Origin of the sequence: Curvibacter lanceolatus ATCC 14669 (assembly GCF_000381265.1) — a bacterium.
GTDB classification, from domain to species: Bacteria; Pseudomonadota; Gammaproteobacteria; order Burkholderiales; family Burkholderiaceae_C; genus Curvibacter; species Curvibacter lanceolatus.
This window is the reverse complement of record NZ_KB906263.1, coordinates 112,902-170,572: the sequence shown is the minus strand read 5'-3', so window position 1 is coordinate 170,572 and position 57,671 is coordinate 112,902. Positions and strand designations below refer to the sequence as shown.

The window sequence follows — 57,671 nt, the reverse complement described above, 5'->3', positions numbered from 1 at the left end:
GGCGGCGTCCAGCTTCTTGGTGGTCTTCATCACGCCGGTGGCTTCCACGTCCCAGCCCAGGCCTTCCTTGGGGAAGATGATGTCGATCGGGGCGCCGTCCTTCTTGGTCTTGTTGGCGCGGTATTCGAAGCTCAGGCCCACCGGGAACTCGCCGGCGCCGGCCTGGCGGCAGGGCTTGGAGCCGCTGTGGGTGTACACGCCCATGTTCTGGTGCAGGGCGTCCATGAAGGCCCAGCCTTTTTCCTCGCCCATCATCTGCAGCCAGGCCGAGACCATCAGAAAGCCGGTGCCGCTGGAGGCGGGGTGCGGCATGGTCAGGGTGCCCTTGAATTCAGGCTTGGTCAGGTCGGCCCAGCTGGTGGGGGTGGGCAGCTTGCGCTTGGCGGCTTCCACGGTGTTGAAGCACACGGCCGAGGACCACAGGTCCATGCCCACCCAGGTGGGGGTGGCGCGCGGGTCGCGCATGTTGGCGCGCACGGCCTCCAGGCCCTTGGGGGCGTAGGGCTGCAGCATGTTCTCCTTGTCCAGCAGCATCAGCGAGGTGGCGGCCAGGCCCCACACCACGTCAGCCTGCGGATTGGCTTTTTCGGCCAGCAGGCGGGCGGTGACGATGCCGGTGCTGTCGCGCACGAACTTGAGTTCGATCTCGGGGTGGTCCTGCTCGAAGGCGCTCTTGTAGGCCTTGATCTGGTCGGCTTCCAGGGCGGTGTAGACCAGCAGTTCGGTCTTGGCCAGGGCGGGCGAGGCGGCCAGGGCGGTGGCCAGCACGGTGCCGAACAGGCCCAGTCGGCGGGCCCAGGTGGAGATGGTGGTGCGCATGGTGAGAGTCCTGAAAAGTCGTTGCGAAGTCATTGCGAGGGCGGTGGCGAGAAACGCCTGACCGGGGGGTGGAGCCCGCCAGCCGGGGCTCTGGGCGCTAATTTAGGCAGCCTGTGTGAAACGCCGGTGTCACAAAGCCGCAAAATCCTGAAGCCACCATTGGTAGATTTGGGTCATGTTCGTCAGCCAACTCAAATCCTTCTTCACCGTGGCCCGCCTGGGCAGCGTGACCCAGGCGGCCCGCCAGCTGGGGCTGAGCCAGCCCACCGTCACCACCCAGATCAAGGCCCTGGAGGAGCACTACGGGGTGGAGCTGTTCCGCCGCCAGGGCGGGCGCCTGAGCCTGAGCGACGAAGGGGTGCAACTGCTGCCCCATGTCGACCAGTTGCTGCAGCAGGAGATCCAGGTCGAGTTCGCACTGCGAAACTCGGGCGATCAGCCGCGCGGCCACCTGCGGCTGGGGGCCACGGCGCCGTATTACGTGCTGGACATCGTGCAGCGCTTTCGCCAGCGCTACCCGCTGGTCGACCTGAGCCTGGGGGCGGGCAATTCGCGCCAGATGGTGGATGCGCTGCTGGCCTACCAGGTGGACCTGGCCACCTCGTCCCACCTGGAAACCGATGTGCGTCTGCACCGGCTGACCCTGGGCTCCGACCCGCTGGTGCTGATCCTGCACCGCAGCCACCCGCTGGCGGCCCGGCGGGCGCTGCGCCTGAGCGATCTGGCCGGCTGCGAGCTGATCGTGCGCGAGCGCGGCTCGACCACCCGCCAGCTCACCGAGGAGACCCTGGCCCGGGCCGGCGTGGCGGTGGGCCGCAGCATGGAGATCGCCAGCCGCGAGGCCATCCGCGAGGCGGTGATCCGGCGCATGGGGGTGAGCGTGTTCGCCCGCCACGAGGCCAGCGCCCACCCCGAACTGGCGGTGCTGCCGTTTGAGGACGAGGTGCCCAGCCTGGTCGAGTACCTGTATTGCCTGCGCGACAGACGTGGGGCGCGGCTGATCGCCGCCTTCCTGGAAAGCTGCGTTGTAGGCTGACGAACGGCGATGGCTCCGTATACTGACGGCCATCCATTTCAATCGCACCCCCGTGAATCCGCAGCAGGAACCTCTGGATGGCCTTTCGCCGATTCGCCAATAGCCTCGCCACCCGACTGATTGTCATCAGCATTGCCACGGTCGCTCTGGGCCTGGTCATGCGCATGACCTTGCTGCCTCTGGTGGTGCGCGGCAGCCTGGAAGACGTGGTGATGGGCCAGCAGGCCACGCTGGCGAACTACGTGGCCGACGACATCGACGCCAAGGTGCGGGCCCGTCGAGCCTTGCTGGAGCGGCTGGCCATCGAACTGCCGCCGGCTCTGCTGGGCCAGCCCGAGGCCCTGCAGGCCTGGCTGGCCGAGCGCCAGATGCTGGCGCCTTTGTTCTCGCACGGCTTCATCGTGATCCGCCCTGATGGGCGCGGCGCCTGGGCCGACTTTCCGCCCCGACCGCGCCAGCGCAGCAGCGCGTTCCATGACACCGACTGGTTCCGGCGGCTGGTGCAGCAGCCCGGCTTTGTGCTGGCTCGGCCCCGGCTTTCGGAGGCCTCCGGTGCGGCCGAACTGCTGATGGCCGTGCCGGTGCAAGACCCGCGAGGGCGTCTGCAGGCCGTGCTGGCCGGCGTCACCGAACTGGATGCCCCAGGTTTTCTGGACCTGCTCCAGCGCCCCCGGTCTGACAAGGGGGCCGACTTTCTGTTGATTTCACCGGCCGAGCAGATGTTCGTGGCGGCCTCGGTTCCCGAGCTGCGCCTGCAGCGCACGCCCACGGCGGGTGTCAACCCGCTGCACGACCGGGCCATGGCCGGTTGGCGCGGCGCAGGCGTCAGCACCAACGCCCGGGGCGGCGAGGAGATCGTCGGCGTGGCCAGCGTGCCCTCGGCTGGCTGGTTTGTGGTGGCGGGCATTCCGGCCGACGTGGCCTTCGAGGCGATGGGGGCCGTGCAGAAGCTGGCCTTGCGCTCCAGCCTGGTGATTGCCTCGGTGGTGTTGGTGGCCTTGGCCTTTGTGTTGCGTCGGCAGTTTCAACCGCTGATCGACAGTGCCCGGCGCATGCACCGCATGGCCGATCGGCTGGAGCCTCTGGCCCCGCTGCCTGTGGTGCGCCAGGACGAAGTGGGTGAGATGGTGGTGGGCTTCAACACCCTGCTGGAAAAGCTGCAGGAAAGCGAGCGCCGCATGGAGCACCTGGCCCACCATGACGCCCTCACCGGCCTGCCGAACCGGCGCAGCCTGATGGACCGCCTGACCCAGTTGCTGGCCCTGGCGCAGCGCCAGGACCGCCGCCTGGCCGTGATGTTCTTTGATCTGGACGGCTTCAAGCCCGTCAATGACCACCTGGGCCATGAGATGGGGGACCGCCTGCTGCAGGCCATTGCCACCCGTCTGCGCAGCGGTGTGCGTCAGGCGGATGTGGTGGCCCGCATCGGTGGCGACGAGTTCGTGCTGGTGATGTTCGATGTCGCCAGCCGTGAGGTGGCGGCCGAGCTGGCCCGCAAGCTGATCGATCAGCTGGCCCAGCCTTACCTCCTGGGCGAGCAGGAGATCCGCATCAGCGCCAGCGCCGGCCTGGCCTTGTACCCGGAGCATGCCCGCGACCGAGACCAGCTGCTGGCCCGGGCCGACACGGCGATGTACGCGGCCAAGCGAGCCGGGACGAATCAGATCCGCTTCGCTGGAGTGTGAGCCCCCACGGTCGTGCACTTCGTGTCACTCCCACGTGCGACCGCGAGACGCGGACGCTCTTCGCCCTGTCCAGCCCTGCGCAGGCAGGCCTGGAGCCGCAGGGCTCAGCCCCCCAAGGGGGCCGCAGCCCGCCTTCGGGCGGCCGGGCGGCGGGCTGACCTCTTCGCTTCAGGTCTGCTGGAGGCCTGACGGCCTCAACACCTGGGGGCTCACTTCGTGTCACTCCCACGTGCGGCCGCGAGACGCGGACGCTCTTCGCCCTGTCCAGCCCTGCGCAGGCAGGCCTGGAGCCACAGGGCTCAGCCCCCCGAGGGGGCCGCAGGCCGCCTTGGGGCGGCCCGGCGCCGGCCTGGGCTGTGAGCCCCCACGGTCATGCACTTCGTGTCACTCCCTGCCCCCCAAGGGGGCCGCAGCCCGCCTTCGGGCGGCCGGGCGGCGGGCTGACCTCTTCGTTTAAAGCTGGCTGAATTCAGAAGGGGGCCTGGTGGCCCCCAAATTTCGTTTTACTCCCACGTGCAGCCGCGAGACGCGGACGCTCTTCGCCCTGTTCAGTCCTGCGCTGGACCTTTTGACGTGCTGGAAAAAGAAGGGGGGCGCCAGGCCCCCTTCTTCTTCTCACGCTGCTGCGGGTGTCATTGCACTTCGCGGACCACGCGGTTGTTCAGGGGTTGGGTGGGGCGGGCGTTGTTGGGGAACAGTTTGGAGAACAGGCGCAGTTGCTCTGAGCTCAGGGTGACGGGGGTTTTCAGCACCAGCCACAGCACGCCTTCGGTGCAGGGGGGCGTGGTCAGGGAGCCGAGGAACTGGTAGTAGCGCAGGTCGGGGGGCAGCAGGTCGGCCACGTTCAGGGCGCCGGGGGGCATTTGCACGCGGTCCTGGTTGTCCAGGGGCATGTAGGTCCAGACCTTGTTGATGAAGGCGCTGGTCGGGCCCGGGTCCATCAGCACGGCGACCACGGCCAGCTGGTTCTGGTCGTTCTTGTGCACCAGGTGGGCCACCATGGAGTAGCCCTTGTAGTTGATGCGTTCTTCGGCCGGGTGGTGGAAGTGGAACTGCAGCAGCTTGTAGGTCGAGCCGCGCACGGTCAGGGTGTTGGGGCTGGCCGGGTCGAGGTCGACCTGGATGGTGTGGCCGTTGTTCACCACCGAGGCCGTGCTGGGCATGTAGCGCAGCTGCAGCGGTTCGGCCGGCCCCACCAGGGTGTCGGCGTCGGTGATGTGCACCGGCGACTGGCGCCGGCCCAGGCTGCAGGTGCTGAACTCGGGCTGCATCTTGCCCCAGGCCGCCGGGCCGTTCTCGCCCTCGTACTCCCAGTGGGCGCTGCCGTGCTGGCCGTGCACCTCGGCGGCGGCCCCTTCGGCCTTGCCGTGCCCATCCTCGCCCCCGGCCATGGCTGCGGCCTTGGCCCGGATGTACTCGCGGCTGTTGCCCTCCTTGTCGGCGGCGGCGATTCTGCGCGCATCGATCGGGTTGGCCAGGGCGCCCGAAGGCTTGGTGGGCGTGGCCTTGGGCATGCGCACCTCGATCACGGTGGCGCCTTCGCCCTTGGCGCCGCGGCCGGCCTGGTTGTTGCGCTCCACGCCCTCGCGGATCCGGGCGGCCACATCAGCCGGGCTGGCGGCCGGGCTGGCTTTTTCAGCCTTCTCTGTGGCTTTGGCGGGGGGCTTGCCATGGGCATCGCCATGGTCGTCCGCCCCGCGGGCGGTGCCCGCCATGCCCAGACCCAGGGCGCAGGTCAGCACGAGCAGAGACAGGGTCAAGGGTCGATTCATGCCGGGTCGGTCCGTCGGCAGGAGGGTTCTGGTGTGTTCTTGGTTCTTCGTCATCATCGGACCCGTGGTTTGTGACCGTTCTGATTTGAATGTCAGTAAAGGTTACTTGCTTTATCGGCATCCGACGCCCTCACTTGAGCCGGCCACGCTGTCTTTGCCGGGGCAGCGCTATATAGTCAGCACCCGGGTGAGCCGGCTTGACGCCTCGCCCGGTTTTTTCTGAAGCCCTGACCTGTCCTGAGCCGCCGTGACCATCCAGACCGACGATTTCGCCCCTGTTCCCGCCCCTGACCGGCGCGTGGTGTCGGCGGCGCCGACCTCGCCCCATGAAGAGGCCATCGAACGCGCCTTGCGCCCCAAGCTGCTCGACGAGTACGTGGGCCAGGCCAAGGTGCGTGAGCAGCTCGACATCTTCATCGGCGCCGCACGCAAGCGATCCGAGGCGCTGGACCACGTGCTGCTGTTCGGCCCGCCCGGGCTGGGCAAGACCACTTTGAGCCACATCATCGCGGCCGAACTGGGCGTGAACCTGCGCCAGACCAGTGGCCCGGTGCTCGAAAAGCCCAAGGACCTGGCCGCGCTGCTGACCAACCTCGAGAAGAACGATGTGCTGTTCATCGACGAGATCCACCGGCTTTCGCCCGTGGTGGAGGAAATCCTCTACCCCGCCCTGGAGGACTACCAGATCGACATCATGATCGGCGAGGGGCCGGCGGCGCGCAGCATCAAGCTGGATCTACAGCCCTTCACCCTGGTGGGGGCCACCACCCGGGCCGGCATGCTGACCAACCCGCTGCGCGATCGCTTCGGCATCGTGGCGCGGCTGGAGTTCTACACCGCCGAAGAGCTGACCCGCATCGTGCGCCGCAGCGCCGGCCTGCTCAACACCCCGATCGATGATGACGGCGCCTTCGAGATCGCCCGCCGCTCACGCGGCACCCCCCGCATCGCCAACCGCCTGCTGCGCCGGGTGCGCGATTACGCCGACGTCAAGGGCGATGGCCGCATCAGCCGCGCCATCGCCGAACGCGCGCTGACCATGCTCGACGTCGACCCGCAGGGTTTTGACGTGATGGACCGCAAGCTGCTGGAGGCCGTGATCCACCGCTTTGACGGCGGCCCGGTCGGGCTGGACAACATCGCCGCCAGCATCGGCGAAGAGTCGGGCACCATCGAAGACGTGATCGAACCCTACCTGATCCAGCAAGGCTACCTGCAGCGCACGCCGCGCGGCCGCATCGCCACCCTGGCCGCCTACCGCCACCTGGGGGTGACGCCCTCGAAGAACGCGAGCGACTTGTCGGGGGCCTGATCAGCCTGCCCGGTCGGTGGCCGGGGCCGCATTTTTCACCAGCAGCCACTGCGCCAGGTAATAGCTGCCCAGCACCCACAGCGTGGCCTGAGGCAGCGGGCTGACGAAGCGGTTGAGGGCCAGCAGCGAGTCGCTCACCATGAAGCACAGGCTGCCGGCGGCCACGCCCCAGGCGGCCGGGGTGCGCAGCACGGTGGCCCGGCCCAGGGCCTGGGCGGCCATCAGCACGATCACGCCCACATAGGCCGGCACGGCCACGCGCAGCACCGGGTCCAGATGCGGCCACAGCACGGCCAGCATCAGCGCCCCGGCGCTGGCGCAGCCCAGCAGGGCCGGGCGGCTGGCCAGCCAGGAGGCGTCCTGGCGCCAGCGCGCCAGGTAGGCCAGGTGGCCGATCAGAAAGGCGGCCAGGCCGGGCAGGAACAGGCCGGGCAGCATCAGCATCACGTCGCCCACCAGGCAGGCGCCCAGGGCCAGCAGCAGCCGCCCTTCGGGTTGGCCCGGCGGGGTGCGGCGCAGCACCCACAGCCAGGCCAGGGCCATGGCCAACGGTTTGAACAGGTGGTGCCAGCCCTGCAGGCCCTCGGCCCCCGTGAGGGTGGCCAGCGCCGCGGCTTCGAGCATGCCCACCTCCAGCCAGGTCAGGCGCCCTTGCAGGGCCGCACCCAGACACCACCAGCCCAGCACCAACGCCGCGGCCCACGGCAGCAGCTGCGCCAGCACATGGCCTTCGGCCAGCCACAAAAAGCTGGCCGAGGCGCCCAGCAGGGCCAGAAACTGCGCGCCGCAGAACAGGGCCTGCGGGCCCGACAAAGAGGGATCGAAGCGGGGCACGGCGGCCGGGTCGAAGGCGGGTTTCACGGCGCCCAGGCCGGGCGGCTGCCAGCCCGGTGGCTTGAACCACAGGCGCAGCCGGTCGCCCCATCGTGGGGTGTGGGCGCCTGAGCGCAGCAGACCGGCATAGACCTCGGCATTGGCCCACAGCGGGTTGCAGCTGTTCAAGGGGCTGCGGGTGCCGTACACGCAGGGCTCGGTCTCTTCGCGGAAGGTGCCGAACAGCCGGTCCCACAGGATCAGGATGCCGCCGTAATTGCGGTCCAGGTAAGCGTCGTTGACCGCGTGGTGCACGCGGTGGTTGGAGGGCGAGGCAAAGACCCGGTCGAACCAGCCCAGACGCGGCACGTGCTCGGTGTGGATCCAGAACTGGTAGAGCAGGTCGATCAGCGCCACCACGGCAAACTGCTGGGGCGGCACGCCGGCCAATGCCATCGGCAGGTAGAACAACCAGGCCAGCAGGGGGCCGCTGCTGGTCTGGCGCAGCGCGGTCGACAGGTTGTAGTGCTGGCTCTGGTGGTGCACCACGTGCGCGGCCCACAGCAGGGCCACCTCATGGCCCATGCGGTGCAGCCAGTAGTAGCAGAAGTCGTAGAACAGCAGGGCCAGCCCCCAGCCGGGCAGGCTGAGCCAGAAGTCATTGACGCGCCACAGGGCTGCATGCCGCCAGGCCAGGGTGTACAGGCCCAGCGTCAGGCCCACCATGAACACGGCGCTCAGCTGGCTGAGCACGCCCAGGGCCAGGCTGCTCAGGGTGTCGTGCAGGCGGTAGGTGTTGCGGCCGGTGTGCCGGCCCCAGGCGTATTCCAGCGCCATCAGCGCGAAGAACACGGGGGTGGCCAGGACGATGATCTGGGTGGCGTTCATGCCCGCATTGTTGGCGCTGCCGCCCGTCGGGCGGCTCCGCATCAACCCGGGGGCAGGCCCCCGGCTTCAGGTCAGTGCGCCGCGGGCGTCCACCGTGATGATGCGTTCGACCACGCCGTGCTCCAGCCCGCCGCGCACGCCGACCAGGTGGTCGTGCAGGTTGACGGTGGGGTCGCAATGGCCGGGGATCAGCCACAGGGTCTGGCCCACGGCCGGCAGCGCAGCGGCGGGGCGCACGGTGGTCAGCAGGCCGTGCTCGTCGCCGCCATTGCTGAACACCAGCGGCTCGGCCCCGGGGGGCGTGTGCACGCGGGGCATGCCGCTGTCCACGGCATGGCTCTTGTGGCCGGCGTCGCACACCGCATGGCTGTGGCGGGCGCTGATGACCTGGGTCTTGACGAACAGGGCGTGTTCGAACTGGGGTTGCGCCGGGTCGCGCTCGTTGAGGGCGTAGTCGGCGTCCATGAACAGAAAGGAGCCGGCCTGCAGCTCGCCGTACACGCCGCTGGCGGCCTCCAGCACCAGGGTGCCGGTGCCGGCGCCGGTGATCAGGGGGATCTGGAAGCCCGCGCTCTGCAGGGCCTCGCAGCTGCGGTTCACGGCCTGCACGGCATTGGCGATGGCCTGGCGGCGTTCGCTGGCGCTGCGCAGGTGCTGGGCCCCGCCGTGGTAGGCGTGCAGCCCGCCGAACTGCAGGCGCGGCCGGCCCTTGATGTCGCGCACCAGTGCCACGGCGGCCTCGCCCGGCGCCACGCCGCAGCGGCCCTGGCCCACATCGACCTCGACCAGCACACGCACGCGGGCGCTGCTGAGCGCCAGGGCCTGGTCCAGGCGCTCGATGCCGAGCGCGCTGTCCACCGCCAGCGTCAGCCAGCCGCCGCGCGTGGCCAGGGTTTGCGCCAAGGCGGCGACGCGGGCCAATTTGGCGGGCGCGATCACCTGGTTGCTGATGTAGATGTCGTTCACGCCGCCAGCGGCCAGGGCCTCGGCCTCGCTGGTCTTTTGCACGCAGCAGCCGGTGGCGCCGGCGCTGATCAGCAGGCGGGCCAGCTCGGCGCTCTTGTGCATCTTGGCGTGCGGGCGCCACTGGATCTGGTGCTTGGCGCTGAAATCGACCATGCGCTGGATGTTGCGGTCCATGGCGTCGAGGTCGACCACCAGGGCGGGGGTGTCTATCGCGTCGACGCCTTGGCCGCGCAGGGCCAGCAGCGCCTCAGGTGGTGCTTTCATCGAGGGACTCGTCTTGTAGGTGTTGGGTGTCGGACCAGCCCACCAGGGTGAAGCCCTGGGGGGTCCAGAGCAGTCGGTTGATGGCGGCATTGCCCAGGGCCCAGGTGCGCGGGGCCTGCAGCTCCTGGCCGGTGGCGGCACGGTACAGCACGTCCATCACACCGCCGTGGGCCACCAGCACGATCTGCTCGCCCGCGTGGCGCTCGGCCAGCTCGGCCGCGGTGCTGACCACGCGCTGGCGAAAGCTCAGCAGCGATTCGCCGCCCTCGGGTGCGAATTCGGGGTCGCGGGTGCGCCATTTGTGGGCCTGGTCGGGCAGTTCGGTTTCGATCTCGGCAAAGGTTCGGCCCTCGAAGGTGCCGAAGCCGCGTTCGCGCAGGCCGGTGTGCGGGGTGACGCTGAGGCCGGTGTGCTCGCTGATCTGGCCGGCCGTCTGCCAGGCCCGGGTCAGATCGCTGGCATAGATGGCGTGCAGCGACTCCGAGGCCAGGGCGGCGCCCACGCGGCGCGCCTGCCACAGGCCTTGGTCGTTGAGGGGGATGTCGAGTTGGCCCTGGATGCGGGTGTCCACGTTCCAGGCGGTTTCGCCATGTCGGATGGCAATGATTCGGGTGACTTCCATGGCGGTCATTCTAGGCGTCCGTTGAAGCCACCAGCGTTTGCACCCGGTGGCGTTCAGGGCGGCATCATCACGTCGATGTTGACGCGCCTGAGGCCTTTGGGCGGGGTCGGAAAGCCTTGCAGCGAGGCCTCGAACAGCGCGCCCAGGGTGACTTCTTCGCTGCGGGTGAGGCCGTCGCTGGCAGCGTGGGTCTCGTACACCGGCTTGCCATCGGTGTGGCTGCGGATCAGCAGGGCCACCTCGCGCAGCACCCGCGGCGGCGCATAGGGCATGCCGCCCCAGATGCCGCGCGTGCCCGAGCCGTAGTACATGCCACGCCCGGCCCAGACCCGGCCCGACCAGCCATAGCCGGGCCAGCCGCCGAAGGGGTAGGGGGCAAAGGGGTCGGTGACGGTGGTGGTGCGCACGCCCACCTGCACGCTGAACTGGGCGTTGGCGTCGTCGCGCTGGAGGCCCACCTTTTCAAGCGCCTTCTGGGCCAGGGCCTCGATGCGGGCCTGGGTTTCAGGCGGGGTGGCCTGTTCCTGCGAGGGCAGGCGCTCGAAGCGGAATCGGCTGCCCGGCGCCACCACCGGGGTGCTGGCATAGGTCTCGACATCGCTCTCGACCTCCCAGCGGGTGCTGGCACAGCCACTCAGCAGCAGGACCAGCAGGCCCAGCCAGAGCAGCCCGGGCCATCGTGTCGTTGCGCGTTTGCTCGTCATGTGGATCTCCTGACCCCGGTGGGTGTCGGATGCGGAAACTTCAGAGCTGCACCACCTGCAGGCCGTTCAGGGCCGGGCTGCTGGCGGGAAACTCTTCGTGGTCAAAGGCCTTGTCGCCCTCGTCGTCGGCGATGCCGGTGGGGCGCAGGTTCTTGAAGTCGTGCAGCTTGGCATCCATCAGGTGCGAGGGCACCACGTTTTGCAGCGCCGTGAACATGTTCTCGATGCGGCCGGGGTGCTTTTTCTCCCAGTCGCGGATCATGTTGCCGACCTGCTTGCGCTGCAGGTTCTCCTGGCTGCCACACAGCGTGCAGGGGATGATGGGGAACTGGCGGTGCTCGGCCCAGCGGATCAGGTCTTTTTCGGCCACATTGGCCAGTGGGCGGATCACCGTGAACTCGCCGTTGTCGCTGACCAGCTTCGGTGGCATGCCCTTGAGCTTGCCGCCAAAGAACATGTTCAGGAAGAAGGTCTGAAGCATGTCGTCGCGGTGGTGACCCAGGGCCAGCTTGTTGCATTTGAGCTCGCGCGCCACGCGGTACAGGATGCCGCGGCGCAGCCGGCTGCACAGGCTGCACATGGTCTTGCCCTCGGGCACCTTCTCCTTGACGATGGAGTAGGTGTCCTGGGTCTCGATGTGGAAGGGGATGCCCAGGCCGGCCAGGTACTCGGGCAGGATGTGGTCGGGAAAGCCCGGCTGCTTCTGGTCGAGGTTGACGGCCACCAGCTCGAAGCTGATGGGCGCACGCGCCTTGAGCTTGAGCAGGATGTCGAGCATGCCGTAGCTGTCCTTGCCGCCCGACATGCACACCATGATGCGGTCACCGGCTTCGATCATGTTGAAGTCGACAATGGCCTGGCCCACCTGGCGGCACAGGCGCTTTTCCAGCTTGTGGGTCTCGCGCTCGATCTTCAGTTCGCGCTTCTGGGCGTCCGCATCCTCGGTGGAGGCGGTGGTTTCGGGGTCAATCCAAACGGCATTCATGGCGCTTATTGTCGCATTGGAGCCGGAAGTTGGCTCTGTTTGTGCTGGCTCACGCAGGTCTTATCGATGCCTCGTCTCCGCTGGGATGGCCATTTGGCCGTCTTCTAAAATTTCCAGCTTGGCGACCTGCACGGGCATGCCCAGCACGCCGGGCAGCCGGATCAAACGGTGGGTTCGCTGACCGATCGCGCTTTCCTTTCCAACACACAGCCTGAGGCGTTGGGTCGAGCGCAGGGTGCTCGCGGCCTGTCGAACCCGGCGACCCATTGCCAATGGGGTGCAGACCGTCACGGGTGAGCCGCGGGGCATGGACAGGCCAGTTCATGATGTCAGCCCGTACCACCGGAGCAGGTTTTCGGTGAAATTTTCCGGGGCATCGGGGCGCATCGCCCGCTGACGGTTGATTTCCTGAACCACATCCAGGGGTTCGCTGGGTGGCGGGTTGACCCAATGGGTTTGATCGCCATCGAGTTCGATTTCCAGCGGCTCATCCTGGCCGCGCAACCTGACCAGCACCCGGTCACGGGCCAGACCCTGGGCGTGCAGAATCACCTCGGGTTCAACGGGTGAGCCGAGGAAGCGCCCGGTGAAGGCATCGGTGCAAGAGCGAAGGCCGTTGGCTGCCAGCAGCGAGGGCAGGAAATCGGTTTGCTGCCAACGCCCCGGCAGCGGGCCGCCTTGCCTGAACTCAGCCCCCAGCAGGACCGCAGGGATGCGCGCCGGTGCCTCCGTGCCCAGGAGGGCTTGTTCGCCCGGTCGACGGACCGTCATGCTGCGATGGTCACCGGTGATGACCAGCAGCCCCCGGTCAAAAAAGTGCTGTTGCTCCAGCGTTCGCACAAATTGCCCGATCTCTTGATCGGCATAGCGAAAAGCGTTGTTTTCGTTGTGACCGGGTTGGCCCGGAATTCGGAACGGCGGGTGGGTGGTGGTGGTCTGGAGCACGGCGAAGAAGCGGTCGTTGTCCCGCTCGTTTGCGTACCAATGCAGAAAGCGCTGATACAAGGCATGGTCTCCAGGTTCATTGAAAGACCCGCGTGGCAAACCTTGATAGAAAGCGTTCTCGGGCCCCTCGACGTGGTCGAAGCCCAGGTGACGCAGCCAGGCGCCCGTGTTGAGAAAGCCGAGGTCGGCGGTTCTGAAGTACCAGGTCGAGATGCCAGCAGCACGCAACTGCTTGAAGGCCTGATGCCTGTCATTCTCGAAGCCTTCATAGGCGTTGAAACTCTGGTATCGGTGAACGGTGGGCAGCGGTACGTGACCCGTCAACAAGGCGATCAGTCCGCCGTCAGTGGTGAATCCGTTGGCGTAGAACGATTCGATGTAGCTGTATTTCTGGGCCAGTTCGTCCAGTTGTGGCAATTCGTGGCCCAGCCCCGACATGACTTGGCTGTGGTACAGCGACAGCGATTCGACCACCAGCAGGATCACCGGTCGAGGGTGTGGGGATCGGGTGGGGGCCAGGCAGGTGCTCGGCGGGGCGGCGGCGTGCTCGAGTGTGTTGTGCAACGCTGCGGAATAGGCTTGGTCTTCCCCGCTGGGCAGGTTGATGGTGATCAGATCGCGGTAATTGTTGGCCGCGATGTGTCCGACTTCATCGGCCTCCTCGTGCATCCCCAGCAGCAGAGGGACCACCAGGATGGGCCACAGACCGGATGCCCGCGAGGCGCCAGGCGTGCGCCTCCAGGTGAGCACCACCAAGGACAAGCCGGTCAGGCCCGTCAAGCAGAGCAGTGCGACAGAGCGGGCTGAGCTGAATGTGGGCAGGGCCACCGTGCTGTTGAGCCGGACATGTCCGGCATAACGCAGGATGTCGGGCAGGTTGAGCCGATTGTTGAGCAGGTCGAAGACGGCAATGTCGACGGCGAAGCAGACGATCAGCAGCACGCCCGCCATCGCCAGCACGGTACGGATCAGGCGCGGCATCAGCCAGGACAGGCCCACCAGGGCCAGCAGAATCGCGAAGATCAAGGCGTCGCTGCCAAAGACCACCCCATCAAAGCAATGGCTCGGGCAGCCCGAGTAGTCGCCAACCGTCCGGTTGACCAGTTGCAGGCGCATCCAGGACATGGCCCAGAAGCTTCCGCAAAGAAACACCCAGGCGAAAGCCCGCATTCGAGCGCGCAACTCACACCAACCCGCCACGATGGGCTTGGAAAGCAGAAGCAGCAAAGCCAAGCCCCCGCGTTTCAGGCGAGCAACTTGAAGACCTGTGAACATTTTTTCTCCCTGACAGCTCTTGATTCGCACAAGCGATTCGCCGGGCAGGGGGGCTCCGTGTCGACGACCGGTCGTATGAAATCGAGTCTAGGAGATGATTTTCAAATACTCAGGCGTTGCTTGTCATCATTCCGTAATGAATGTTTACCAAATGTTTCGTGGCCATCATGGGCCCGTCAGGGCTCACCAATGCCCCGTCTCCACCCGGATCGCCACTTCGCAGTCTTCAAAGATCTCCAGCTTGGCGATCTTCACGCGCACGCCCAGCACGCCGGGCAGTTGCATCAGGCGGTGGGCCAGCTTGCCGATCAGGCTCTCCAGCAGGTTGACGTGTTCGGCGGTGCACTCGTTGATGATGATCTGGCGCACCTTGCGGTAGTCGAGCACATGGTGGATGTCGTCGTCGGTGGGCAGCAGGGGCTGGGTACCCAGGTTGAGTTCGGCATCGACCTGGATCGGCTGGGGGCTGGTCTTTTCGTGCTCCAGGATGCCCAGGTTGGCGTCGAAGCGCAGGCCGCTCAGGGTCAGGATCTGGGTGCCTTTGGTGTTGTAGCTCATGGTGAAATGGCGATGTAAGGGCTCATTCACATGAGCGAAAAGTCGCGCTCGAAGCGCATCAGGTGCTGGCCGCCGTCCACCAGCAGCGTGGTGCCGGTGATGGAGGCGTTTTCCAGCGCGAATCGTACCGTGGCGGCCACGTCGGCACTGGAGGACGATCGCCCCAGCGGCGACAGCCTGTGCAGTTGCTGAAATTTCTCGTCGCTCAGCATGTGGCTGGTCAGGGTCAGCCCGGGGGCCACGCCCACCAGGCGCAGGCGCGGGGCCAGCGCGTGGGCCAGCATGGTGTTGGCGGCCTCCAGGGCGGCTTTGGACAGGGTGTAGCTGAGGAAGTCGGGGTTCTGGTTCCAGAGCTTCTGGTCCAGCAGGTTGACCACCGCCCCCTGGGCCTGGCGCGTTTGCAAATGCTGATGCAGGGCCTGGGCCAGCAGGATGGGGGCGCCGGCATTGCTGCGCAGGTGCTGCTCCAGGGCGGTAAAGCTGAAGGTGCCCACGTCGTCGTGTTCGAACAGCGAGGCGCTGTTGACCACCGCATCGAGCCGCCCCAGGGCCGCCACCACGCGGGGCACCAGGTCGCGCACGGCGGCCTCGTCCTGCAGATCGGCACCAAAGGCGGTGGCGCCGGGGGTGAGGGCGGCGCAGTCCTGCGCGGTGGCCTCGGCATCGGCCTGCGAGTGGCGGTAATGCACGGCCACGCGCCAGCCGTGGCGGGCCAGGTCCAGCGCCATGTCGCGGCCCAGGCGCCGGGCGGCGCCCGTGATCAGCACGGTGCGCGGCAGTTCGACGGATTCAACACTTGCTTCGGTCATGGGGGCGATTGTCCACGCCGCCACCGCGCCCTGCACACCTCAGGGGCATTGGGGCGAAGCGAACGGGGGCCCTGAGCATGGACAATAAGCGGGTGAGCACGAACCCCATGTCCCCCACAGATTTCCCCCTCGCAGCCGATGCGTCGACCGACAACCCCTTGCTGAGCCGCCTGCAGCGCGACATCGAGGCGGCTGGCGGCTGGCTGGGCTTTGACGCCTTCATGGCGGCCGCCCTCTACACCCCCGGCCTGGGCTATTACGCCAACGACAGCCGCAAGTTCGGCACCCTGCCGGGCTCGGGCAGCGACTTTGTCACCGCGCCCGAGATGTCGCCGCTGTTTGGCCAGGCCCTTGCTAAACAACTGGCGCAGGCGCTGGAGGCCACCAGCACCGATGAGCTGTGGGAGTTCGGCGCCGGCTCAGGCGCGCTGGCGCTGCAGCTGTTGACGGCTTTGGGCGAGCGGGTGCGCCGCTACACCATCGTCGACCTGTCGGGCAGCCTGCGCGAGCGCCAGCGGCAAGCCCTGGCCGCCTTTGGCGACCGGGTGCACTGGGCCACCGAACTGCCCGAGCGCTTCAGCGGCGTGGTGGTGGGCAACGAGGTGCTGGACGCCATGCCGGTGCAACTGTTGGCCCGCGTGAGCGGGGCCTGGCATGAGCGCGGCGTGGCGGTGCAGCAAGGCCAATTGGTGTGGGCCGACCGCCCGACCGAACTGCGCCCGCCGCTGGACATCGAGGGCCCGCACGACTACCTGACCGAGATCCACCCCCAGGGCGAGGCCTTTGTGCGCACCCTGTCGGACCACCTGGAGTGCGGCGCGATCTTCTTGATTGACTACGGCTTTGGCGAGAGCGAGTACTACCACCCGCAGCGCCACATGGGCACGGTGATGTGCCACCGCGGCCACCGCGCCGACAGCGACCCCCTGGCCGACCCGGGCCTGAAGGACATCACCGCCCACGTCAACTTCACGGGCATCGCGCTGGCGGCGCAGGAGTCGGGGCTGGATGTGCTGGGCTACACCACCCAGGCCCACTTTCTGATCAACTGCGGCCTGCTGGAGCTGATGCCCGCCGACGACCTGGGCGTGCGCAGCATGACGCTCAAGCTCATCACCGAGCACGAGATGGGCGAGTTCTTCAAGGTCATCGCCCTGGGCCGCGGGGCCGACTGGCAGCCCTTGGGCTTTGCCCGCGGTGATCGCACGCACCGGCTCTGAGGGTCTGAAGGGCCTTAAGCCAGCGCCAAGCTTGTCTGTGTCACCCTTGCCGCCATGCACCTGCTGCTGATCGAAGATGACCTGGACCTGGGCCGCGCCCTGCAGGCCGCACTCAAGCTGGAGGGTTTCAGCTGCGAGTGGTTGCGCCGCGTGGCCGATGCGCCAGCGGTGGTCGACCACGCCTGGGTCGACTGCGTGCTCCTGGACCTCAGCCTGCCCGATGGCGACGGCTTGCAGCTGCTGGCGCAGTGGCGGCGCCAGGCCAGTGCGGTGCCGGTGATCGTGATCACGGCGCGCTCGGCCCTGCAAGACCGGCTGGAGGGGCTGGACGGCGGCGCCGACGACTTCCTGGTCAAGCCCTTTGCCCCGGCCGAGCTGATCTCGCGCATCCGCGCGGTGCTGCGCCGCTACGCCCGCCAAGCCAGCGAAGTCTGGACCGTGGGGCCGCTCACCCTGGAGCCGCGGGCCCATGTGGCCCGCCTGGAAGGCCAGCCGCTGGAGCTGACCCCGCGCGAGTTCAAGCTGCTGCTCGAACTGGCCCGCGAGCCCGGCGCGGTGGTGCCCAAGGGTTTTCTGGCCCAGCGCCTGGAGCCGCTGGGCGAAGCCATCGACTTCAATGCGCTGGAGGTGCATGTGTTCAACCTGCGCCGCAAGCTGGGGCCTGAGCGCATCCACACCGTGCGCGGTGTGGGCTACCTGTTGAAGGCCTGAGCCGTGGGCACGCGCCGACCCACCCAGCCCGTTTCCTTGATGCGCCGCCTGATGCTGGCCCTGGGCCTGGCTTTTGTGCTGGTGCAGCTGGTGCTCACAGGCTACAACTACGCTCGCTTCAAACACTCGGTCAGCGACCATGCGGCCTTGCTCAAGTTGGCCCAGGTGATGGTGCAGGGCCTGCGCATCATCGAGCAGCCGGCCGACGCCGCCACCGTGGCGGCCACGGCCGACATCATGCTGAACGCCTCACGCGCCGACCCGGCCAGCAACCAGGGCCACGCGCTGGCGCCGCTGTGGCTGGAGCTGCGCGCCCGCGAGGGCGGGCAGCGCCTGTATGCCAGCGCGGCCCTCGGCGAGCAGGCCCTGCTGGGACAACCCGGCCGGGTGCAGGAGCAGACCTTGCAGGGCCGCCTGTACTGGGTGGCCCAGGTGGACGACGCGCGCTGGTCGCTGCGCCTGGCCACCGTGGGCCTGGCCGACAGCACGGCCCTGGCCTGGATCGCCAGCGACCTGCTGCCCAACCTGCTGATCGCCTTTCCGTTTGCGCTGTTGCCCGTGGTGCTGGTGGTGTGGCGCGGCCTGCGGCCCTTGAGCCAGCTCAGCGCCCAGCTGCAGCAAGCCCGGGGGGATGACCTGTCGCCCCTGGTGGTGGACGAGCGCTACACCGAGATCCGCACCGTGGGCGTGGCCTTCAACGCGGTGCTGGGCCGCCTGCGTGAGCGCCTGGCCCTGGAGCGCGCCCGCCTGCAGGACACGGCCCACGAATTGCGCACCCCGATGGCCGTGATGGCTGCCCAGGCCCATTGGCTGCTGCAGGCCGACAGCGAGGCCGAGCGCCAGGCCGCGCACGCCGGCTTGCAGCAGGCCATCGAGCGCGCCTCGCACCTGACCCAGCAACTGCTGGTGCTGGCCGCCCTGGACGAGGCCAGGCCGGTGCCCGATGCGGCACGGGTCGATGTGGCCGAGCTGTGCCGGCAGAGCCTGGCCGCCTTCAGCCCGCGTGCCCTGGCCGCCGGGGTGGAGCTGGACCTGGACAGCCCCGACAGCCTGGCCTGGCCGCGGCCGGCCAGCGCCTGGCAATCGATGCTCGACAACCTGCTCGACAACGCCTTGCGTTATGGCGCACGCCGTGGTGGGCGGGTGCAGGTCACGTTGGCCCTGCAAGCGGACGGCGCGCTGGCCCTGGCGGTGCGCGACGACGGGCCGGGCATCGCGCAGGCCGAGCAGTCCCAGATCTTCGAGCGCTTTGTGCGGGGCCGGGGCCAGCAGGCCGGCGGAGCGGGTGGTGCCGGCCTGGGCCTGGCCATCGTGCGCCAGGCGGCACGCTCGCTGGGCGGCGACGCCCGCCTGGGGCCAGGCCTTGCGGGGGCGGGCGTCGGCTTTGAGGTTCGCCTGCCGGCTTTGCCACGCCAAGTCTGATCTTCAGCTGGGCCCAAGGTGGCGCTGGGCAGAATTGATTCAGACCGGTGGCGCTGGTGAGGCTCAAGCCTTCGCAGACCGCCGCATGACACGCTGAACAAGGAGCCGATATGAATTTTCCGGGCATGGATGCCGACAGCAGCCGCCTGCTGCTGCAGGTGTGGGCGGGCAGCTACCTGGTGGAGGCCGGGCGCTACTTGCTTGTGGCCCTGCTGCTGTGGGGTGGGGTGCACGGCCTGCTGCGCCGGCGCCTGGCGCACCGCGTCATCTCAGGCTGGCCGCGCCGCGGCGATCTGAGGCGCGAGATCGTCTACTCGCTGCTGTCGATGGCGGTGTTCGCCGGCGTCAGCCTGGGCGTGGTGGCCCTGATCTGGAACGGCCAGTTCGTGATCTACCGGCAGCCCGACCAATACGGCTGGGCCTGGTTTTGGCTCAGCCTGCCGCTGATGCTGGTGTTTCACGATGCCTATTTCTACTGGACGCATCGGCTGCTGCATTCGCGCTGGCTGTTTCGCCGCTTTCACGGGGTGCACCACCGCTCGCGCAACCCCTCGCCCTGGGCGGCCTATGCCTTCCACCCGGTCGAGGCCTTGATCAATGGCTTGATCACCCCCCTGATCCTGTGGGCCGTGCCCGTGCACGGCGGGGTGCTGCTGGTGTTTTCGCTGCACCAGATCATCCGCAACGCCCATGGTCATCTGTCCATCGAGACCCTGCCCAGCGGCTTTGCCCGTCACTGGCTGGGCCGGCACTTCACCACCACCACCCACCACCACATGCACCACGAGAACGGCCGTGGCAATTACGGGCTGTGGTTCACCTGGTGGGACCGCTGGTGCGGCACCGAGCAAGCGCACTACCTGGCCCGTTTTGACGCGGTGACTGCCGCCCGACCCGAGGGAGACACGGAACAGGCTCTACACTCAGCGGCATGATCCGCTGGTTCATCGTCGTCTTTCTGGTGCTGGTGCTCATCAGTGGCATCACGCCCTGGTTGCAGCGCCTGGGCTTCGGTCGCCTGCCGGGCGACTTCCGCTTTCGCCTGTTCGGCCGCGAATGGTCGATTCCGCTCGCCTCGACCGTGGTGCTGAGCCTGGCGCTCAGCGTCGCGGCACGCTGGCTGTGAGCAGGTAAATTCCGCGTAAAAGAGCCCCGCCCCTGCCCATCGGCCGGGGCCCCTTCCCTAAGATGCGCGCTCGGCCTTGCAGCTTCTGCGGGGTTTTTCTGACTTGTGTTTGTAAGAAAACGCTTACCATAATTGCCAAGTCAAAGCTTGGTAATCAAGGTGATCGTGGGTGTTGGCATGAGTTCCCCTGTCCTGTCTCCTCTTCAATGTGCGGTGCAACTGCGTGCCAGCGTGCTGCAGCTGGCGCGCCGTCTGCGCCCCGGGCTGGAGGCCGAAGGCATGGGCACGCTCAAGCTCAGCGTGCTCAGCCGGCTGGGCCGCCAGGGCGCCATGAGCCCGACCGAGCTGGCCCGTGGCGAAGGCGTGCGCCTGCAGTCGCTGACCCGCCTGATCGCCGAGCTGGAGGCCGAGGGCTGGGTGCGCCGCTCCGACGATCCGGCCGACGGGCGCCGCTCGCTGCTGGCCCTGACCCCCGCCGGTGTGGCGGGCCTGCGGGCCGCGGTGGAGGCGGCCGAGCAGGCCATGGCCGCCCACCTGGAAGCCCTGCCTGCCGATGAGCTGGCCCTGTTGCAGCGTGCCTGCGGCCTGCTGGACCAGCTGGAACACGCGCTCAGCGCCACCGGAGGCTTTCGTGCCCATCTCAGCGAATGAGCGCCGGCGTCATCCCCACTTGCTGTCTGTGCCTCCGATGGGCGGCATGGCTTCCATTCCCTTTTGCACCGGGCCTGCCCCGAACCTTGGCTGATCTTCCATGACCGACCCCAACGCCCACTCCGAACCCAGTGCCCTGTCCCCCGTGTCTGCGGCCCCTTTGCCGACCCCGGCCGCCAGCGTGCCACCGCCGCGGCGCCGCTCCCGTGCGGGCTGGGTCGGGCTGTTGATCCTGCTGCTGGGCCTGGGCGCGGGCGGCGCCTGGTACTGGAAGAAGCAGGGCGCCACGGCCCCTGAGGGCGGGGCCGAGGGGGCTGCCGCCGGTGCTCCGGGCGCTCCTGGCGGGCCGGGCGCCGGTGCACGTCGCTTTGGCGCCGGCAACCGCCCTCAGCCGGTGTCGGCCCGAGCCGCCAAGCGGCAGGACCTGCGGGTGTCGGTGAATGCCATCGGCACCATCACGGCGCTCAACACCGCCACCGTGCGGGCGCGCGTCGACGGTGAGCTGCGCCGCATCCTGTTCCGCGAGGGGCAGCAGGTGAAGGCCGGTGATCTGCTGGCCGAGATCGACCCCCGTGCCTACGAGGTGGCGCTGGCCCAGATGCAGGGCCAGCTGCAGCGCGATGCCGCGCAGCTGAAGAACGCCGAACTGGACCTGGCGCGCTACCGCGACCTGCTGGCCAAGGACTCGATCGCCAAGCAGCAGGTGGACACCCAGGAAGCCCTGGTGGGCCAGCTCAAGGGCACGGTGTTGTCGGACCAGGCCCAGGTGGACAACGCCCGGCTGCAACTCTCGTACACCCGGGTGACGGCGCCCATCAGCGGCCGCCTGGGCCTGCGTCAGGTCGACCTGGGCAACATCGTGCACGCCAGTGACACCACCGGCCTGGTCACCATCACCCAGACCCAGCCGATCGCCGTGGTGTTTGCCGTGCCCGAGGCCTACCTGCCGCAGATCAACCAGCGCCTGCAGGCCAAGGGCGGTGTGCTGGGCGTGGAGGCCTGGGACCGCGAGCAACGCCGTCGCCTGGCCCAGGGCCGGGTGCTGACCACCGACAACGCCATCGACACCACCACCGGCACCATCAAGCTCAAGGCCGAGTTCCCCAATGCCGACGGCACGCTGTTCCCGAACCAGTTCGTCAACATCCGGCTGCAACTCGACACCCTGCCCAACGCCCTGGTGGCACCCAACAATGCGATCCAGCGCGGCAGCATGGGCACCTTTGTGTACCTGGTGAAGGAGGATGGCACCGTCACCCTGCGCAAGGTCAGCACCGGCGCGGTGGATGGCGACTGGGTGGCCATCGAGGGTGAGGTCGAGCCCGGTGACCGCCTGGTCACCGACGGGGCCGACCGCCTGCGCGAGGGCGCGAAGGTGGAGGTCATCGAAGCCAAGCGCGGCAACCGGCCCGGTGCCGGCGCGCCCTCTGGGGCCCCAGCGGGCGCCGCCGCTAGCCCCGATGCGGGTGCTGGAAAGCCTGCGGCAACCCCGGCCCAGGGCAAGACCGGTGCCCCCGCTGCATCCCCCAAGGCTGAGGCGGCCGCCCCGACCACTGCATCGGCAGCCGCATCCTCCGCCACCTCCGCAGGCACCAGCGCCGAGGGCGAAGCCCGCCCGCGCTGGATGGACGCCTTGCCGCCCGAGCTGGTCGAAAAGCTCAAGGCCATGCCGCCCGAAGAGCGTCGCGCCTACTTGCAAAAGCTGCGTGAGCGCCGCCAGCAGCGCGAAAGCGGGGGCTGAGCCATGAACCGTCTGAGCCTGCCGGAACCGGCCTTGCGCTGGAGCGCCGCCGCATGAACCTGTCGCGCCTTTTCATCCTGCGGCCGGTGGCCACCTCCTTGCTGATGGTGGCCCTGTTGCTGGTCGGCCTGCTGGCCTATCGCCTGCTGCCGCTGTCGGCCCTGCCCGAGGTCGACTACCCTACCATCCAGGTCACCACCCTGTACCCGGGCGCCAGCCCTGATGTGGTCACCTCGTCCATCACCGCGCCGCTGGAGCGCCAGTTCGGCCAGATGCCGGGGCTGTCGCAGATGTCGTCCACCAGCTCGGGCGGGGCCTCGGTGATCACGCTGCGCTTCACGCTCGACGTCACGCTGGACGTGGCCGAGCAGCAGGTGCAGGCGGCCATCAATGCCGGCAGCAACCTGCTGCCCAGCGACCTGCCTATGCCGCCCACCTACAGCAAGGTGAACCCGGCCGACGCCCCCATCCTGACCCTGGCCATCACCTCGCCCACGCTGCCGGTGATCCGGGTGCACGACCTGGTCGAGTCGCGCGTGGCGCAGAAGATCTCGCAGGTGGCCGGTGTGGGCATGGTGGGCATCGCGGGCGGGCGGCGCCCGGCCGTGCGCATCCAGGCCGACCCGGCGGTGCTGGCCGCGGCCGGCCTCACGCTGGAAGATGTGCGCACCACCATCACCGCGGCCAACGTGAACCAGGCCAAGGGCAGCTTCGACGGTTACTCGCGTGCTTCGACTGTGGACGCCAACGACCAGCTCAAATCAGCGCGTGAGTACGCCCAGCTGATCCTGGCCTACAAGAACGGCAACCCGATCCGCCTCAAGGACATTGCCGCCGTGGTCGACGACGCCGAAAACCTGCGCCTGGCCGCCTGGGCCGATCTGCAGCCCGGCGTGATCCTGAACGTGCAGCGCCAGCCCGGCGCCAATGTGATCGAGACGGTGGACCGCATCAAGGCCCTGCTGCCGCAGCTCAAGGCCACACTGCCCGCCTCGGTTGAGGTGCAGGTGCTGACCGACCGCACCACCACCATCCGTGCCTCGGTGGACGATGTTCAGTTCGAGCTGGCCCTGGCCGTGGCCCTGGTGGTGATGGTGATCTTCGTGTTCCTGCGCAGCGTGTCGGCCACCCTGATCCCGGCGGTGGCGGTGCCGCTGTCGCTGGTGGGCACCTTCGGGGTGATGTACCTGGCCGGCTTTTCGATCAACAACCTCACGCTGATGGCGCTCACGATCGCCACCGGCTTTGTGGTGGACGACGCCATCGTGATGATCGAGAACATCGCGCGCTATGTGGAAGAGGGCGAGAGCCCGCTGGAGGCGGCCCTGAAGGGCAGCAAGCAGATCGGTTTCACCATCATCTCGCTGACCATCTCGCTGATCGCGGTGCTGATCCCGCTCTTGTTCATGGCCGATGTGGTGGGGCGCCTGTTCCATGAATTTGCCATCACGCTGGCGGTGTCCATCCTGATCTCGGCCGTGGTCTCGCTCACGCTCACGCCCATGCTGTGCGCGCGCGTGTTGCGCCACACCCCCGAGGAAAGTCATGGCCGCCTGTACCAGGCCACGGGCCGTTTCTTCGACCGCATGATCGCCGGCTACGGCCGCATGCTGGGCTGGGTGTTGGACCGCCAGGCCCTGACCCTGCTGGCCTTTGCCGCCACGCTGGGGCTGACCGCGCTGCTCTACCTGTGGGTGCCCAAGGGCTTTTTCCCGGTGCAGGACACCGGGGTCATCCAGGGCATCACCGAGGCCTCGCAAGACACCTCGTTCGCGGCCATGGCCGAGCGCCAGCAGGCCCTGGCCGAGCAGGTGCTGAAAGACCCGGCGGTGGCCAGCCTGTCGTCCTTCATCGGGGTGGACGGGGCCAATGCCACGCTCAATGCGGGCCGCATGCTGATCAACCTGAAGCCGCGTGAAGAGCGCGATGTGACGGCCAGCGAGGTGATCCGGCGCCTGACGGCGAACCTGAAGGCCGTGCCAGGCATCGCGTTGTACATGCAGCCGGTGCAGGACCTGACCATCGAAGACCGGGTGGCGCGCACGCAGTACCAGTTCATGCTGTCGTCGCCCAACATCGACGAGCTGACCCGCGTGGCCCGCGATCTGGTGGAGCGCCTGAAGAAGCGCCCCGAGCTGGCCGACGTGGCCACCGACCTGCAAGACCAGGGCCTGCAGGCTTGGGTCGACATCGACCGCGACGCCGCCGGCCGCCTGGGCGTGACGGTGGCCAGCATCGACGCCGTGCTGTACGACGCCTACGGCCAGCGCCTGATTTCGACCATCTTCACCCAGACCACGCAGTACCGTGTGGTGCTGGAGGTCAAACCGGCCGACAAGCTGGGCCCGCAGGCGCTGTCGCGCCTGTACGTGCCCACCAGTGCGGGCGGGGTGGTGCCGCTGAGCACGGTGGCGCGGGTGAGCGAGCGCCCGGTGTCGCTGGCGGTCAACCACGCGGGGCAGATCCCCTCGGTGACGATCTCGTTCAACGCCGGGCCCGGGGCCTCGCTGGGCGAGGCGGTGGAGGCCATCAAGGCCGAGCAGGCGGCCATGGACTTGCCGGCCAGCGTGGAAAGCGGCTTCCAGGGCGCGGCCCTGGCCTTCCAGGCCTCGCTGACCAACACCTTGCTGCTGATCCTGGCCGCGGTGGTGACGATGTACATCGTGCTGGGCGTGCTGTATGAGAGCTACATCCACCCGGTGACCATCCTGTCGACCCTGCCCTCGGCCGGGGTGGGCGCTCTGCTGGCCCTGCTGGCGGCCCGGCTGGACCTGGGCATCATCGCCATCATCGGCATCGTGCTTTTGATCGGCATCGTGAAGAAGAACGCGATCATGATGATCGACTTCGCCCTGGAGGCCGAGCGCGAGCAGGGCCTGGCGCCGCGGGACGCCATCTACCAGGCCTGCCTGCTGCGCTTCCGGCCCATCCTGATGACCACCCTGGCCGCCTTGTTGGGCGCCTTGCCCCTGATGCTGGGCACGGGTACCGGGAGTGAGCTGCGGCATCCCTTGGGGGTGACGATGGTGGGGGGGCTGATCGTCAGTCAGATGCTGACCTTGTTCACCACGCCGGTGATCTATCTGGCGTTTGCTGGGTTGGCTCGGCGGTGGCGGGAGGCGTCGGCATGAGCGCTGTTCGTTTGCGCCGCTGCGCTCTGTTCGTTCTGCTGTTGGTTTCAGGGCGGAGGCCGGGATTGCGCCCCGGCGGGCGCCTCACTTTCTTTGTCTCGCCAAAGAAAGTAAGCAAAGAAAGGCGACCCGACGTGCACGCCCTGCTGCGCAGGGTGCGCTGCGCTGCTCAACTTGGGCGGGGTCTCGCTAAACTCGCTGCGCTCAAACAGACGCGAGCCCTTTATCCGCCCAAGTTTGCGCTGCTCGCCGTGCCCGACGGGAGGTGGGGAGCGGGAGCCGACGGCTGCTGCTGCGCAGCGGCGCCGCTTTGTTTCAATCGGAGGGCGCGGCTGCGTAGCAGCGCGGTGGGGGGCAAGTGCTCTGCCCGGCACATCAAAAAGATAGACACCAGCGCCGCTGGATGCACAGGTGCGACTGATTTCGCCAGTGCGTTCGCAAGCCCGCCCGATCCCGTACCCGCTTGCCCCGTGGGGCAGGGCCGAGCAGCGGAGTGCCAGGTGGATAAGGGCTCGCGTCTGTCTGAGCGCAGCGAGTTTAGCGAGACCCCACCTGGCGCGAGCAGCGCAGGGAACCACGAAGTGGCCCTGACTTCGGGTCGCCTTTCTTTTGGGTACTTTGCTTTGGCGAAGCAAAGAAAAGTGCCTCGGCTGCCGGGACGAACCCCCGGCCTCCGCCCTCAAACGAAGAGCAAAAGCCATCGAGCGCAGCGGCAACAAAGAACCCACAACAAGTGGACAAGGCACCACCACGACTGGCCGCCACACCAGCCGTGCCCCCAGCACACCCCAGAGAGGCTCAAAACATGAACTTCTCCGAACCATTCATCCGCCGCCCCATCGCGACCACCCTCATCACGATGGGCATCGTGCTGGCCGGCCTCATCGCCTTCTTCATGCTGCCCGTGGCCCCCTTGCCGCAGGTCGACTTCCCCACCATCTCGGTGTCGGCCAGCCTGCCCGGGGCCAGCCCCGAGACCATGGCCACCACCGTGGCCACGCCGCTGGAGCGGGCGTTGGGCAGCATCGCGGGGGTGTCCGAGATCACCTCGTCATCGTCGCTGGGCAACACGCGCGTCACGCTGCAGTTCGACCTCGATCGCGACATCAACGGCGCCGCGCGCGATGTGCAGGCCGCCATCAATGCCTCGCGGGCCTTGCTGCCCACAGGCCTGCCCAGCAACCCCACCTACCGCAAGGTGAACCCGGCCGATTCGCCCATCCTGATCCTGTCCATGACCTCGGACGTGCTGGCGCGCGACCAGATGTACGACGCGGCCTCCACCGTGCTGGCGCAGCGCCTGGCCCAGGTCAATGGCATCGGCCAGGTGGTGGTGGGCGGCGGGGCCCTGCCGGCGGTGCGGGTCGAGCTGGACCCGGGGCGGCTGGCCGCCAGTGGCATTGCCATCGACAACGTGCGTGCGGCCCTGGTGGCCACCAACACCAACCGGCCCAAGGGCAATGTGGAAGACGGTGCCCGCAACTGGCAGATCGGCGCCAACGACCAGGCCTTCAGCGCTGCTGAATACGCGCCCGTGGTGCTGCGCTATGCCAATGGCAACGCGATCCGCCTGCGCGACGTGGGCCAGGTCATCGACTCGGTGCAGGACGTGCGCAACTACGGCGTGGCCGATGGCAAGCCGGCCATTTTGCTGATCCTGTTCAAGCAGCCCGGCGCCAACATCATCCAGACCGTGGACGAGGTGCGCTCGCTGCTGCCGCAGCTGCGCGCCTCGATCCCGACGGCCATCGACCTGGAGGTGGCGGTGGACCGCACCCCCACCATCCGCGCCTCGCTGCGCGAGGTGGAGCGCTCGCTGGCCATCTCGGTGGGCCTGGTGATCCTGGTGGTCTTCGTCTTTTTGCGCCACCTGCGCTCGGCCCTGATCCCCAGCGTGGCCGTGCCGGCCTCGCTGGCCGGCACCTTCGGCGTCATGTACCTGTGCGGCTACAGCCTGGACAACCTCTCGCTGATGGCGCTCACGGTGGCCACGGGCTTTGTGGTGGACGACGCCATCGTGGTGCTGGAGAACATCTCGCGCCACATCGAGCGCGGCAAGACGCCGCTGCAGGCCGCGCTGGCCGGCAGCCGCGAGATCGGCTTCACGGTGGTGTCGATCAGCCTGTCGCTGATCGCGGTGTTCATCCCGGTGCTGCTCATGGGCGGCGTGGTGGGGCGGCTGTTCCGCGAGTTCGCGGTGGTGTTGTCGGTGGCCATCCTGGTGTCCATGGTGGTGTCGCTCAGCACCACCCCCATGATGTGCTCGGTGCTGCTCAAGCCCCATGCGCCGGTGGCCCGGCCCGGGCGCTGGGCGCGCCTGGGCCTGCGGGTGCGGCGGGGCTCGCAGCGGGCCTACCGGCGCACGCTGGCGCTGGCCATGCGCTGGCAGCCGATCACCCTGCTGCTGCTGGCCGGCGTGGTGGGGCTGAACGTGTACCTGTACCGCGAGGTACCCAAGGGCTTTTTCCCGCAGCAGGACACGGGCCGCATCGTCGGCAACATCCGGGCCGACCAGGCCACCTCTTTCCAGGCCATGCAGCGTCGGCTGGACCGTTTCATGGGCATTGTGCGCAGCGACCCGGCGGTGGAGGCCGTGAGCGGTTTCACCGGCGGCGAGCAGCGCAACACGGCCTCGATGTTCATCTCGCTCAAGCCGTTGGCCGAGCGCGGCGTGAGCGCGGATCAGGTGGTGGCCCGCTTGCGTGGCAAGCTGGCCAAAGAGCCGGGCGCCAACCTGTTCATGGTGCCGGTGCAGGACATCCGCATCGGCGCGCGCGGCTCCAACTCGCAGTACGAATACACCTTGCTGGCCGACACGCTGGAGGATCTGCGCGCCTGGGAGCCCCCGATCCGGCGCGCCATCATGCAACTGCCCGAGCTGGTGGACGTGAACTCCGACATGCAGGAAAAGGGCTTGCAGAACTCGCTGGTGATCGACCGCGATGCGGCCAGCCGCCTGGGCCTGAGCCTGGCGGCCATCGACACCACGCTCAACGATGCCTTCGGGCAGCGCCAGGTGGGGGTGATCTACAACCCTCTCAACCAGTACCGCGTGGTGATGGAGCTGGCGCCCGAGTACCAGCAGTCGCCCGAGTCGCTGCTGCAACTGCGCTTCACCAGCAGCAGCGGGGCGCAGGTGCCGCTGTCGGCCTTTGCCCGGGTGGAGCTGACCAACACCCCGCTGTCGGTCACGCACGAGGCCGGCGCGCCCGACACCACCATCAGCTTTGCGCTGGCGCCCGGGGTGTCCCTGTCGCAGGCCACCGATGCGGTGAACAGCGCCGTGGCGGCGCTGGGCGTGCCGGTCAGCGTGCGCGGCTCGTTCGGCGGCACGGCGGGGGCGTTCCAGAAGTCCATGGCCAGCCAGCCCTTGCTGATCCTGGCCGCGCTGATCACCATCTACCTGGTGCTGGGCATCCTGTACGAGGACCTGATCCACCCGGTGACGATTCTCTCCACCCTGCCTTCGGCCGGGGTGGGGGCCTTGCTGGCGCTGATGCTGACCGACACCGAGTTCTCCATCATTGCGCTGATCGGGGTCATCCTGCTGATCGGCATCGTGAAAAAGAACGCCATCATGATGATCGACTTTGCCATCACGCGGCAGCGTCAGGCGGCCGAGGCCGGGGCCCACGTGAGCGCCGCACAGGCCATCTACCGCGCCTGCCAGCTGCGCGTGCGCCCCATTCTGATGACCACGGTGGCGGCCATCTTTGGCGCGGTGCCGCTGGCGCTGGGCGCGGGCGATGGTGCCGAGCTGCGCCGCCCACTGGGCATCGCCATCGTGGGCGGCCTGCTGTTCAGCCAGCTGCTCACGCTCTACACCACGCCGGTGGTCTTTGTCTGCATGGACCGCCTGCGCCAGCGCCTGGCGCGCCGCCGTGCCACTGCGGCTACCGCTGCCGCCCGCGCCCTGCCGCGACCGGCCCCGTCTGTTGAAAGTGCTGCCCCATGATGTGTTTCTCTTCGCTTCACCTGTCGTCGGGCTCCCTGCGCCGGCCTGCCGCGCTGGCGCTGTTGCTGGCCCTGGGGGCCTGCTCGCAGGCACCGGTCTACCAGCGCCCTGAAGTGGCCACGGCGCCGGCCTTCCGCGAAGCCGCCTGGCAGGATGCCCGCGCCGCCAGCCCCGATGTGCCGGACGACTGGTGGCTGCAGTTCGACGACCCCGTGCTGACGGGCCTGCAGGCCCGGGTGCTGGTGAACAACCAGAACCTGCAGACCGTGCTGGCGCAGCTGCGCACGGCCGAGGCCAGCCTGGCCTCCAGCCGCGCGGCGCGCTACCCCACGGTCACCGGCAGCCTGGGCGAGACGCGCAGCCGCAGCGGCACCACCAGCAGCACCGGCACCAGCACCTCGGCCAGCCCGGTCAACATCGTGTCGGCCTCGGCCAACGCCAGCTGGGACGCCGACCTGTGGGGCCGCCTGGCTGGGGCCGTCGATGTGGCCGGTGCCCAGTTGCAGGCCAGCCGCGACGATCTGCTGGCCGCGCGCCTGTCGGTGCAGATCTCGCTGGCACAAAGCTATTTTTCGCTGCGCAGCACCGAGGCCCAGGCCGAGTCGGTGGGCCGGGCGGTGGCCGCCTATGACAAGTCGCTGCAGCTCACGCGCAACCGCTATGGCGCCGGTGTGGCCTCGTCGGCCGATGTGGCCCAGGCCCAGACCCAGCTCAAATCGGCGCAGGCTCAGCTGATCGAGCTGCGCCTGCAGCGCAGCCAGCTGGAGCATGCCATTGCCGTGCTGCTGGGCGAGGTGCCGGCCAACTTCAGCCTGCCGGTGACGGCCCGCCTGCCCCGGCTGCCCGAGGCCCCACAACTGTTGCCAGCCAACCTGCTGCAGCGCCGCCCCGACATCGCGGCGGCCGAGCGCCGCGTGGCGGCGGCCAACGCCCAGGTGGGCGTGACCAAGGCCGCCTTCTTCCCGGCGCTGACCTTGTCGGCCAGCGCCGGCTACCGGGCCAACCAGTGGGCCGACCTGACCAGCCTGCCGCACCGCTTCTGGTCGCTGGGCCCCAGCCTGGCCCTGGCCTTGTTCGATGCGGGTGGGCGCGAGGCCGTCACCAACCAGGCCCTGGCCGCGGTGGACCAGGCTGCGGCCAATTACCGCCAGGTGGTGCTGACCGCCTTCCAGGAAGTGGAAGACAACCTGGTGGCCGTGGCCTCCCTGCGCGACGAGGCCGCCGTGCAGGCCGAGGCCCTGGAGGCCGCCCAGCGCGCCCTGACCATCACCGAGAACCAGTACAAGGCCGGCACGGTGAGCTATCTCAACGTGATCAGCGCCCAATCCACCGCCTTGAGCGCCGAAAACACGTTGACCAGCGTGAAGAACCGCCAGTTGCTGGCGGTGGGGCAGTTGCTCAAGAATGCGGCTGGGCGCTGGGATGCGCCGCTGGCCTCGCCGGCCACGGCCCAGCGCTGACGGGCCCGATTTTCTTTACACGACGAGCAGGAACCCTGGGCGCGATTTGCTTTCAAAATCAGGGTATCAAGGCATTCTTGCCGGAGGCACATCACCATGAAACCCGTCATCTTCATCAGCTCGGCCCTGTTGCTGGCCGCCACGGCCGCCCAGGCCCAGGAGCAAGGTCGCGTCATCTCGTCCACCCCGGTCTACCAGCAGGTGGCGGTGCAGCGCCCCAGTTGCACGGTGCAGCAGGTGGCCGTGCAGCCCCCCAAATCGGGCGCGGGCGCCCTGATGGGCGCGGTGGCCGGCGGGGCGCTGGGCAATGCGGTGGGCGGCGGCGCCGGTCGTGCCGTGGCCACCATGGCGGGGGTCATGGGAGGCGCCATCCTGGGCGACAGCATCGAGGGCTCGGCCCCGGCCCAGGTCAGCAATGTGCAGCAGTGCAGCACCCAGACCGTGTATGAAAACCGCGCCGTGGGCTACAACGTGGTCTATGAGTACGGTGGCCGCCAGTACAGCGCCCAGATGCCCAACGACCCGGGCCCCACGGTGCAGTTGCAGGTCAGCCCGGTGGCGCAGCAGGCCGCTGCCCCGGTCACTGCTCCGATGTACGCCCCGGTGTACGCCCCGCCCGTGGCCCAGACGGTCTACACCGAGACCTACCCCACCACCACCTACGTGAGCTCGCCGCCGGTGGTCTATGCGGCACCCACCTACTATGCGCCGTCCTATTACCCGGCGGTCACTTTTGGTTTGGGCCTGGGCTTGGGTTACTGGGGGGGCTGGCGTGGTGGTTACCACGGCGGCGGGCGTCACCACTGGCGCTGAGCCCGTCAGGCGCAACCTGGCCAGTCACAAGCCCAGTGATTGCGCCACAGCGTGCACGCGGGCAGCGTGCACCGCATCGCCCACAGCCTTGCCCTGGGCCCCTCGAGCAGCTGCTTCGGCCGCCACATCGGCGGTGATCACCGAGCGCGCGGCGGCCAGCACCTGGCGCAGGTGCGCGGCCTGGGGGTAGGGCTTTTCTTCCAGCCCCAGGCGCCCGCGGGCATCACACTCGCAGGCCAGCAGGATCTCTTCAAAACGTTCGGGCTTGCGCAGCGCGTCGCAGCGCTCCAGCAGGCGCACCAGGGCGGCGGCCCCGAAGTCGCTGCTGCGGTGCAGGTTGCCGTGTTCACGTGCCACCACGTCGGCCAGCTCGCGGCAGTCCACCGGCACGCGCAGGCGCGTGGCCACGTCTTTCAGCAGGCGGGCGCTGCGCTCTTCGTGCCCGATGTGGCGCGGCAGCACGTCGGCCGGGGTGGTGCCCTTGCCCAGGTCGTGGCCCAGGCAGGCGTAGCGCACGGCCAGCGGGGCGTTCAGGCGGGCGGCCATGTCCAGCACCATCATGGCGTGCACGCCGGTGTCCACCTCGGGGTGGTAGTCGGCGCGCTGGGGTACGCCCCACAGTCGGTCCAGTTCGGGCAGCAGGCGCTTCAGGGCGCCGCAGGCGCGCAGCAGCTCGAACTGGCGTGAGGGGCGCTGGCTCATCAGGCCACGGGCCAGCTCCTGCCAGACGCGCTCGGGCACCAGGTGGTCCACCTCGCCGTCTTCCACCATCTCCTGCATCAGGGCCAGGGTTTCGGGGGCCAGGGTGAAGTCGGGGAAGCGCGCGGCAAAGCGGGCCACGCGCAGGATGCGCACCGGGTCTTCGCGAAAAGCCGGGGTCACATGGCGCAGCACCCGCTTTTGCAGATCTTGCTGCCCACCCCAGGGGTCGATCAGGGTGCCTGGGCCAGGGTCGGCCGGGTCGATGCGGCCGGTGGCTGGGTCGGGGTGCAGGGCCTGGGCGATGGCGTTGATGGTCAGGTCGCGCCGCGCCAGGTCGTCTTCCAGGCTGACCTCGGGCGAGGCCTGCACCACAAAGCCCTTGTAGCCACGCCCGCTCTTGCGCTCGGTGCGGGCCAGGGCGTATTCCTCATGGGTCTGCGGGTGCAGGAACACCGGAAAATCCTTGCCCACCGGGGCAAAGCCCAGGCCCACCATGGCCTCGGGCGTGCCGCCCACCACCACCCAGTCGCGGTCTTGCACGGGCATGTCCAGCAGTGCGTCGCGCACCGCCCCCCCTACCAGGTAGATCTGCATCGTCAGGTTGTTCCGGGTTCAGCGCTTCAGGCGGTAGGGCTCTTCAAAGTCGAGGAAGTCCTGCTCGGCCAGGGCCTCGGTGATCCAGGCCTGCACGCCCGGCAGGGCCCGCACGCGTTGCACGTAGGCGGCCACCGTGTCGGATAGCGGCAGGCCATAGGTGTGCAACCGGGTGCAGATGGGCGCGAAGAAGGCGTCGGCGACACTGAAGTCGCCAAACAGCATCGGGCCGCCGTGCTCGGCCAGGGCGTCGCCCCACAGGGTTTCCAGGCGTTCGACATCGGCGCGCACGCCGGGCTGGTCGCGCCAGACCAGGGCCCCCACCTCGGGCAGGCTGGCCTCGATGTTCATGGGGCAGTGGCTGCGCAGGGCGCTGAAGCCCGAGTGCAGCTCGGCGCACAGGCTGCGCGCCCGGGCGCGGGCCTTGCGGTCGGTCGGCCACAGGTGTTTGTCGGGGAAGGATTCGGCCAGGTACTCGGCAATCGACAGCGTGTCCCAGATGGCCAGGTCGCCGTCCAGCAGCACAGGCACCTTGCCGGCCACCTTGAGGCGGGCAAGGGCGCGCTTGAAGGCCGAATCGGGCGCAAAGGAGTCGAAGCGCACCTTGACCTCTTCGAACTCGATGCCGGCCTGGCGCAGCAGCACCCAGGGCCGCATGGACCACGACGAGTAATTCTTGTTGCCGATCACCAGCTTGAGCATGTGCTTTCCTTCCGCAGGGGCCGGGCCCCGACCGGTGCCGGGGGCGCGCCGCCGACGGTTTCGAGAGGCCAGCATCATGCCACGCTGACGGGGCCTCTGCAGCGGCCTCATCTACACTTGTTGCATGTTGTTGCGGGATTGGCTGTCGTCCGTGTGGGAGCCGCGGCGCCTGAGCGTGGCGCAGTGGTGGGCCGGCGGGGCCGTGCTTTTGTTTATGCTCGCCTTGCTGGCGCTGGTGCTGTTCCAGGCCGGTGGGCGACAGGCTGTCCGTTCGCATGGTGGGGCGACTGAGCTCACACTGCGGGCGGGCGCCGAGGGCTTGCCCTTGGCCGGGGTGATGGGGGTTTGGATTGACACCACCGGACACCTGAGCGTGGACGATGTGCGTACCCCTGCCAACCAGGCGCGCTTCGAGGTGCCGGTCAGCCCGGTGGCCACCAACATGAACACCCAGCCCTACTGGTTCCGCATCCCGGTGCGCCAGGTCGGCCATGAGGGCGACTGGCTGATTTCAGTGCCTTCGGTGGCTGCCAGCGAGTTGGCTTTTTACGGCCCCTACGACGACTCTGGCCAGGCGTTGTCGCCCCCCGTGGTCATGGGCATCACCCACCCCTACAGTGCCCGCCCGTTGGGCGCCGAGCGCATGGTGTACCGTTTTCACCTGGCGCAGCCCGGCGACTATGTGATCTACCTGCGTGCCGTGTCGCGTCTGGGCCAGGTCTATGCGTTGACGGCCTGGGACACCGGCGAATACATGGCCGGGGTGCAGACCAAGCGCCTGTTTGATGGCCTGAGCTACGGCATCTTGCTGGGCATGCTGGCCTACAACCTGGTCCTGCTGGTGTTGTTCCGTGACCGGGTGTATGCGTACTATCTGCTGAACTGCGCCAGTGCGTTGCTGACCATTGCCAGCTTCAACGGTCATGTGGCCCGCTATCTGTGGCCAGACCAGCCTTCGTGGGCCGAGTGGGCTTATGTGCTCGCGCCGGCGGCGTGGATCGTGGGGGCCATCCTGTTCGCGCGCCGTTTTCTGGACCTGGCCCGTTATGCCCCCTTGGTCGATCGTCTTTCGCAGGGCTTGATGGGGCTGATGCTGCTGTCGGTGGTGCTGGGCCTGATGGGGCACTGGCGCTGGTTGATGTCGGCGACCGAGATCGGTGCCATGGTGGGGGCCGTCACCGGTCTGGCCGGGGCACTGCTGGGGCTGCGCCATGGCTACCGCCCCGCCGGCCTGTACATTCTGGGCCTGATCGTGGTTTTTGCCGCGGCCTTTTTGCTCGTGTTGTCGAACTGGGGCGTGCTGCATTGGACGGCGATGCACCTCAACGTGCTGCAACTGGGGGTGGCAGCCGAGCTGCTGGTGTTCTCCGTGGCCCTGGGCACCCGCATCCGCGTGTTGCGTCGGGCGCAGTCCGAACTGCACGCCCGCGCTGAACACCTGGCCATCGTGGCCGAAACCGACACCCTGACGGGCGCGGCCAACCGGGCCGGGCTGGCCCAGGCGACGCAGCGTCTGCTGCAGCCCGGTCAGCGGCATGCGCTGCTGCTGCTGGACCTGGACAATTTCAAACCCATCAACGACCGCTTCGGCCACGAAGCCGGCGACCAGATGCTGCAGGAGGTGGCGCGGCGCCTCCGCGAGCAGGTGCGCCCCGCCGACGTGGTGGCCCGCCTGGGGGGCGACGAGTTCGTGATCCTGCTCACCGGTCTGCACGACCGCCAGCGCCTGGGGCAGGTGGCCCATCGCGTGCTGCAGGCCGTGCGCGCCCCGATGGCGTGGCAGGGCCACCCCTTGAGCGTGGGCGCCAGCCTGGGCCTGGCCCGCTTCCCGGACGACGGGGCCAACCTGCCGGGCCTGCTGCGGGCGGCGGATCGGGCGATGTACCACGTCAAGCAGGATGGGCAGACGGGGTTTGCCTTCCATGAGGATTTGCCGGATGCGTTTGCGAGTGCGCCTGGGGGGTTGTGAGGGGCCTCTGATCTGGTCAAGGCCACTGTTGCGCCGCATGCAGAACGCGCAACACCTCCACACCGCCTTCCAACTCGCGGTAGACCATCACATAGTTGGGTCGCACCACGATTTCCCGCGTGCCCGGCACACGACCTGGCTTGTAGAGCTTCGGATTCAAGCGGGCGCGCTCGGCATGGTCTTCAAACGCCATGTCCAGATCGATCGCCGCTTGAACATGGTCCTCTGCGATGTAGGCCATGATGGCCTCGCGATCCTCCAGTGCCAGGGGACGCCACGCCAGCCCGTTGTTCAGGCGACGGCTCAATTGAGGGCCTGAGCGCGCGCAAGCAGAGCGGCCCTCCTGGCCGCGAATCGCTGACGCGACTCCGCATCAGGCACCGAGGCGCTCGGGTCCTCGATGGCGGCCTGCACCTGGGCCTTGAACCAGGTGTCATAAGAGGCCGCCTCATGGGCCTGTTTCATACGGGCCGAAGCCGCTTCGCGGCGTGCATCCATTGGCCTGGCCACGCCCTGCGAAAACGCTGCCGTGTTGACCTTGAATTCGGTGATGCCCAGGGCCTGGAGGTAGTGGGCCAGGGTGTCGAACTGGCGAAACGTGCGCGGCTTGCCTCGAACTGCGGCCAGGACATGACGGGCGTCGCCGCAGTGGATGACGATGCCCCAGCCTTGCGTGTTGGCCACCACTTCAGCGCCCACAGGAGTGCCCGCATGAACGAGCCGGGTCAGGGTGCTGTGGTCAATGGTTGGAGCAGGTGTTCGGACAGTGGCAGGCATGGCAGCGGGAGAAGGACAGAACGGATCGGATTGTTCTGCGTTTTCTTAGAAAGTGCAACGTGCGGCCACCGGAACCACACCACCAGCTGTCGGGGAAGCGCCGAATCACCCCACCGGCCAAACCACCCCGTTGTCATTCAGGATCGCATCCAGCGGCTGGTCATGCGCCTCGGGCTCGAAGTCGGGCAGAAAGCCCTGGGTGTAGCCCAGGCCCACCGTCACCGGGCGGGGCTCCAGAGCGGCCAGGGTGCGGTCGTAGAAGCCGCCACCGTAGCCCAGGCGGTAACCGCCGGGGCCGTAGCCTACGCAGGGCACGAAGAGCAGGGTGGGCACGATCAGCTCGGTGTCCTTGGGCTTGGGGATGCCGTAGGCGTCTTCTTCCATGGGGCAGCCCGGGTACCAGGCGTGGAAGGTCAGGGTCTTGTGCACCTTGTCCACCACCGGCAGGCCGATGCGGCGCAGCTGGGGCTCACCCTGCAGCTCGCCGTCTTCCTTCCAGCGGTGCAAGGCGGGCAGGGGGTCGAATTCGCCCTTGATGGGCCAGTAGGCCCCAATGACCTGATCGGTGCGACCGACCAGCCAGATGCGCATCACGCGCTGCAGCAACTCGGCGCGCTGGAGCCTGTCTGGCAGGTTCAGTCGTTGCTCAATGAGTGCCTTGCGAACCGCTAACTTGTCCATAATTCCCTCATGTATCTAAAGAAGATTTTGACACCGCTTCTGGTGTCTCTGGTTTTGAGCACCTCAGCGGGCCTTGCGAAGGCTCAAACCGGGGGCCTGGCAGGGGCTTCCATGGCGGGGCAGAACCGGGCCGACGATGTGCTGGTCGACATGAGCCAGGCCTTCCGCAAAGGCGATCGCAAGAAGCTGGCCCAGTTGCTGCCGCTGGCGCGCGGCCACGTGCTGGAGCCCTGGGCCGCCTACTGGGAGCTGCGGGCCCGGCTGAACGAGGCCAGCGCCGACGAGGTCGAGGCCTTCATGGCGCGCTATGTGGGCACCTACCAGGAAGACCGCATGCGGGCCGACTGGCTGCAACTGCTGGGCCAGCGGCGTGACTGGGAGGGCTTTGCAGCGCAATACCCGCTGTACCGCATGGGCGACGACCGCGAGCTGCGCTGCTACGCCCTGGCGGTGGACTACCTCAAGGGCGTGGCGGCACCCGGCGCGGCCGAAGAGGTGCGGCGCCTGTGGCACGGCCTGCGCGAGGCCGAAGATGGCTGCACCCTGGCCGCCGACCGTTTCTATGCCGGCAAGCGCTTGACCGCCCTTGACATCTGGCGCAAGGCGCGCATCGCCACCGAGGCCAACCGGCCGCGCGCCGCCCGCAACGCGGTAGGCGTGGTGGCGCCCGAGGTCTTGCCCGAACTGGCCCTGATCAACGACAGCCCGGTGAAGTTTCTGGCCAAGCGTGCCGCAGCCCCAAGCCGGGTGCGCCAGGAGCTGGTGGTGCTGGCCCTGATCAAGATCGCGCTCAGCGACCCCGACACCGCGGCCACCCTGCTGGACACCCGTTGGGCCGTGCAACTGCTGCCCGAGGAAGAGCATTGGGTGCTGGGCGTGATCGGCAAGCAGGCCGCGCTCAAGCTCGACCCGCAGGCCGCGCGCTACTTTGGCAAGGTGAACCGAGACACCGACCTCAACGACGACCTGCTGGGCTGGAAGGTGCGCGCCGCCCTGCGCGCCGGCCAGTGGCGCCAGGCCCTGGGCGCCTTGCGCGCCATGAGCGAAGAGGCGCGGCAGGAGAGCATCTGGGTCTACTGGCGGGCGCGGGCCCAGTTGGCGCAGGCGCGCAACGAGGCCGAGCGTCGTGAGGCCTTGCAGCCCCTGCAGGCGATCGCCGGCCCGCGCGGCTTCTATGAACAGCTGGCGCTCGACGAACTGGGCCAAAAGCTGGTGCTGCCACCGGCGCCCGTGCCCCTGTCGCCTGAAGAAAAAGAGACAGCGCGCAACAACGCCGGCCTGAACCGGGCCTTGTACGCCATCGCCATCGGCCTGCGCTCCGAGGGCAACCGCGAATGGAACTACAGCACCAATCTGCACAGCCCGGGCGGCCTGGGCGAGCGTGATCTGTTGGCCGCTGCCGACCTGGCCTGCCAGCGCGAGGTGTGGGACCGCTGCATCAACACCAGCGAGCGCACGCGCAGCGTGTTCGATGCCAATCAACGCTACCCCATGCCCTTCCGGGACCAGGTGCTGCGGCGCGGGCGCGAGATCAACCTCGACCCGGCCTACGTGTACGGCCTGATCCGCCAGGAAAGCCGCTTCATCATGGACGCCCGTTCGGGCGTGGGCGCCTCGGGCCTGATGCAGGTCATGCCCGCCACCGCCCGCTGGACGGCAAAGAAGATCGGCCTGACCGGCTTCACCCCCGATCAGATCTCCGACCGCGACACCAACATCGCCATCGGCACGGCCTACCTGAAGCTGGCGCTGGACGACTTCGGTGGCTCGATGCCCATGGCGGCTGCGGCCTACAACGCCGGCCCGGGCCGACCACGCAACTGGCGCAACGGCCCCATGCTGGAAGCCGCGATCTGGGCCGAGAACATCCCCTTCACCGAAACCCGTGATTACGTGAAGAAGGTGCTGGCCAACACGACGGTGTATGCCGCCCTGATCACCGGCCAGCCCCAGTCGCTGAAAAGCCGGCTGGGCATGGTGGGCCCGCGTGACCAGAGCGTGCCCGACCCGAGCACCGATTTGCCCTGAGCGCGTCCCCACGCGCCCAGGTCTGCGATGGGCAAGCCGGTGTGGCTGCCCATCGGTCTGGTTTCACGCCCCTGTCATCGCAGGCGTCCATGCTGCGGGCTCATTCCATCTTCACGAGCTCTTCACATGGATCGCCGTCAATTCCTGTCCCGTTCTGCCTTTTTCACCGTGGCTGCCGCCTCCCTGACCGCCTGCGGTGGTGGTGGGGGCAGCGAAGGGGCTGGTACCTACCAGTTTCCGCAGGGGGTGGCCAGTGGCGACCCGCGTGAAAGCAGCCTGGTGTTCTGGAGCCGCTGTGTGCGCGCCACCGGGGTGAGCGGTGACATCAGCGTGCGCCTGCAGGTGTCCACCACGGCCCAGTTCTTCAACCTGCTGGCCGATCTGCCCCTGGTGGCAAGCGCCGCCTACGACAACACGGTGCGCGCCAAGGTGACCGGCCTGCCGGCGGCCACACCGCTGTACTACCGCTTTCTGGCCGGCAATGACGTCAGCGCCGTGGGCGTGGGCAAGACGGCTCCGGCCAGCACGGCCACGTTGGCGCAGCTGCGCTTTGCCTGGTTCACCTGCCAGGACTGGAGCGTGAACCACTGGGCCGCGATGAACCTGCTGGTGGCCGAAGACCTGGATTTTGTGGTGCACCTGGGCGACTACATCTACGAGACCGTGGGGGCGGCCTTCCAGAGCGGCGCGGCCGAGCCGGCCCATGCCCGCATCAGCCTGCCCGATGGCACCAAGCTGAGCGACGGCACGGTGTATGCCACCACGCTGGCCGACTACCGCACGCTGTACAAGACCTACCGTGGCGACGCCCGCCTGCAGGCCATCCATGCCAAGTTCCCCATGATCGCCACCTGGGACGACCATGAGTTCAGCGATGACTGCTGGCAGGACCACCAGACCTATACCAACGCCAACCTGCAACAGACGGCCCGCCGCCGCGCCGCCAACCAGGCCTGGGTGGAGTACATGCCGGTGGACTTCGGCGATGTGTCTTTCGACAGCGCCAACGCGGCCTTCAACAACCTGCGCATCTACCGCGACTTCCGCTTTGGCACCCTGATGCACCTGGTGATGACGGACGAGCGCCTGTACCGCGACGACCATGTGGTCAACGAAGCCACCATTGCCAGCGCCCAGGGGCATGACCCCATCAATGGCAGCGATTCGATCGGTGCCCGCTACTTTGTGCAGGTGCCGGTGCTGCAGCAGTTCGAAGCCCTCAAGACCCAGGCCCTGGGGCGCATGCCCTCCATCCTCGGCACCACCCAGACCGCGTGGTGGAAGCAGACCCTGTCGAACTCCACCGCCACCTGGAAGGTGTGGGGCAACGAGGTGATGCTGAGCCGCCTGTGGCTGGACCTGCGCGCCAGTGCACCGGCCCCTTACAACGCCCAGTACGTGGTCAACTGTGATGGCTGGGATGGCTACCCCAGCCACAAGGCCGACCTGCTGGGCTACATCACCAGCAACAACATCCAGAACGTGGTGGCCATCACCGGCGACCTGCACGCCTTCCAGTGCGGCGTGGTGCGCGACAAGCCCGACACCAGCACCGGCACGCCTGCGGTGGTCGATTTTGTGAGCGCCGGCATCAGCAGCTCGAGCTTCTACAGCTATGTGAAGGCCGGCGCCGGCAGCACGCCGCTGGCGGCCCTGGTCACCTCGCCGGCCACGTTTGACGCCGTGCTCAAGGGCAACAACCCCGACTTTGCCTATGTGGACCACGACGCCCAGGGCTATGCCTCGGCCACCCTCACGGCCAGCAGCCTGCAGGTGATCTACACCAAGATGAAGCCGCTCACCAGCAGCGGCACCGTGCCCGACAGCCCGGTGCTCAAGCGCACCCGCATCACGCTGGCCGCGGGCAGCAAGACGCCGGTGGTGACGGACAACGTCTGAGCCCCACCCGGCTCATGCATTGAGCAGTTGCTGCCCTTGCAGCCGGGCAGCGCCCGAGGCCACCAGTTGGGCGACCAGCTCGGACAGCCAGGCCTCGTCGGAGGCGCCGCCCATGCGCCTGGCGGCCTCACGCATGTGGGGGGTCTGTTGCATCCAGCGCTTCAGATCGTCAAGACCGATCTGCTGCCACTCGAGCAGCTTGAACTTCAGCAGCACCTTGGTGGCGTACTGCTGGTGGCGTTCAGGCGCCCGGACAAAGCCGTCGAGGCGTCGGCGCGCCGTGGCCAGGGCCGCACCCACATCGTGGAACACCGCGCCGTGGCCGGGCACCACGGTGCGCGGTGCCAGGCGCTCGATCAGGTCCAGTGTGGCGGCCACCTCGTCAAAGGCGGCGATGCCGTCGAGTTCGGGGAAAACCACGCCAAAACCGTTCTCCCACAGCGCATCGGCCGAGATCAGGGTGGCGCTGGCGGGCTCGAACAGGATCACCGAATGCGGGTCATGGCCCGGTGCAGCATGCACCTGCCAGGTCTGCTGGCCCAGCCGCCGTTCGGTGCCAGGCTGCAACAGGCCGTCAAAACCGAAGCGGGGGCAAAGCTGGCCGGTGTGCTGATAGCTCAGGCGGTTTTCGTCCCAGACGCGCACGGCCTCGGCCTCGCCCGGCGGAATCCAGGTCTGCAGGCCAGGGTAGCGGGCCTGCAGCGCGGTATTGCCGCCGCAGTGGTCGCTGTGCAGGTGGGTGTTGAGCAACCGCACCAAGGGGCGCGGGCCCAGTGCGGCTTCGACCAGGGCCACGGTCTGCTCGCTGTGGCTGGCGTAGCCGCTGTCGACCAGGGCGGCGCCCGCGGGGCCGTCAAGCAGGATGTTGTTGGCCGAGAGCCAGCCGCGCTCGAACACGCTGACGCCCGAGGGCAGGGCGGGGTGAACCATGGCGTTCAGGCGTGTGACGGGATCAGTGGGCCGCGGCGCTGTTGCGCAACTCGCGCCGCAGGATCTTGCCCACATTGGTTTTGGGCAGTTCGGTGCGGAACTCGATGTGCTTGGGGTGCTTGTAGCCGGTGAGGTTTTCGCGGCAGTAGCGGGCCACATCGTCTTCGGTGAGCGCCGGGTCGCTGCGCACCACGAAGATCTTGATGGCCTCGCCTTGCTTGGCATCGGGCACGCCGATGGCGGCGCACTCGAGCACGCCGGGGCACAGCGAGATCACCTGCTCCAGCTCGTTGGGGAGCACGTTGAAGCCGCTGACCAGGATCATGTCCTTCTTGCGGTCGATGATGCGGGTGTAGCCTTTTTCGTCCATCACGCCCACGTCGCCGGTGCGCATGAAGCCGTCGCTGGTGAAGGCCTTGGCGTTCTCGGCCGGCTGCTGGTAGTAGCCGGTCATGACATTGGGGCCCTTGATGCAGATCTCGCCCGATTCGCCCTGCGGCACGGTGTTGCCGGCGTCGTCCTTGATGGCGATGTCGATGCTGGGCAGGGGCAGGCCGATCGAGCCCGAGAACTGCGTGCTGGTGACCGGGTTGTTGGTGCCGATGGCGCAGGTCTCGCTCATGCCCCAACCTTCGACCATGGCCGAGCCGGTGAGCTGCTGCCAGGCCTTGGCCGTGCCCTCGGCCGCCGCCATGCCGCCGGCCTGCGAGATGCACAGGTGCGAGAAGTCGAGCGTCTTGAACTCGGGGTGCTGCAGCAGGGCGTTGAACAGGGTGTTCACCGCCGGCAGCATGTGGAAGGGGCGCTTCTTCAGCTCCTTGATGAACTTGCCGATGTCGCGCGGGTTGGGGATCAGCGTCAGGTGCGAACCTTGGCGGATGGCCAGCAGGCACAGGGTCAGCGCGAAGATGTGGTACAGCGGCAGGGCGGCAATGCCGTTGATCTTGGTCGGGTCGCCGATGCGGGCCAGGGCCGGCTTGAACCAGGCGTCGGCCTGCAGGGTGGCGGCCACGATGTTGCGGTGGGTCAGGGTGGCGCCCTTGGACAGGCCGGTGGTGCCGCCGGTGTATTGCAGGAAGGCGATCGAATCGAGGTTGCTGCTGGCCGGCTGCAGCTTCTTGCCGCGCCCCTCGGCCAGGGCCTGGCTGAAGGGCACCACGCTGCGCCCGGGCGTCAGGGCGATTTGGTAGGGGGGCACCATCTTGGCCAGGTGGCGCACGGCAAAGGTGATCCAGGCGCCCTTGAGGCCACCCAGCAGGTCGCCCATCGAGGTCATCACCACCTGCTTGATCGGGGTCTTGTCGATCACCGCCTGCAGGGTGTGGGCAAAGTTCTCCAGGATGATGATGGCGGTCGACCCCGAGTCCTTGAGCTGGTGCTCGAGTTCGCGCGCGGTGTAGAGCGGGTTGACGTTGACGCAGGTGTAGCCGGCGCGCAGCACCGCGGCCATGGTGACGGCAAACTGCGGGATGTTGGGCAGCATGATGGCCACCCGGGCCCCGGGCTCCAGCCCGCGCGACTGCAGCCAGGCGCCCAGCGCAGCCGACAGGGTGTCGAGCTCGCCGTAGCTCATCCACACGTCCATGCACACCGAAAACGGCTTGTCGGCAAATTTGCGGAACGACTCCTCCAGCAGGTGGGGGACCGAACGGTACTGCTCGGGGTCAATCGTTTGGGGCACGCCGGCCGGGTAGTGCTGCAACCAGATTCTGTCCATCATGTCTCTCCTTGGCGCTCGATTCTGGCTGCGCTGCAGCAAAGGTGGCTACGGGGCTTGTCCTAGGGTGAGGGCGCAATCCGTCGCTGAGGCGACAGGCACAGAGGGTTGCGCTTCGATGCAGCGCTGCGTGCCATCATCGGCGCATGAAATCAGTTTCCCTTGGAGTGAGCCGCCGATGATTGCCCGCCTGCAAAGAATGATGCTGCTCTGGGGGGCGCTGCTGATGGCGGGCGCCTGGGTCGGGTGGTGGCCGCAATCGCCCTGGGTGCTGGCCGCGGTGCTGCTGGGCCTGCTGGCCCTGAACCCGCTGGCCCTGGGCCTGGAGTTGCTGATCATGGCGCGGGTCAACCGGGGTGACCCGGCGCCACCCGCCCCCTGGCCGCAGCTGCTGCGGGCCTGGGTGACGGAGGTGCGGGCCTCCAGCCGGGTGTTTGGATTTTGGCAGCCATTTCGGGCCGACGCCCTGGGCGATCAGTTATCGCCACCGGGGCCCGCTGGGCAGCGCGGCGTGCTGCTGATCCACGGCTACTTCTGCAACCGGGGCGTCTGGACCCCGTGGATGCAGCATTTCACCGCGGTGGGGCGGCCTTTCATGGCGCTCAGCCTGGAGCCTCCGTTTGGCTCGATCGATGCCTGTGCGGCACAGGTGGACCGCGCCGTGACGGCCCTCACCGAGGCCACCGGCCGGGCCCCCATCGTCGTGGCCCACAGCATGGGCGGCCTGGTGGCCCGCGCCTGGTGGCGCGCCAGCGCAACGCGTGGCGAAGTCCCCCGTGTGCACCATGTGATCACCCTGGGTACCCCGCATCAGGGCACCTGGCTCGCTCGCTGGGCCCACACCGCCAACGGCCGCCAGATGCGCCTGGCCAGCCCCTGGCTGCAAGCCCTGGCGGCTGAAGAACCGCCCGAACGCGCCGCCGCCTTCAGCTGCTTCCATTCGAACTGCGACAACATCGTATTCCCCGCCCACACCGCCACCCTGCCCGGCGCGAAGGCCCACTTCGTGCCCGGCATCCCCCACGTCGCCCTGGCCACCGACCCCGGCGTGCGCAGCCAGGTGATGGCGTTGATTGAAAAGTTGGATGTATGAGCGGCTGCGACCACCCGAAGTGAGTGACCGCGGAGGCCGTCAGGCCCCCTCCTGAATTCAGCCAGCCGTCAACGAAGCGGTCAGGCCGGCGCCGGGCCGCCCCAAGGCGGCCTGCGGCCCCCTCGGGGGGCAGCGACCACACGAAGTGAGGGAGCGTGGGGGCTGTCAGATCACCCCGCGCCGCATCTGATCCAACTCGATGGACTCGAACAAGGCCTTGAAATTGCCGTTGCCGAAGCCGTCGTCGCCTTTGCGCTGGATGAACTCGAAGAAGATCGGGCCCAGCTGGTTCTCGCTGAAGATCTGCAGCAGCAGCGCGTCCTTCTTGCCATCGATCAGGATCTTGCGCTTGTGCAGTTCCGCCAGGTTTTCGCCATGGCCCGGGATGCGCTTGTCCACCAGCTCATAGTAGGTGTCGATGGTGTCGAGCAGGCGCACCTGGTTGGCCTGCAGGCCGTCCACCGTGGCGTAGAGGTTGTCCGAGCCCATGGCGATGTGCTGGATGCCTTCGCCGCGGTACATGTCCAGGTACTCCTGGATCTGGCCCGGCTTGTCCTTGCCTTCTTCGTTGATCGGGATGCGGATCTTTCCGCAGGGGCTGGTCATGGCCTTGCTCTTCACGCCGGTCACCTGGCCTTCGATGTCGAAGTATTTGACCTCGCGGAAGTTGAACAGGCGCTCGTAGAAGTCGGCCCATTCGTGCATGCGGCCCCGGTGCACGTTGTGTGTCAGGTGGTCGATGTAGGTCAGGCCCACGCCATGGGGGGCCAGGGCTTGTTCGGTGCTCAGGCCGGGCAGGGGCTCGAAATCAACGTCGAAGAAGCCGATGTTGCCGATGGCGCCGGGTTGGGCGCCGTTCTTGCCGCGCCAGCGGTCCACCAGGTAGATCAGGCTGTCACCGATGCCCTTGATGGCGGGAATGTTCAGCTCGCCCGGGCCGGCCACGCCGGCATAGCCCCAGGCGCCCAGGCCGACGGCGCGCTCGTAGGCGGCCTTGGCGTCCTGCACCCGAAAGGCAATCGCGCAGACGCTGGGGCCGTGCAGGCGGGCAAAGCGCTGGGCGAACGAATCGGGCTCGGCGTTGATGATGAAGTTGATCTCACCCTGGCGGTACAAGGTCACGTTCTTGTGGCGGTGGCGTGCCACCGGGCGAAAGCCCATGCGCTCGAACACCAGGCCCATGGCCACCGGATCGGGGGCCGCGTACTCGATGAATTCAAAGCCGTCGGTGCCCATGGGGTTGTCCCAGGGGGTGAAGGGGGCCACGGGCGCGGTGGCGTTGGTGGGCAGGGGGGCGTTCATCAGTCTGTCTCCATCCATGAGTGAGGTCTTGAAGCGATTGACTGTAGGGGGCGGGGGCAGCAGTTTTTCTGCGTTCTGCGGCCATGACCTCGGTCAATTTGCATGAATCCTGCAAAATGGAGGCCATGGAAGCATTGGATAAGCTGGATCGGCAGATTTTGCGCAGTCTGCAGGCGGATGGCCGCGCCACCTACGACCAGATCGCCGAGGCCGTGGGCCTGTCGGCCAGCGCGGTGTTGCGCCGGGTCAGGCGCCTGGAAGACAGCGGCGTGATCGACCGCTACGTGGCCCTGGTGCAACCCGAGGCCGTGGGCCTGGGCCTGACGGCCTACCTCAATGTGCGGCTCGAAAAGCACACCGAGAGCCACAAGCGCAACCCCATGGACCTGTTCCGCGCCAGTGTGCAGACCTGGCCCGAGGTGGTCGAGTGCGCGGCCCTCACGGGCGAGATGGATTTTTTGCTGCGGGTGGTGGTGGCCGACATGGCGCACTACCGGCGCTTCGTGATGGAAAGCCTGCTCAAACACCCCAGCGTGCAGGATTGCAAGACCAGCTTCGTGCTGGACCGCGTCAAGGCCACGACGGCCTTGCCTGTCTGACGAACGGTATTTGAAGGGGGATAACCTTCATCCCTGCAGGGCTTGAACGGGCTGGATTTTGGGTTATAGGGGAAAACCCTTATAGTTCAGCCCATGTTAGCCCCTTCCAACTGGATCCGGTCTTCGCTGCAGGCGGGGCGTGATCTTTTTCATTTCACCCTGGCCCAGCCCACGGGCCCCGAAGCCTCGGGCCACTCGCCCGTGCTGGTGCCCATCCGCTCGCTCGGCCCCAGCTACCGCTCCCGCATCGCCGCCCATTTGCTGGCCCTGGAGCCGCAAGACCGCTACCTGCGCTTTGGCTATGCCGCCAGCGACGAGCAGGTACAGCGCTACGTGGATCAGCTTGACTTTGAGCGCGACGAGATCTTTGGCATTTACAACCGCCGGCTTGAACTGATCGCCATGGCGCACCTGGCGTTCTCGACCGATCCGAAGTCGGCCAGCTGCGCCGAGTTCGGCGTGTCGGTGCTCAAGCACGCCCGTGGCCGTGGCTACGGCGCTCGTCTGTTCGACCGGGCCGTGATGCATGCCCGCAACGAAGGCGTGAGCCTGATGTTCATCCACGCCCTGAGCGAGAACACCGCCATGCTGAAGATCGCCCGCAATGCCGGTGCGACGGTGGAGCGCGATGGCTCGGAATCCGAGGCCCACCTCAAGCTGCCGCCCGCCAGCCTGGATTCGCGCGTGGCCGAGATCGTCGAGCAGCAGTTCGCCGAACTCGACTACCGACTCAAGGTTCAAGCCAAGCAGTTCCGCGACACGCTGGCCAGCGTGCAGGAAATCCGACGCGGCGTGCGGCAGGGGCGTCACCAGTCGGCCCAGTGAGCGGAAAGCGGTTCAGCCGGCACTGTTGGCCGGCTGTCACATCAATCCGCTATCCTTGAGGCTTACCCACTACCGCACGTTTTGCGCACCAGGCTGTGTCCGACCCTCACCCCGCGCGTGCTTCCGAGAAGGAAGACAAGCGCTCTTTTCTGCAAAAAGTTGCCGAATTCATCCGTCCCGGGCCCGACTCGCGTGACGAATTGCTGGAAGCCCTCACCGATGCCGAGGACAACCAGGTCATAGGCGCCGAGTCGCGCGTGATGCTCGAAGGCGTCATCCGCATGGCCGATCTGACGGCCGGCGACGTCATGCTCGCCACGCCGCGCATGGACCGGCTCAACATCGACTCTCCCTACGACGAACTGCTGCACCAGGTGATCGAAACGGCGCATTCCCGTTTCCCGGTGTACAGCGATGAGCCCGACAACATCATCGGCATTCTGATGGCCAAGGACCTGCTCAAGCTGCAGCGGGCCCCTGAACTCAACATCCGGGCCCTGCTCAGACCCGCCGTTTTTGTGCCTGAAAGCAAAGGCCTCAACGACTTGTTGCGCGAGTTCCGCGGCAACCGCAACCACCTGGCCATCGTCATCGACGAGTTCGGTCGTGTGGCTGGCTTGATCACCATCGAAGACGTGTTGGAGCAGATCGTCGGCGAGATCGAGGATGAATTCGACATCGCCGAAGACGAAGGCGACATCTTCGGTCTGGCCGACCGCAGCTACCGCGTGAGCGGCGACACGCCGATCGAGCGCGTGGCCGAGGCCTTTGGCGTGCTCATCGAAAGCCGCGATGCCGACGAGAACTTTGACACCATCGGCGGCCTGATCGCCCATGAACTGGGCCATGTGCCCCGGCGCGGCGAGCACTTTGAGCTGGCCGGGCTGAAGTTCGTGGTGCAACACACCAAGGGCGGCGCCGTGCGCTGGTTCAAGGTCACGCCCCAGGCCGACGGCGCCACCCCCGCATGAAGGGCCTGAGCGGCTGGCGCGGCCTGAGGCGGCCGGCCTGGGCCACCTTGGCCCACTGGGCGTTTGCGGCCCTGGCCGGCGTGATGCAGGCCCTGTCGCTGGCCTGGCCCTGGGGTGGGCAGGCCTCGGGCACGCTGCAGGCCTTGTCGCTGGCCGCTCTGGTCGGCTTGCTAAACCGGGCGCCCAGCGCCCGGCGCGGCGCCTGGCTGGGCGCTGTGTTCGCCCTGTGCTGGCTGGCCGGCACCTTCTGGTGGCTGTACATCTCGATGGCCGTCTATGGCGGGCTGGAGGCGCCGCTGGCCGTGCTGGCCGTGCTGGGGCTGGCCGCCTTTCTTGGCAGCTACTACACCCTGGCGGCGGGGCTGTATGTGCGTTGGTACCATCGGCTGGCGCTCGGCCCGCTGGCTTCGGCCGGGTTGTTTGCCGCCTTGTGGACCCTGGCCGAGCTCTTGCGCGGGCATTGGTTCACCGGCTTTCCCTGGGGGGCCGGGGGCTATGCCCAGGTGGATGGCGCGGCACGCTGGCTGGCCCCTTGGGTCGGGGTGTATGGCACAGGGGCTCTGGTGGCGGCCTGGGCCGCCGGGCTGGCCAGCCTGCCCCGACGGAAATGGCCGGTGCAGGCTGGCCTCCTGACGTTCTGGGCGCTGCTGTGCTGGGTGCCGGCACCTGAACACCCGGCCTCGTCGGCCCCGCTGGAGGTCAGCCTGTTGCAGGGCAACATCCCGCAGGACGAGAAGTTCCAGGCCGGCTCGGGCGTGCCCATGGCCCTGGCCTGGTACCGCGCCCAGCTGATGGCCAACCAGGCTTCGCTGGTGGTGGCCCCGGAGACGGCTTTGCCTTTGTTGCCGGAACAACTGCCGGCAGGCTATTGGGACGGTCTTCTGCAGCGCTATGGCGTGGGGGTGGGGCCGCTGGCGCCTGCCGAGGGCCGGCCGCCCCAGGCCGCCCTGATCGGTGTGCCCCTGGGCAACCAGCGCGAGGGCTACACCAACTCGGTGCTGGGCCTGATGCCCGGCGAGACTCGTCTGTACGCCTACGACAAGCACCACCTGGTGCCTTTTGGCGAATTCATCCCGCCGATGTTCCACTGGTTTGTGGCCTTGATGGACATGCCGCTGGGCGACTTCAATGCGGGCGCGGTGGGCCAGGCCTCCATGCCCTGGCAGGGCCAGCGGCTGGCCCCCAACATCTGCTACGAGGATTTGTTTGGCGAGGAGTTGGGCCTGCGTTTTCGCGACCCGGCCCGGGCCCCCACGGTGTTTGTCAACGTGAGCAACATCGGCTGGTTTGGCGACAGCGTGGCCATCGACCAGCACCTGAACATCTCCCGCCTGCGCGCGCTGGAGTTTGCCCGCCCCATGGTGCGGGCGACCAACACGGGTGCGACCGCCATCATCGACCACCGCGGCAGGGTGACGGCCCAGTTGCCGCCGGTGAGCCGCGGCGTGCTGCAAGGTGTGGTTCAAGGGCGGGGGCTCAGCGCCGATCACGGCGGCTGGGGCATCACACCTTACGCCTGGTGGGTGTCGCGCCTGGGGCTGGCGCCACTGTGGCTGCTGTGCCTGGCCCTGGTGTTGTGGGCCAGACGGTGTGAGCGTGCTTCACGCCGTCGGGTCGCCTGAAAGAAACCGGGCCCCGTAGCGGGAGCCCTGTTCTCATTGGCTGGTCCAGCTGTAGAAGGCCACGCCCTCATCGCGGTAGGTGGGCAGGTTCGCGTTGATGAAAGCGCGGTCACTGGCACTGATGGTGTAGAAGTGCGCGTTGGTGGCCGTGTTGTAGAAACGGTACACCGGTGCACTCACGCCATCGCTCGCGGTTTGCGAATACCAGCCAATGCCCTCAGCGACAAACGGGGGCGTCATGTTGGCCGCGATGTAGATCACGTCTGAGGCGCTGGCTGTGTAAAAGTGGCCATTGCTGGTCGGGTTGTAGTAGCGGTAGACCGGGCTCAGGCCGGTGGCCGAGGCCGCGTACGAGTAGAAGGCAATCCCTTCGTAAGCGTATTGGGGGATGTTGTTGATCACGTAGTCACGGTCTGAAGTGCTGGCCGTGAAGAAGTGAACGCGGCTGGTTGCGTTGTAGAAACGGTAGACCGGAACCCGGCTGGCTGCCGCATTGTCCAGCCATTTGTAGATCCCGGCGGTGTAGGCCAGATCGAAGCGGCCATACACGTCATTGGCCGTGGGGTTGGAGCAAGTGGAGCCGCCACCTGACAGCTGGCCCACCAGGTATTTAGAGCTGCCGCTGGTGATGAACAGGCCTGAGCCGCTGCTGCCACCTTCCGTCACGCCGCTGTTCCAGCCGACACGGACATGGGTGGTGCTGCTGCTGGAGCCCGTGGTGAAGCTGCAGGAGAACGTTTCAGAGCCTGCGGCCCGGCTGCACGTGGCAAAGCCTGTGGTGGTCCCCAGGCTGACTTTTTGCAGGTCGCCCGCCGGATGGTGCACCCCGCCGATGCTGGTGCCCGCAGCGGGCAGGCTGGGCGACCAGCCTGAATAGGTCACACCAGAAGGTGGGCTGCTGTTCAGGCGAAGGAAGGTGGCGTCGCTGCTGTTGTCGGTGTAGAGCAGGGCGGCGCCGCCGTTCACGGTCTTGCTGGCGCTGTAAAGGGTGCCGCTGCCACAGGCCGAGGCGCGGTAGAACCAGAAGGTCTGCAGTGTGCTGGCCACGGTCTGGGTCGAGATGCAGTGGTTGGCGGTGAGCAGGTAGGGGGTGGCGCTGCTGGCGCGGTCGTTCAGCAGGGTGCCCGAACACAGGTAGCTGCTGCCGGTGCTGGCGTCGGAGAACAGCAGTCGCGCCACACTGTTGCCGGTGCTGCTCCAGTCGCTTTTGCAGGCCACGTCGACTTCGCAACTGCCCGAGTTGTTGATCTTCAGCGTGAGCTTGGCGGCCGTGGGCGACTGGAACAGGTGCGACAGCTGCGGCACGTTGATCTGCAGCGTGGAGGTGGCCACGCCCGCAGGCAACTCGATCTGCATCGTCAGGTCTTCGCCTTCCACATACGGTGCGAAGTAGAGGTGGTTGCCGCTGGCGCCCGCTTTGCTGAGTTCGTTCACGGCCAAGGCGTCGATCACCTGGGTGCCCGTGACCTCGGTGGCCGTGGCGGCACCTTGGGCATAGAAGCGCAGCTTGGTGCGGGCGTCGATGTGGCTCACATCGAGCACCAGCCGGGTGCCGGCGGCGCCGCTGGAGACAAAGCGGATGGCGGCGCGCTGGCTGCCGTCGCTGCCGGTGGTCCATTGCAGGCGGCTGGCGAAGGTGGTGACCGAATCCAGTTCGGCAATCTTGCGGCCCAGGCCGATCTGCGGCGCCTGGCCGATGCTGCGGATGTCGACCGCGCTTTGCAGCTTGGCCACCTCGGTGCCGGCGCTGCCCAAGGTCACCTTGTAGCCGGGGGCGGGGTCGCTGGCGCCCAGGGTGTAATCACTGTTCACCTCGGCAGACTTGGCCGTGGCGGGGGTGAAACTGTCCACCGGGGTGTTCTGGGCCGACGTGGGCAGCTGGCGTTCAGCCACCGTGCTGCTGCCATTGCCGCCACCGCAGGCGCCCAGCAAGGCCGTCAGGCCCAGGGCCAGGCCCCATCGAACGAGGTTTGCTTTCATCTTGTCGGAATCCGTTGGTTGGTGAGGTGTCCGAGTGGCCCCATGGCGCGCATGTGTCGGCTCTGCTGTCTTCTGGGCAGGTATTTTGCATGGGCTTTGCGTCAATTCGTGTCCCATTTACAAAGGAGAGTGGGTCCTGTGGCGGGGCTCAATGTCCTGCCTCACGGGCGTCCCAGGCATCCAGGCCCGACGGGCCGTAAAATCACGGGTTTGCTGCGCAAGAGCCTGCTTCGAAAAGCAGCCACGCCGGCCCCATCCACCTCTTTTGCCCAGACCCCGGCCCACCGGGGCCCAACGTCATGTTGACCTTTCAGCAAATCATTCTGAAGCTGCAGTCCTACTGGGACGCCCAGGGCTGCGCGCTGTTGCAGCCCTACGACATGGAAGTGGGCGCAGGCACCTCGCACACCGCCACCTTCCTGCGCGCCCTGGGCCCCGAGCCCTGGAAGGCCGCCTACGTGCAGCCCAGCCGCCGCCCCAAGGACGGCCGCTATGGCGAGAACCCCAACCGCCTGCAGCACTACTACCAGTACCAGGTGGTGCTCAAGCCCGCCCCCAGCAACATCCTCGAGTTGTACCTGGGCAGCCTGGAGGCGCTGGGCTTCGATCTCAAGAAGAACGACATCCGTTTCGTCGAAGACGATTGGGAAAACCCCACCCTGGGCGCCTGGGGCCTGGGCTGGGAGGTCTGGCTCAATGGCATGGAGGTGACCCAGTTCACCTACTTCCAACAGGTGGGCGGCATTGATTGCAAACCCATCACCGGCGAGATCACCTACGGCCTGGAGCGCCTGGCCATGTACCTGCAGGGCGTGGACAACGTCTACAACCTCAAGTGGACCGACACCCTGAGCTACGGCGACGTTTACCACCAGAACGAGGTGGAACAGTCCACCTACAACTTCGAGCACAGCGATGCCGAGTTTTTGTTCACCGCCTTCGGTGCCCACGAAAAGCAGGCCAAGTACCTGATGGAGCAGCAACTGGCCCTGCCGGCCTACGAGCAGGTACTCAAAGCCGCCCACACCTTCAACCTGCTGGATGCCCGGGGCGCAATCTCGGTCACCGAGCGCGCCGCCTACATCGGCCGCATCCGCAACCTGGCCCGCGCCGTGGCCCAGGCTTATTACGAGAGCCGCGAGCGCCTGGGTTTCCCCATGGCCCCGCGCGAGTGGGTTGAACAGATGACCAAGAAGGCCGCCTGAGCGGGAGAACAAGACATCATGAGCCAACAAAATCTTCTGGTTGAACTGTTTGTCGAAGAGCTGCCCCCCAAGGCGCTCAAGAAGCTGGGCGAGGCCTTTGCCGGCGTGCTGGCCGAGCAACTCAAGGCCCAGGGCCTGGCCGCTGCCGACAGCGTGACCACCGCCTTTGCCTCGCCGCGTCGCCTGGCGGCGCACATCACCCACGTGGCGGCCAAGGCGGCCGACCGCGCCGTGCAGCAAAAGCTGATGCCGGTCAGCGTGGGCCTGGATGCTGCGGGCAACGCCACGCCGGCCTTGCTCAAGAAGCTGGCGGCCCTGGGCGCCGATGCGTCTGCCGTGGCTGGCCTCAAGCGTGCCCCCGACGGCAAAGCCGAAGCCCTGTTCTATGACAGCGTGGTCAACGGCGCCACGCTCGACGTCGGCCTGCAAAAAGCCCTGGAAGAGTCGCTGGCCAAGCTGCCGATCCCCAAGGTCATGACCTACCAGCTCGAGACCGATTGCGAACTGCCCGGCTGGAGCAGCGTGCACTTCGTGCGCCCGGCGCACGGCGTGATCGCCCTGCACGGCAGCAGCGTGGTGCCGCTCAAGGTACTGGGCCTGAAGTCGGGCAACACCACCCTGGGCCACCGCTTCGAGGCCGCCAAGCCGGTGGTCACCATCGAACATGCCGACGCCTACGCCGACACCCTGCGCCGCGATGGCGCCGTGATCGCCAGCTTTGCCGAGCGCCGCGCCGAGATCGTGCGTCAGCTGGCCGCGGCTGCCGACCAGGTGGGCCATGGCGTGCGCCCCATCGAAGACGAGGCCCTGCTCGATGAGGTGACCGCTCTGGTCGAGCGACCCAACGTGCTGATCTGCGCCTTCGAAACCCAGTTCCTGGGCGTGCCGCAGGAGTGCCTGATCCTGACCATGAAGGCCAATCAGAAGTACTTCCCGCTGCTGGACGCCGCCGGCAAGCTGACGCACCAGTTCCTGGTGGTCAGCAACATCAGCCCGGCCGATGCCAGTGCCGTGATCGGCGGCAACGAGCGCGTGGTGCGCCCGCGCCTGGCCGATGCCAAGTTCTTCTTCGATCAGGACCGCAAGAAGACCCTGGCCTCGCGCGTCGAAGGCCTGGGCAAGGTGGTCTACCACAACAAGCTGGGCACCCAGGGCGAGCGCGTCGAACGCGTGCGCGCCATTGCTCAGGCCATTGCCCAGGCGATCGCCGCCCAGTTGGGCGACGCCACCCTGGTGGCCCAGGCCGACCTGGCCGCACAGCTGGCCAAGACCGACCTGGTGACCGACATGGTGGGCGAGTTCCCTGAGCTGCAGGGCACCATGGGCCGTTACTACGCCCTCAACGATGGCCTGCCCGAGGCCGTGGCCGACGCCATCGAAGACCATTACAAGCCTCGCTTTGCTGGAGACACCCTGCCGCGCGGCACGGTCGGCGTGGTGGTGGCCCTGGCCGACAAGCTGGAAACCCTGACCGGCATGTTCGGCATCGGCAACCTGCCCACCGGCGACAAAGACCCGTTTGCGCTGCGCCGCCACGCCCTGGGCGTGGTGCGCCTGCTGATCGAGAACCAGCTGCCGCTGGCCCTGGGCACCCTGCTGCAAAGCGCCGTGCCTGCCTTTGGCGACAAGATCAGCGACGCCAGCGGCGCCCTGGCCGACTTCATCTACGACCGCCTGGCCGGCAGCCTGCGTGAGCAAGGCTTCAGTGCCCAAGAAGTTGATGCCGTGCTGGCGCTGCGCCCTGAGCGCCTGTCCGACGTGGCCCAGCGCCTGGAGGCTGTGCGTGCCTTTGCCAAGCTGCCCGAGGCCGCCGCCCTGGCCGCAGCCAACAAGCGCGTCAGCAACATCCTCAAGAAGGCCGGCGAGGTGGATGCCCACGTCAGCCCGGTGCTGCTCAAGGAAGCCGCCGAGCAGGCGCTGTTTGCCGCCCTGCAAGCCACGGCACCGCAGGCCAAGGCCCAGTTCGATGCCGGCGATTACACCGCTTCGCTGCAGACCCTGGCGGCCCTGCGCGCACCGGTCGATGCCTTCTTCGAAGGCGTGATGGTCAACGCCGAAGAGCTGGACCTGCGCCTGAACCGCCTGGGCCTGCTCAAGACCCTGCACGACGCCATGAACCGCGTGGCCGACCTGTCCCGCCTGGCCAGCTGAGCCCCAACGCCCTCTACAGGATGCTTCCCATGAAACTCGTCATTCTCGACCGCGATGGCACCATCAACGAAAGCAGCGACGACTTCGTGAAAAGCCCTGAGGAGTGGCTGCCCCTGCCCGGCGTGCTGGAGGCGATTGCCCGCCTCAACCACGCGGGCTTCCAGGTGGTGGTGGTGTCCAACCAGGCGGGCCTGGGGCGCGGCCTGTTCGACATGGCCCAGGTCAATGCCATGCACGCCAAGATGCACAAGCTGTTGGCCGCTGCTGGCGGGCGCGTCGAGGCGGTGTTCTTCTGCCCGCACGCACCCGATGAGGAGTGCCGTTGCCGCATGCCTTCACCGGGGCTGTTCGAGCAGATTGCCGAACGCTACGGCATCAGCCTGCAGGGCGTGCCCATGGCGGGTGACAGCCTGCGTGACCTGCAGGCCGGGCATGCCGCCGGCTGCGAGCCGCACCTGGTGCTCACCGGCCTGGGCGCCGAGTGGCGCGACCGGCCCTTGCCTGACACCTTTCCGCCGGGCACCCGTGTGCATGCCGACGTGGGCGCCTTTGCCGACCACCTGATCGCACGCGACGCCGAGCGCCAGCGCGCCGCGGCCTGAGTGGGGGCGCTGTCTCTGGCGCCTTCACCGAGATCCATCGTCCTTCATTTTCGAGAAGACCCCACCCATGTCCCTGCTGCGCTCCATCCTGCACACCCTGTGGATGCTGGTCACCGTGATCCCCTGGGCCCTGATCATGCTGGTGGCCTCGCTGTGGCGCCGCGGCACCCCGCTGTGGTGGATGGCGGTGCGCTGGCTGGGCTGGGCCGTGTCGGGGGCCCGCGTGCTGATGGGCATCGAGGTGCGGGTGAGCGGGCGCGAGAACCTGCCGCTGGGCGAGACCAGCCCGGCCATTTTGCTGGTCAAGCACCAGTCGACCTTCGAGACCTTTCTGATGCCCACGCTGATGCCGCACCCGCTGGCCTATGTGTTCAAGAAAGAGCTGCTGTACGTGCCTTTCTTCGGCTGGGCCATGGGCCGGCTCGACATGATCCACATTGACCGCAGCCAGCGTGCCCAGGCCTTCAACAAGGTGGTGGCGCAGGGCAAGCGCCTGCTGGCCCAGGGCATCTGGATCATCATGTTCCCCGAGGGCACGCGCACACCCCGCGGCCAGAAAGGCCAGTACAAGAGCGGCGGCACCCGCCTGGCCATCGAGACCGGCGCCCCGGTGATCCCGATTGCCGTCACCTCGGCCAAATGCTGGCCGCGCAAGGCCTTCATCAAACACCCCGGCGTGGTGGATGTGTCGATCGGCAAGCCCATCCCCTCGGCCGGGCGCCAGCCCGACGAGCTGATGCGCGAGGTGGAGGCCTGGATCGAAGCCGAGATGCGCCGCCTCGACCCCGAGGCTTACCCGCCCGTCCAGGGTTGAGCTCGCGCGTGTCAGGGGCCATGAACCGACTGCTGCAGTTCACGCTCGACCTGTTCGAGCGCGACCCGGCGCCGGCCGCCGCCCCTGAACCGACGAAGCGCCGGGCCGCCCCACCGCGCAGGCCCAAGGCGGCGCTGACGCCCGACCCTCAGCTGTTTGAGCCGCCGCGCCCGAAGGCGACCACCCCAGGTCCGGTTGGTCCGCCGGCCGCGCCGCTGACCGAGGTGATCGCTCCCATGAGTTTTCGCCACCCGCAGGCCAACCGCGAGCTGCAGTTGCAAGGCACCTGGGTGGCCTACCGCTTCGAGCGGGCGCGCCGGCGCAGCATCGGCTTTGTCGTTGGGCCCGAGGGCCTGGTGGTGCGGGCGCCGCGCTGGGTGCCTCAGGCCGAGGTGGATGCCGCGTTGCGCACCAAGAGTGCCTGGATCGTGCGCAAGCTCGACGAGGCCCGTGAGCGCCAGACCCGCCAGGCCGAGGCCAGCGTGGCCTGGGCCGACGGGGCCGAGCTGCCTTTTCTGGGCGAGCCCCTGCGCGTGCGCCTGCAGCCGGGCGCACTGGCCGGCGGGCGGCTGCACAGCCTGCCCCCTGAGGCGGCGGCCGAGCAGGGCGTGCGCCACCTGCTGAGCCTGGGCCTGCCGCCGCAAGCCGAGGCCAGCCAGATCAAGGATGCGGTGCAGGCCTGCCTGATGCGCGAGGCCAAGGCCTTGTTCGCCCAGCGGCTTGACCACTACGCCCCCCAACTGGGCGTGCAATGGAAAAAGCTGGCCCTGAGCAATGCCAGCACCCGCTGGGGCAGTGCCCGCATCGATGGCAGCATCCGACTCA

Annotated in this window: 46 protein-coding genes (2 of these 46 cut by a window edge); 27 read left to right on the top strand and 19 right to left on the bottom strand. The window is 67.7% G+C overall.

Going from position 1 to position 57,671, the window contains the following annotated elements:
• Positions 1–819 carry the 5' portion of a putative 2-aminoethylphosphonate ABC transporter substrate-binding protein gene (locus F624_RS0119360; RefSeq protein ID WP_019576000.1) on the bottom strand. The gene continues 222 nt to the left of window position 1, outside the view, so only the first 819 of its 1,041 coding nucleotides appear in the window; the start codon lies at positions 817–819; its stop codon lies beyond the left edge, outside the window.
• A gap of 175 nt (positions 820–994) precedes the next feature.
• Here F624_RS0119360 and F624_RS0119355 point away from each other — a divergent pair, with 175 nt between their 5' ends.
• Together F624_RS0119355 and F624_RS0119350 are read left to right on the top strand one after the other, a co-directional pair.
• Positions 995–1,855 carry a LysR substrate-binding domain-containing protein gene (locus tag F624_RS0119355; protein ID WP_019575999.1) on the top strand — a complete coding sequence of 287 codons (861 nt, stop codon included), beginning with the start codon at positions 995–997 and terminating at the stop codon, positions 1,853–1,855.
• A 77-nt stretch (positions 1,856–1,932) separates the two neighbouring features.
• The gene (locus F624_RS0119350; protein ID WP_019575998.1) at positions 1,933–3,540 is read left to right on the top strand and encodes a sensor domain-containing diguanylate cyclase; all 1,608 of its coding nucleotides are present in this window, start codon (positions 1,933–1,935) and stop codon (positions 3,538–3,540) included.
• Between the two features lie 632 nt (positions 3,541–4,172).
• Here F624_RS0119350 and F624_RS33545 read toward each other — a convergent pair.
• Entirely contained in the window at positions 4,173–5,312 is a 1,140-nt protein-coding gene (locus F624_RS33545) for a carbonic anhydrase family protein (RefSeq protein WP_169426661.1), read from the bottom strand.
• 247 nt (positions 5,313–5,559) lie between these two features.
• On the opposite strand from F624_RS33545, the gene ruvB reads away from it, so the two are divergent.
• On the top strand, positions 5,560–6,624 hold the full coding sequence (gene ruvB / locus F624_RS0119340) for a Holliday junction branch migration DNA helicase RuvB (protein ID WP_019575996.1): 1,065 nt from the start codon (positions 5,560–5,562) through the stop codon (positions 6,622–6,624).
• On the opposite strand, the gene F624_RS0119335 is transcribed toward ruvB, so the two are convergent.
• From F624_RS0119335 to F624_RS0119295, 8 genes are all read right to left on the bottom strand, one after another.
• Complete coding sequence (locus tag F624_RS0119335; protein WP_043426304.1) at positions 6,625–8,325, bottom strand: lysoplasmalogenase family protein; 1,701 nt, start codon at positions 8,323–8,325, stop codon at positions 6,625–6,627.
• 66 nt (positions 8,326–8,391) lie between these two features.
• A complete protein-coding gene (locus tag F624_RS0119330) occupies positions 8,392–9,555 on the bottom strand; it encodes a DSD1 family PLP-dependent enzyme (RefSeq protein WP_019575994.1) in 1,164 nt (387 codons plus the stop codon).
• Positions 9,539–10,177, bottom strand: coding sequence for a histidine phosphatase family protein (locus tag F624_RS0119325; protein WP_031255582.1), 639 nt, complete (start codon positions 10,175–10,177; stop codon positions 9,539–9,541). Before F624_RS0119325 ends, F624_RS0119330 begins: the two co-directional genes overlap by 17 nt.
• Positions 10,178–10,230: 53 nt before the next feature.
• The gene (locus F624_RS0119320; RefSeq protein WP_019575992.1) at positions 10,231–10,881 is read right to left on the bottom strand and encodes a DUF4136 domain-containing protein; all 651 of its coding nucleotides are present in this window, start codon (positions 10,879–10,881) and stop codon (positions 10,231–10,233) included.
• A gap of 40 nt (positions 10,882–10,921) precedes the next feature.
• Positions 10,922–11,866, bottom strand: a complete 945-nt coding sequence (ttcA, locus tag F624_RS0119315) for a tRNA 2-thiocytidine(32) synthetase TtcA (protein ID WP_019575991.1) — start codon at positions 11,864–11,866, stop codon at positions 10,922–10,924.
• Between the two features lie 321 nt (positions 11,867–12,187).
• A complete protein-coding gene (locus tag F624_RS0119305; protein ID WP_169426658.1) occupies positions 12,188–13,792 on the bottom strand; it encodes an LTA synthase family protein in 1,605 nt (534 codons plus the stop codon).
• A 477-nt stretch (positions 13,793–14,269) separates the two neighbouring features.
• Positions 14,270–14,644 carry a dihydroneopterin aldolase gene (locus tag F624_RS0119300; RefSeq protein WP_019575988.1) on the bottom strand — a complete coding sequence of 125 codons (375 nt, stop codon included), beginning with the start codon at positions 14,642–14,644 and terminating at the stop codon, positions 14,270–14,272.
• Between the two features lie 26 nt (positions 14,645–14,670).
• Positions 14,671–15,453 carry an SDR family oxidoreductase gene (locus F624_RS0119295; RefSeq protein ID WP_019575987.1) on the bottom strand — a complete coding sequence of 261 codons (783 nt, stop codon included), beginning with the start codon at positions 15,451–15,453 and terminating at the stop codon, positions 14,671–14,673.
• A gap of 107 nt (positions 15,454–15,560) precedes the next feature.
• Between F624_RS0119295 and F624_RS0119290 the strand changes: the two genes are divergently transcribed.
• The 11 genes from F624_RS0119290 (at position 15,561) to F624_RS0119240 (ending at position 31,683) form a co-directional block, all read left to right on the top strand.
• The gene (locus F624_RS0119290; protein ID WP_019575986.1) at positions 15,561–16,673 is read left to right on the top strand and encodes a class I SAM-dependent methyltransferase; all 1,113 of its coding nucleotides are present in this window, start codon (positions 15,561–15,563) and stop codon (positions 16,671–16,673) included.
• Between the two features lie 54 nt (positions 16,674–16,727).
• Positions 16,728–17,384, top strand: a complete 657-nt coding sequence (locus F624_RS0119285) for a response regulator (RefSeq protein ID WP_019575985.1) — start codon at positions 16,728–16,730, stop codon at positions 17,382–17,384.
• Between the two features lie 3 nt (positions 17,385–17,387).
• Positions 17,388–18,806, top strand: coding sequence for an ATP-binding protein (locus tag F624_RS0119280; RefSeq protein ID WP_031255579.1), 1,419 nt, complete (start codon positions 17,388–17,390; stop codon positions 18,804–18,806).
• Positions 18,807–18,916: 110 nt separating this feature from the next.
• Positions 18,917–19,741, top strand: a complete 825-nt coding sequence (locus tag F624_RS0119275) for a sterol desaturase family protein (RefSeq protein WP_051107460.1) — start codon at positions 18,917–18,919, stop codon at positions 19,739–19,741.
• Positions 19,738–19,932, top strand: a complete 195-nt coding sequence (locus tag F624_RS0119270) for a DUF2905 domain-containing protein (protein WP_019575982.1) — start codon at positions 19,738–19,740, stop codon at positions 19,930–19,932. The genes F624_RS0119275 and F624_RS0119270 overlap by 4 nt, the downstream gene beginning before the upstream one ends.
• 177 nt (positions 19,933–20,109) lie before the next feature.
• Positions 20,110–20,583, top strand: coding sequence for a MarR family winged helix-turn-helix transcriptional regulator (locus F624_RS0119265; protein ID WP_031255575.1), 474 nt, complete (start codon positions 20,110–20,112; stop codon positions 20,581–20,583).
• A gap of 100 nt (positions 20,584–20,683) precedes the next feature.
• The gene (locus F624_RS0119260) at positions 20,684–22,324 is read left to right on the top strand and encodes an MdtA/MuxA family multidrug efflux RND transporter periplasmic adaptor subunit (RefSeq protein WP_019575980.1); all 1,641 of its coding nucleotides are present in this window, start codon (positions 20,684–20,686) and stop codon (positions 22,322–22,324) included.
• A 53-nt stretch (positions 22,325–22,377) separates the two neighbouring features.
• Entirely contained in the window at positions 22,378–25,455 is a 3,078-nt protein-coding gene (locus tag F624_RS0119255) for an MdtB/MuxB family multidrug efflux RND transporter permease subunit (RefSeq protein WP_019575979.1), read from the top strand.
• A gap of 805 nt (positions 25,456–26,260) precedes the next feature.
• On the top strand, positions 26,261–29,410 hold the full coding sequence (locus tag F624_RS0119250; protein ID WP_019575978.1) for a multidrug efflux RND transporter permease subunit: 3,150 nt from the start codon (positions 26,261–26,263) through the stop codon (positions 29,408–29,410).
• On the top strand, positions 29,407–30,870 hold the full coding sequence (locus F624_RS0119245; RefSeq protein WP_245573682.1) for an efflux transporter outer membrane subunit: 1,464 nt from the start codon (positions 29,407–29,409) through the stop codon (positions 30,868–30,870). The genes F624_RS0119250 and F624_RS0119245 overlap by 4 nt, the downstream gene beginning before the upstream one ends.
• Before the next feature lie 96 nt (positions 30,871–30,966).
• A complete protein-coding gene (locus F624_RS0119240; protein ID WP_019575976.1) occupies positions 30,967–31,683 on the top strand; it encodes a glycine zipper 2TM domain-containing protein in 717 nt (238 codons plus the stop codon).
• Positions 31,684–31,707: 24 nt separating this feature from the next.
• On the opposite strand, the gene F624_RS0119235 is transcribed toward F624_RS0119240, so the two are convergent.
• Both F624_RS0119235 and F624_RS0119230 read right to left on the bottom strand, forming a co-directional pair.
• The gene (locus tag F624_RS0119235) at positions 31,708–32,979 is read right to left on the bottom strand and encodes a multifunctional CCA addition/repair protein (RefSeq protein WP_019575975.1); all 1,272 of its coding nucleotides are present in this window, start codon (positions 32,977–32,979) and stop codon (positions 31,708–31,710) included.
• Positions 32,980–32,997: 18 nt separating this feature from the next.
• Positions 32,998–33,681, bottom strand: coding sequence for a glutathione S-transferase family protein (locus tag F624_RS0119230; RefSeq protein ID WP_019575974.1), 684 nt, complete (start codon positions 33,679–33,681; stop codon positions 32,998–33,000).
• Between the two features lie 124 nt (positions 33,682–33,805).
• On the opposite strand from F624_RS0119230, the gene F624_RS0119225 reads away from it, so the two are divergent.
• On the top strand, positions 33,806–35,650 hold the full coding sequence (locus F624_RS0119225) for a diguanylate cyclase (protein ID WP_019575973.1): 1,845 nt from the start codon (positions 33,806–33,808) through the stop codon (positions 35,648–35,650).
• A gap of 16 nt (positions 35,651–35,666) precedes the next feature.
• On the opposite strand, the gene F624_RS0119220 is transcribed toward F624_RS0119225, so the two are convergent.
• The 3 genes from F624_RS0119220 to F624_RS0119210 all read right to left on the bottom strand — a co-directional run bounded on the left by F624_RS0119220 (position 35,667) and on the right by F624_RS0119210 (position 37,108).
• Positions 35,667–35,957: a type II toxin-antitoxin system RelE/ParE family toxin gene (locus tag F624_RS0119220; protein WP_019575972.1), complete on the bottom strand. Its 291-nt coding sequence runs from the start codon at positions 35,955–35,957 to the stop codon at positions 35,667–35,669.
• Positions 35,954–36,427, bottom strand: a complete 474-nt coding sequence (locus F624_RS0119215; RefSeq protein ID WP_031255571.1) for an antitoxin PaaA2 family protein — start codon at positions 36,425–36,427, stop codon at positions 35,954–35,956. Before F624_RS0119215 ends, F624_RS0119220 begins: the two co-directional genes overlap by 4 nt.
• 105 nt (positions 36,428–36,532) lie before the next feature.
• Positions 36,533–37,108, bottom strand: coding sequence for a 5-formyltetrahydrofolate cyclo-ligase (locus F624_RS0119210; RefSeq protein WP_019575970.1), 576 nt, complete (start codon positions 37,106–37,108; stop codon positions 36,533–36,535).
• Between the two features lie 9 nt (positions 37,109–37,117).
• On the opposite strand from F624_RS0119210, the gene F624_RS0119205 reads away from it, so the two are divergent.
• Complete coding sequence (locus tag F624_RS0119205) at positions 37,118–39,136, top strand: lytic transglycosylase domain-containing protein (protein WP_031255570.1); 2,019 nt, start codon at positions 37,118–37,120, stop codon at positions 39,134–39,136.
• Between the two features lie 126 nt (positions 39,137–39,262).
• Complete coding sequence (locus tag F624_RS0119200) at positions 39,263–41,035, top strand: alkaline phosphatase D family protein (RefSeq protein ID WP_019575968.1); 1,773 nt, start codon at positions 39,263–39,265, stop codon at positions 41,033–41,035.
• Positions 41,036–41,047: 12 nt separating this feature from the next.
• Here the strand turns inward: F624_RS0119200 and F624_RS0119195 are convergent, their stop codons facing one another.
• Both F624_RS0119195 and F624_RS0119190 read right to left on the bottom strand, forming a co-directional pair.
• On the bottom strand, positions 41,048–41,965 hold the full coding sequence (locus F624_RS0119195; protein ID WP_019575967.1) for an MBL fold metallo-hydrolase: 918 nt from the start codon (positions 41,963–41,965) through the stop codon (positions 41,048–41,050).
• Between the two features lie 22 nt (positions 41,966–41,987).
• Positions 41,988–43,682, bottom strand: coding sequence for an AMP-binding protein (locus F624_RS0119190; protein ID WP_031255569.1), 1,695 nt, complete (start codon positions 43,680–43,682; stop codon positions 41,988–41,990).
• A gap of 178 nt (positions 43,683–43,860) precedes the next feature.
• Here F624_RS0119190 and F624_RS0119185 point away from each other — a divergent pair, with 178 nt between their 5' ends.
• Positions 43,861–44,775, top strand: a complete 915-nt coding sequence (locus F624_RS0119185) for an esterase/lipase family protein (protein ID WP_019575965.1) — start codon at positions 43,861–43,863, stop codon at positions 44,773–44,775.
• 165 nt (positions 44,776–44,940) lie between these two features.
• On the opposite strand, the gene hppD is transcribed toward F624_RS0119185, so the two are convergent.
• Positions 44,941–46,077 (bottom strand): 4-hydroxyphenylpyruvate dioxygenase, encoded by a 1,137-nt coding sequence (hppD, locus tag F624_RS0119180; protein ID WP_019575964.1) that lies wholly within the window; start codon positions 46,075–46,077, stop codon positions 44,941–44,943.
• 125 nt (positions 46,078–46,202) lie between these two features.
• On the opposite strand from hppD, the gene F624_RS0119175 reads away from it, so the two are divergent.
• The 4 genes from F624_RS0119175 to lnt all read left to right on the top strand — a co-directional run bounded on the left by F624_RS0119175 (position 46,203) and on the right by lnt (position 50,094).
• Positions 46,203–46,676 carry an Lrp/AsnC family transcriptional regulator gene (locus tag F624_RS0119175; RefSeq protein WP_027476588.1) on the top strand — a complete coding sequence of 158 codons (474 nt, stop codon included), beginning with the start codon at positions 46,203–46,205 and terminating at the stop codon, positions 46,674–46,676.
• A gap of 93 nt (positions 46,677–46,769) precedes the next feature.
• Positions 46,770–47,501 (top strand): GNAT family N-acetyltransferase, encoded by a 732-nt coding sequence (locus F624_RS0119170; protein WP_019575962.1) that lies wholly within the window; start codon positions 46,770–46,772, stop codon positions 47,499–47,501.
• 95 nt (positions 47,502–47,596) lie between these two features.
• Complete coding sequence (locus tag F624_RS0119165) at positions 47,597–48,472, top strand: CorC family transporter (RefSeq protein WP_019575961.1); 876 nt, start codon at positions 47,597–47,599, stop codon at positions 48,470–48,472.
• On the top strand, positions 48,469–50,094 hold the full coding sequence (lnt, locus tag F624_RS0119160; RefSeq protein WP_019575960.1) for an apolipoprotein N-acyltransferase: 1,626 nt from the start codon (positions 48,469–48,471) through the stop codon (positions 50,092–50,094). The genes F624_RS0119165 and lnt overlap by 4 nt, the downstream gene beginning before the upstream one ends.
• A gap of 33 nt (positions 50,095–50,127) precedes the next feature.
• Here the strand turns inward: lnt and F624_RS0119155 are convergent, their stop codons facing one another.
• The gene (locus F624_RS0119155) at positions 50,128–52,074 is read right to left on the bottom strand and encodes a hypothetical protein (RefSeq protein WP_019575959.1); all 1,947 of its coding nucleotides are present in this window, start codon (positions 52,072–52,074) and stop codon (positions 50,128–50,130) included.
• Between the two features lie 299 nt (positions 52,075–52,373).
• On the opposite strand from F624_RS0119155, the gene glyQ reads away from it, so the two are divergent.
• The 5 genes from glyQ to F624_RS0119130 form a co-directional block, all read left to right on the top strand.
• The gene (gene glyQ, locus F624_RS0119150; RefSeq protein ID WP_019575958.1) at positions 52,374–53,279 is read left to right on the top strand and encodes a glycine--tRNA ligase subunit alpha; all 906 of its coding nucleotides are present in this window, start codon (positions 52,374–52,376) and stop codon (positions 53,277–53,279) included.
• Positions 53,280–53,297: 18 nt separating this feature from the next.
• Positions 53,298–55,430: a glycine--tRNA ligase subunit beta gene (glyS, locus tag F624_RS0119145; protein ID WP_019575957.1), complete on the top strand. Its 2,133-nt coding sequence runs from the start codon at positions 53,298–53,300 to the stop codon at positions 55,428–55,430.
• 29 nt (positions 55,431–55,459) lie between these two features.
• Positions 55,460–56,032: a D-glycero-beta-D-manno-heptose 1,7-bisphosphate 7-phosphatase gene (gmhB, locus tag F624_RS0119140; RefSeq protein ID WP_019575956.1), complete on the top strand. Its 573-nt coding sequence runs from the start codon at positions 55,460–55,462 to the stop codon at positions 56,030–56,032.
• Between the two features lie 67 nt (positions 56,033–56,099).
• Complete coding sequence (locus F624_RS0119135) at positions 56,100–56,846, top strand: lysophospholipid acyltransferase family protein (RefSeq protein WP_019575955.1); 747 nt, start codon at positions 56,100–56,102, stop codon at positions 56,844–56,846.
• Positions 56,847–56,866: 20 nt separating this feature from the next.
• On the top strand, positions 56,867–57,671 hold the 5' portion of the coding sequence (locus F624_RS0119130) for a M48 family metallopeptidase (RefSeq protein WP_019575954.1). It continues 176 nt past the right edge of the window; only the first 805 of its 981 coding nucleotides appear in the window; it begins with the start codon at positions 56,867–56,869; its stop codon lies off the right edge, out of view.

Coding starts and splice junctions, on each gene's coding strand:
- F624_RS0119300 (WP_019575988.1), bottom strand. CDS start 14,644: ATGAGCTACAACACCAAAGGCACCCAGATCCTGACCCTGAGCGGCCTG.
- F624_RS0119290 (WP_019575986.1), top strand. CDS start 15,561: ATGTCCCCCACAGATTTCCCCCTCGCAGCCGATGCGTCGACCGACAAC.
- F624_RS0119330 (WP_019575994.1), bottom strand. CDS start 9,555: ATGAAAGCACCACCTGAGGCGCTGCTGGCCCTGCGCGGCCAAGGCGTC.
- F624_RS33545 (WP_169426661.1), bottom strand. CDS start 5,312: ATGAATCGACCCTTGACCCTGTCTCTGCTCGTGCTGACCTGCGCCCTG.
- F624_RS0119325 (WP_031255582.1), bottom strand. CDS start 10,177: ATGGAAGTCACCCGAATCATTGCCATCCGACATGGCGAAACCGCCTGG.
- F624_RS0119335 (WP_043426304.1), bottom strand. CDS start 8,325: ATGAACGCCACCCAGATCATCGTCCTGGCCACCCCCGTGTTCTTCGCG.
- F624_RS0119225 (WP_019575973.1), top strand. CDS start 33,806: ATGTTGTTGCGGGATTGGCTGTCGTCCGTGTGGGAGCCGCGGCGCCTG.
- F624_RS0119185 (WP_019575965.1), top strand. CDS start 43,861: ATGATTGCCCGCCTGCAAAGAATGATGCTGCTCTGGGGGGCGCTGCTG.
- F624_RS0119250 (WP_019575978.1), top strand. CDS start 26,261: ATGAACTTCTCCGAACCATTCATCCGCCGCCCCATCGCGACCACCCTC.
- F624_RS0119175 (WP_027476588.1), top strand. CDS start 46,203: ATGGAAGCATTGGATAAGCTGGATCGGCAGATTTTGCGCAGTCTGCAG.
- F624_RS0119245 (WP_245573682.1), top strand. CDS start 29,407: ATGATGTGTTTCTCTTCGCTTCACCTGTCGTCGGGCTCCCTGCGCCGG.
- F624_RS0119135 (WP_019575955.1), top strand. CDS start 56,100: ATGTCCCTGCTGCGCTCCATCCTGCACACCCTGTGGATGCTGGTCACC.
- F624_RS0119215 (WP_031255571.1), bottom strand. CDS start 36,427: ATGCCTGCCACTGTCCGAACACCTGCTCCAACCATTGACCACAGCACC.
- glyS (WP_019575957.1), top strand. CDS start 53,298: ATGAGCCAACAAAATCTTCTGGTTGAACTGTTTGTCGAAGAGCTGCCC.
- ttcA (WP_019575991.1), bottom strand. CDS start 11,866: ATGAATGCCGTTTGGATTGACCCCGAAACCACCGCCTCCACCGAGGAT.
- lnt (WP_019575960.1), top strand. CDS start 48,469: ATGAAGGGCCTGAGCGGCTGGCGCGGCCTGAGGCGGCCGGCCTGGGCC.
- F624_RS0119265 (WP_031255575.1), top strand. CDS start 20,110: ATGAGTTCCCCTGTCCTGTCTCCTCTTCAATGTGCGGTGCAACTGCGT.
- F624_RS0119205 (WP_031255570.1), top strand. CDS start 37,118: ATGTATCTAAAGAAGATTTTGACACCGCTTCTGGTGTCTCTGGTTTTG.
- F624_RS0119210 (WP_019575970.1), bottom strand. CDS start 37,108: ATGGACAAGTTAGCGGTTCGCAAGGCACTCATTGAGCAACGACTGAAC.
- F624_RS0119350 (WP_019575998.1), top strand. CDS start 1,933: ATGGCCTTTCGCCGATTCGCCAATAGCCTCGCCACCCGACTGATTGTC.
- F624_RS0119305 (WP_169426658.1), bottom strand. CDS start 13,792: ATGCCGCGCCTGATCCGTACCGTGCTGGCGATGGCGGGCGTGCTGCTG.
- F624_RS0119285 (WP_019575985.1), top strand. CDS start 16,728: ATGCACCTGCTGCTGATCGAAGATGACCTGGACCTGGGCCGCGCCCTG.
- F624_RS0119190 (WP_031255569.1), bottom strand. CDS start 43,682: ATGGACAGAATCTGGTTGCAGCACTACCCGGCCGGCGTGCCCCAAACG.
- hppD (WP_019575964.1), bottom strand. CDS start 46,077: ATGAACGCCCCCCTGCCCACCAACGCCACCGCGCCCGTGGCCCCCTTC.
- F624_RS0119260 (WP_019575980.1), top strand. CDS start 20,684: ATGACCGACCCCAACGCCCACTCCGAACCCAGTGCCCTGTCCCCCGTG.
- F624_RS0119295 (WP_019575987.1), bottom strand. CDS start 15,453: ATGACCGAAGCAAGTGTTGAATCCGTCGAACTGCCGCGCACCGTGCTG.
- F624_RS0119195 (WP_019575967.1), bottom strand. CDS start 41,965: ATGGTTCACCCCGCCCTGCCCTCGGGCGTCAGCGTGTTCGAGCGCGGC.
- F624_RS0119170 (WP_019575962.1), top strand. CDS start 46,770: ATGTTAGCCCCTTCCAACTGGATCCGGTCTTCGCTGCAGGCGGGGCGT.
- glyQ (WP_019575958.1), top strand. CDS start 52,374: ATGTTGACCTTTCAGCAAATCATTCTGAAGCTGCAGTCCTACTGGGAC.
- F624_RS0119320 (WP_019575992.1), bottom strand. CDS start 10,881: ATGACGAGCAAACGCGCAACGACACGATGGCCCGGGCTGCTCTGGCTG.
- F624_RS0119275 (WP_051107460.1), top strand. CDS start 18,917: ATGAATTTTCCGGGCATGGATGCCGACAGCAGCCGCCTGCTGCTGCAG.
- F624_RS0119255 (WP_019575979.1), top strand. CDS start 22,378: ATGAACCTGTCGCGCCTTTTCATCCTGCGGCCGGTGGCCACCTCCTTG.
- F624_RS0119270 (WP_019575982.1), top strand. CDS start 19,738: ATGATCCGCTGGTTCATCGTCGTCTTTCTGGTGCTGGTGCTCATCAGT.
- F624_RS0119355 (WP_019575999.1), top strand. CDS start 995: ATGTTCGTCAGCCAACTCAAATCCTTCTTCACCGTGGCCCGCCTGGGC.
- F624_RS0119240 (WP_019575976.1), top strand. CDS start 30,967: ATGAAACCCGTCATCTTCATCAGCTCGGCCCTGTTGCTGGCCGCCACG.
- F624_RS0119155 (WP_019575959.1), bottom strand. CDS start 52,074: ATGAAAGCAAACCTCGTTCGATGGGGCCTGGCCCTGGGCCTGACGGCC.
- gmhB (WP_019575956.1), top strand. CDS start 55,460: ATGAAACTCGTCATTCTCGACCGCGATGGCACCATCAACGAAAGCAGC.
- F624_RS0119235 (WP_019575975.1), bottom strand. CDS start 32,979: ATGCAGATCTACCTGGTAGGGGGGGCGGTGCGCGACGCACTGCTGGAC.
- F624_RS0119200 (WP_019575968.1), top strand. CDS start 39,263: ATGGATCGCCGTCAATTCCTGTCCCGTTCTGCCTTTTTCACCGTGGCT.
- F624_RS0119230 (WP_019575974.1), bottom strand. CDS start 33,681: ATGCTCAAGCTGGTGATCGGCAACAAGAATTACTCGTCGTGGTCCATG.